The organism is Lactiplantibacillus plajomi, assembly GCF_005405405.1.
Classification (GTDB): Bacteria; Bacillota; Bacilli; order Lactobacillales; family Lactobacillaceae; genus Lactiplantibacillus; species Lactiplantibacillus plajomi.
Map to the genome: position 1 here is coordinate 57672 of NZ_BJDZ01000005.1, position 57671 is coordinate 115342.

The 57671-nt window shown below is 50.2% G+C and carries 50 protein-coding genes and 1 pseudogene (1 of these 51 only partly in view); 6 read left to right on the top strand and 45 right to left on the bottom strand.

What is annotated here, in order from left to right; all coding sequences use genetic code 11:
* The 6 genes from FFM82_RS02840 to hisS form a co-directional block, all read right to left on the bottom strand.
* On the bottom strand, positions 1-641 hold the 5' portion of the coding sequence (locus FFM82_RS02840) for an ABC transporter permease (protein WP_137644361.1). 178 nt of this gene lie to the left of the window's left edge; only the first 641 of its 819 coding nucleotides appear in the window; its start codon is at positions 639-641; the stop codon falls past the left edge of the window.
* 39 nt (positions 642-680) lie between these two features.
* Entirely contained in the window at positions 681-1817 is a 1137-nt protein-coding gene (locus tag FFM82_RS02845) for a CDP-glycerol glycerophosphotransferase family protein (RefSeq protein ID WP_225425591.1), read from the bottom strand.
* Positions 1818-1979: 162 nt separating this feature from the next.
* Positions 1980-2855, bottom strand: coding sequence for a YitT family protein (locus FFM82_RS02850; protein ID WP_137644362.1), 876 nt, complete (start codon positions 2853-2855; stop codon positions 1980-1982).
* Positions 2856-2971: 116 nt separating this feature from the next.
* A complete protein-coding gene (msrA, locus tag FFM82_RS02855) occupies positions 2972-3502 on the bottom strand; it encodes a peptide-methionine (S)-S-oxide reductase MsrA (protein WP_137644363.1) in 531 nt (176 codons plus the stop codon).
* 92 nt (positions 3503-3594) lie between these two features.
* Positions 3595-5388: an aspartate--tRNA ligase gene (gene aspS, locus FFM82_RS02860; RefSeq protein ID WP_137644364.1), complete on the bottom strand. Its 1794-nt coding sequence runs from the start codon at positions 5386-5388 to the stop codon at positions 3595-3597.
* Between the two features lie 13 nt (positions 5389-5401).
* On the bottom strand, positions 5402-6685 hold the full coding sequence (gene hisS / locus FFM82_RS02865; RefSeq protein WP_137644365.1) for a histidine--tRNA ligase: 1284 nt from the start codon (positions 6683-6685) through the stop codon (positions 5402-5404).
* A gap of 389 nt (positions 6686-7074) precedes the next feature.
* Here hisS and FFM82_RS02870 point away from each other — a divergent pair, with 389 nt between their 5' ends.
* Positions 7075-7923 (top strand): N-acetylmuramoyl-L-alanine amidase family protein, encoded by an 849-nt coding sequence (locus tag FFM82_RS02870; RefSeq protein WP_137644366.1) that lies wholly within the window; start codon positions 7075-7077, stop codon positions 7921-7923.
* Between the two features lie 298 nt (positions 7924-8221).
* Complete coding sequence (locus FFM82_RS02875; protein WP_137644367.1) at positions 8222-9064, top strand: fructosamine kinase family protein; 843 nt, start codon at positions 8222-8224, stop codon at positions 9062-9064.
* A 68-nt stretch (positions 9065-9132) separates the two neighbouring features.
* Here FFM82_RS02875 and FFM82_RS02880 read toward each other — a convergent pair whose 3' ends face one another.
* The 7 genes from FFM82_RS02880 to FFM82_RS13665 form a co-directional block, all read right to left on the bottom strand.
* Complete coding sequence (locus FFM82_RS02880) at positions 9133-9756, bottom strand: HAD family hydrolase (RefSeq protein WP_137644368.1); 624 nt, start codon at positions 9754-9756, stop codon at positions 9133-9135.
* Between the two features lie 66 nt (positions 9757-9822).
* The gene (gene dtd, locus FFM82_RS02885; protein WP_137644369.1) at positions 9823-10269 is read right to left on the bottom strand and encodes a D-aminoacyl-tRNA deacylase; all 447 of its coding nucleotides are present in this window, start codon (positions 10267-10269) and stop codon (positions 9823-9825) included.
* A 12-nt stretch (positions 10270-10281) separates the two neighbouring features.
* The gene (locus FFM82_RS02890; RefSeq protein ID WP_137644370.1) at positions 10282-12546 is read right to left on the bottom strand and encodes a RelA/SpoT family protein; all 2265 of its coding nucleotides are present in this window, start codon (positions 12544-12546) and stop codon (positions 10282-10284) included.
* Positions 12547-12633: 87 nt separating this feature from the next.
* The gene (locus tag FFM82_RS02895; RefSeq protein WP_137644371.1) at positions 12634-12963 is read right to left on the bottom strand and encodes a hypothetical protein; all 330 of its coding nucleotides are present in this window, start codon (positions 12961-12963) and stop codon (positions 12634-12636) included.
* 69 nt (positions 12964-13032) lie between these two features.
* Positions 13033-13785 (bottom strand): 16S rRNA (uracil(1498)-N(3))-methyltransferase, encoded by a 753-nt coding sequence (locus FFM82_RS02900; RefSeq protein WP_137644372.1) that lies wholly within the window; start codon positions 13783-13785, stop codon positions 13033-13035.
* A gap of 12 nt (positions 13786-13797) precedes the next feature.
* Positions 13798-14748 (bottom strand): 50S ribosomal protein L11 methyltransferase, encoded by a 951-nt coding sequence (prmA, locus tag FFM82_RS02905; RefSeq protein WP_137644373.1) that lies wholly within the window; start codon positions 14746-14748, stop codon positions 13798-13800.
* Between the two features lie 186 nt (positions 14749-14934).
* Entirely contained in the window at positions 14935-15219 is a 285-nt protein-coding gene (locus FFM82_RS13665; protein WP_137644374.1) for a hypothetical protein, read from the bottom strand.
* A 243-nt stretch (positions 15220-15462) separates the two neighbouring features.
* Between FFM82_RS13665 and FFM82_RS02915 the strand changes: the two genes are divergently transcribed.
* The 3 genes from FFM82_RS02915 to FFM82_RS02925 all read left to right on the top strand — a co-directional run bounded on the left by FFM82_RS02915 (position 15463) and on the right by FFM82_RS02925 (position 19343).
* The gene (locus FFM82_RS02915) at positions 15463-15750 is read left to right on the top strand and encodes a hypothetical protein (protein ID WP_137644375.1); all 288 of its coding nucleotides are present in this window, start codon (positions 15463-15465) and stop codon (positions 15748-15750) included.
* Positions 15751-15936: 186 nt separating this feature from the next.
* Positions 15937-16953 carry a glycosyltransferase family 2 protein gene (locus tag FFM82_RS02920; RefSeq protein ID WP_137644376.1) on the top strand — a complete coding sequence of 339 codons (1017 nt, stop codon included), beginning with the start codon at positions 15937-15939 and terminating at the stop codon, positions 16951-16953.
* Between the two features lie 35 nt (positions 16954-16988).
* Positions 16989-19343: an HAD-IC family P-type ATPase gene (locus tag FFM82_RS02925; RefSeq protein ID WP_170178188.1), complete on the top strand. Its 2355-nt coding sequence runs from the start codon at positions 16989-16991 to the stop codon at positions 19341-19343.
* Positions 19344-19396: 53 nt separating this feature from the next.
* Here the strand turns inward: FFM82_RS02925 and FFM82_RS02930 are convergent, their stop codons facing one another.
* A complete protein-coding gene (locus tag FFM82_RS02930) occupies positions 19397-19621 on the bottom strand; it encodes a CsbD family protein (RefSeq protein WP_137644378.1) in 225 nt (74 codons plus the stop codon).
* Positions 19622-19804: 183 nt separating this feature from the next.
* On the opposite strand from FFM82_RS02930, the gene FFM82_RS02935 reads away from it, so the two are divergent.
* The gene (locus tag FFM82_RS02935; protein WP_137644379.1) at positions 19805-20407 is read left to right on the top strand and encodes a hypothetical protein; all 603 of its coding nucleotides are present in this window, start codon (positions 19805-19807) and stop codon (positions 20405-20407) included.
* A 111-nt stretch (positions 20408-20518) separates the two neighbouring features.
* Here FFM82_RS02935 and lepA read toward each other — a convergent pair whose 3' ends face one another.
* The 31 genes and pseudogenes from lepA to uppS form a co-directional block, all read right to left on the bottom strand.
* On the bottom strand, positions 20519-22354 hold the full coding sequence (gene lepA, locus FFM82_RS02940; RefSeq protein WP_137644380.1) for a translation elongation factor 4: 1836 nt from the start codon (positions 22352-22354) through the stop codon (positions 20519-20521).
* A 130-nt stretch (positions 22355-22484) separates the two neighbouring features.
* A pseudogene (dltD, locus tag FFM82_RS02945) lies at positions 22485-23771 on the bottom strand (D-alanyl-lipoteichoic acid biosynthesis protein DltD).
* Positions 23768-24004, bottom strand: a complete 237-nt coding sequence (gene dltC, locus FFM82_RS02950) for a D-alanine--poly(phosphoribitol) ligase subunit DltC (protein ID WP_137644381.1) — start codon at positions 24002-24004, stop codon at positions 23768-23770. Before dltC ends, dltD begins: the two are co-directional and overlap by 4 nt.
* 24 nt (positions 24005-24028) lie before the next feature.
* The gene (gene dltB / locus FFM82_RS02955) at positions 24029-25237 is read right to left on the bottom strand and encodes a D-alanyl-lipoteichoic acid biosynthesis protein DltB (RefSeq protein ID WP_137644382.1); all 1209 of its coding nucleotides are present in this window, start codon (positions 25235-25237) and stop codon (positions 24029-24031) included.
* The gene (dltA, locus tag FFM82_RS02960; protein WP_137644383.1) at positions 25234-26760 is read right to left on the bottom strand and encodes a D-alanine--poly(phosphoribitol) ligase subunit DltA; all 1527 of its coding nucleotides are present in this window, start codon (positions 26758-26760) and stop codon (positions 25234-25236) included. The genes dltB and dltA overlap by 4 nt, the downstream gene beginning before the upstream one ends.
* A gap of 38 nt (positions 26761-26798) precedes the next feature.
* A complete protein-coding gene (locus FFM82_RS02965; RefSeq protein ID WP_137644384.1) occupies positions 26799-26948 on the bottom strand; it encodes a teichoic acid D-Ala incorporation-associated protein DltX in 150 nt (49 codons plus the stop codon).
* 30 nt (positions 26949-26978) lie between these two features.
* Entirely contained in the window at positions 26979-28154 is a 1176-nt protein-coding gene (locus FFM82_RS02970) for a serine hydrolase domain-containing protein (RefSeq protein WP_137644385.1), read from the bottom strand.
* Positions 28155-28630: 476 nt separating this feature from the next.
* On the bottom strand, positions 28631-29773 hold the full coding sequence (dnaJ, locus tag FFM82_RS02975) for a molecular chaperone DnaJ (RefSeq protein ID WP_137644386.1): 1143 nt from the start codon (positions 29771-29773) through the stop codon (positions 28631-28633).
* A gap of 100 nt (positions 29774-29873) precedes the next feature.
* Entirely contained in the window at positions 29874-31733 is a 1860-nt protein-coding gene (gene dnaK / locus FFM82_RS02980; RefSeq protein ID WP_137644387.1) for a molecular chaperone DnaK, read from the bottom strand.
* Between the two features lie 39 nt (positions 31734-31772).
* Positions 31773-32393: a nucleotide exchange factor GrpE gene (gene grpE, locus FFM82_RS02985; protein WP_137644388.1), complete on the bottom strand. Its 621-nt coding sequence runs from the start codon at positions 32391-32393 to the stop codon at positions 31773-31775.
* An 11-nt stretch (positions 32394-32404) separates the two neighbouring features.
* Positions 32405-33448 carry a heat-inducible transcriptional repressor HrcA gene (gene hrcA, locus FFM82_RS02990; RefSeq protein WP_137644389.1) on the bottom strand — a complete coding sequence of 348 codons (1044 nt, stop codon included), beginning with the start codon at positions 33446-33448 and terminating at the stop codon, positions 32405-32407.
* A 259-nt stretch (positions 33449-33707) separates the two neighbouring features.
* Positions 33708-34421 (bottom strand): acetolactate decarboxylase, encoded by a 714-nt coding sequence (budA, locus tag FFM82_RS02995; protein ID WP_137644390.1) that lies wholly within the window; start codon positions 34419-34421, stop codon positions 33708-33710.
* 2 nt (positions 34422-34423) lie between these two features.
* Complete coding sequence (gene ribF / locus FFM82_RS03000; RefSeq protein ID WP_137644391.1) at positions 34424-35425, bottom strand: riboflavin biosynthesis protein RibF; 1002 nt, start codon at positions 35423-35425, stop codon at positions 34424-34426.
* A 12-nt stretch (positions 35426-35437) separates the two neighbouring features.
* A complete protein-coding gene (gene truB, locus FFM82_RS03005; RefSeq protein WP_137644392.1) occupies positions 35438-36361 on the bottom strand; it encodes a tRNA pseudouridine(55) synthase TruB in 924 nt (307 codons plus the stop codon).
* A 201-nt stretch (positions 36362-36562) separates the two neighbouring features.
* Positions 36563-37084: a shikimate kinase gene (locus FFM82_RS03010; RefSeq protein ID WP_137644393.1), complete on the bottom strand. Its 522-nt coding sequence runs from the start codon at positions 37082-37084 to the stop codon at positions 36563-36565.
* Between the two features lie 2 nt (positions 37085-37086).
* The gene (locus tag FFM82_RS03015) at positions 37087-38184 is read right to left on the bottom strand and encodes a prephenate dehydrogenase (protein ID WP_137644394.1); all 1098 of its coding nucleotides are present in this window, start codon (positions 38182-38184) and stop codon (positions 37087-37089) included.
* Positions 38181-39491, bottom strand: coding sequence for a 3-phosphoshikimate 1-carboxyvinyltransferase (gene aroA / locus FFM82_RS03020; protein ID WP_137644395.1), 1311 nt, complete (start codon positions 39489-39491; stop codon positions 38181-38183). The genes FFM82_RS03015 and aroA overlap by 4 nt, the downstream gene beginning before the upstream one ends.
* 9 nt (positions 39492-39500) lie before the next feature.
* A complete protein-coding gene (locus FFM82_RS03025; RefSeq protein WP_137644396.1) occupies positions 39501-40028 on the bottom strand; it encodes an amino acid biosynthesis protein in 528 nt (175 codons plus the stop codon).
* An 8-nt stretch (positions 40029-40036) separates the two neighbouring features.
* Positions 40037-41206, bottom strand: coding sequence for a chorismate synthase (aroC, locus tag FFM82_RS03030; protein WP_137644397.1), 1170 nt, complete (start codon positions 41204-41206; stop codon positions 40037-40039).
* A complete protein-coding gene (locus FFM82_RS03035) occupies positions 41199-42641 on the bottom strand; it encodes an MFS transporter (RefSeq protein WP_137644398.1) in 1443 nt (480 codons plus the stop codon). Before FFM82_RS03035 ends, aroC begins: the two co-directional genes overlap by 8 nt.
* A 427-nt stretch (positions 42642-43068) precedes the next feature.
* Positions 43069-43422, bottom strand: coding sequence for a 30S ribosome-binding factor RbfA (gene rbfA / locus FFM82_RS03040; RefSeq protein ID WP_137643269.1), 354 nt, complete (start codon positions 43420-43422; stop codon positions 43069-43071).
* A 25-nt stretch (positions 43423-43447) separates the two neighbouring features.
* The gene (gene infB / locus FFM82_RS03045; RefSeq protein ID WP_137644399.1) at positions 43448-45997 is read right to left on the bottom strand and encodes a translation initiation factor IF-2; all 2550 of its coding nucleotides are present in this window, start codon (positions 45995-45997) and stop codon (positions 43448-43450) included.
* Between the two features lie 14 nt (positions 45998-46011).
* A complete protein-coding gene (locus FFM82_RS03050) occupies positions 46012-46317 on the bottom strand; it encodes a L7Ae/L30e/S12e/Gadd45 family ribosomal protein (RefSeq protein ID WP_137644400.1) in 306 nt (101 codons plus the stop codon).
* Complete coding sequence (gene rnpM / locus FFM82_RS03055; protein WP_137644401.1) at positions 46307-46606, bottom strand: RNase P modulator RnpM; 300 nt, start codon at positions 46604-46606, stop codon at positions 46307-46309. Before rnpM ends, FFM82_RS03050 begins: the two co-directional genes overlap by 11 nt.
* A gap of 30 nt (positions 46607-46636) precedes the next feature.
* Entirely contained in the window at positions 46637-47860 is a 1224-nt protein-coding gene (nusA, locus tag FFM82_RS03060) for a transcription termination factor NusA (RefSeq protein WP_137644402.1), read from the bottom strand.
* A 20-nt stretch (positions 47861-47880) separates the two neighbouring features.
* The gene (gene rimP, locus FFM82_RS03065) at positions 47881-48357 is read right to left on the bottom strand and encodes a ribosome maturation factor RimP (RefSeq protein ID WP_137644403.1); all 477 of its coding nucleotides are present in this window, start codon (positions 48355-48357) and stop codon (positions 47881-47883) included.
* 141 nt (positions 48358-48498) lie between these two features.
* Positions 48499-52818 (bottom strand): PolC-type DNA polymerase III, encoded by a 4320-nt coding sequence (locus FFM82_RS03070; RefSeq protein ID WP_137644404.1) that lies wholly within the window; start codon positions 52816-52818, stop codon positions 48499-48501.
* Positions 52819-52954: 136 nt separating this feature from the next.
* On the bottom strand, positions 52955-54664 hold the full coding sequence (locus tag FFM82_RS03075) for a proline--tRNA ligase (RefSeq protein WP_137644405.1): 1710 nt from the start codon (positions 54662-54664) through the stop codon (positions 52955-52957).
* A gap of 39 nt (positions 54665-54703) precedes the next feature.
* Positions 54704-55981, bottom strand: a complete 1278-nt coding sequence (rseP, locus tag FFM82_RS03080; RefSeq protein WP_137644406.1) for an RIP metalloprotease RseP — start codon at positions 55979-55981, stop codon at positions 54704-54706.
* Between the two features lie 42 nt (positions 55982-56023).
* Positions 56024-56809, bottom strand: coding sequence for a phosphatidate cytidylyltransferase (locus FFM82_RS03085; protein WP_137644407.1), 786 nt, complete (start codon positions 56807-56809; stop codon positions 56024-56026).
* Between the two features lie 15 nt (positions 56810-56824).
* On the bottom strand, positions 56825-57604 hold the full coding sequence (gene uppS, locus FFM82_RS03090; RefSeq protein ID WP_137644408.1) for an undecaprenyl pyrophosphate synthase: 780 nt from the start codon (positions 57602-57604) through the stop codon (positions 56825-56827).
* Positions 57605-57671 lie beyond the last annotated feature (67 nt).

A 57671-nucleotide genomic window follows, 5' to 3' on the forward strand; every position in this document is an offset into this window, starting at 1 on the left:
TTCAGCTGTAAGATCCGGACGAACGGTGCTGGAAAGCCACTCGTTTGAAAGTTAAACAGCACGCCGGATAGGTAGAACAGCATCCGCATGACCGATTGTAATAAGATCTGCCAGTCACGGACTAACACGGAGACCGTGGAATTAAAGACGCTAACGGCAAACATCAAGGCAATCATGGCGATGAAATAGTAGATCCATTGCAGCCAGGCAATCGACGGGTAAATACCGTTGAAAAAGCCTAACGCAATTGAGAAAACCAGCATCGTCCAAAATGAATTCAAATTCCCAATAATCCGAATCGTCGGTAAGACCGAAACCGGGAATTTCATTTTAGACACCATGTTGACCCGTTGGTAAATACTCTTCGAACCATCGAGAACGGCCCGGTTCATGAAGAACCACGGGGTAATCCCAATCACCATCCACATCAGGTAGGACACGCCACCAAGGCTGCTGCCCTTCTTGAACCCGCCACTAAAGACGATCCAGTAAATCCCGATTTGAATCAACGGGTATAAATATTCCCAGGCCAATCCCAGGTAGTGGTTTTGATAGCTGGCTTGATCTTCATAGTTAGAAATCCGCCAAATAATTCCCCAGTTCTGGAATTGTTCCTTAATAATTGAAATGACCTCTTTCAAGGCACAGACACTCCCTATCTATCATGCGATGTCGCGTAGTTATTTTGGATAAAAGTAAGTTAACGTTCGTTCGGTTGCGTGACCGTCGTTATGGGTATTCCATAACTGGTTAAATGACAGCAACGGCTGTTGCGTAACGGGAGCGGCTAAAGCGGCGCTCAATTCAGCAACCGTCGTCACCCGCGGTCCAGGTAACCAACTGGCTAAGTCCGGCTGTAACCCGACCGTCCGACTAAATTCAGCCCGGTCAAAGTCATAGAATACCATTTTTTTACAGTTTGGCAACAGTGCGTAGTCAAAAATGACCGACGAATAATCGCTCACTAAGATCGTCGCGACCGTTAACAGGTCGTCACTACTGAACTCCGGCACCGTTACGACGTTTTGCGGGTAGCGTTGAACCAACGCGTCCGCCTGCGCCGCCAAGTGCGGGTGCAGCTTGACCACCAAGAGTTGGTGCTGATTCAGACGTAACTGGTCAAAATCAGTCGGTAGTTCGAATTGCACGCCCGCCCGGTAAGTCGGTGCGTACAAAATGACATCGTGATCTTTAAACTGCGGGTAACGCGCGTAAATTGCCGCACGGGTTCGGTCGACCCAGTCCGGGTGCTGATAACGGTCCGAGCGCGGGTAACCCAACCCCCGCATCCGCGACATCGGAACGTGGTAACTGTTGGCAAACACCGCCCCCATCTTATCCGAAGCAACCACGTAATCCGTGATGTGGTTATAGACCGCTTGAAAGCGACGTTGGGCTTGCGGTGAGCGTTTAGCTGTCTGCGGGTCGTCCCAGCCAAAGGCCTTGACCGCCCCGCTGGCGTGCCACACCTGAATGACCCGCTGCTGTGGATGACGGTAAAGACCCGCGGTAAACGCGTAGTAGTTATCCACGTAAACGTCGGCCGCCCGGGTGATGACCGGCACCAACCGAAAAACTAGCGCCAGCGAATCGTGAAATGGGCGGACGGTCACCCCCGTCGTAACCAGCTCCTCGGCCGCTCGCTGCGCCGCTGGTAGATAGTAAACGGTTAGGCGGCCGGAGACCCGTTTATTCAGTTGCCGAATAAAATCAAGGTTATCACCAAAGCTCATCAAATAAATGACCGTCGTTGTCCGCCGGAAATGAGCACACCACGACACGATTCTGATCAGCCAAATATAAATTACTTTTGCCAATCCGGCACCCTCCCTATCGAATTACAACACCTGATTATAGCATACTTGTAAACGATAACGGTCGCCTTTCAGAATTCCTTTAGGCTTGCTTAAGAATTGAACCTGAAAGGGCCCCCAGCTAAAGCTGGAAGCCCCCGGATTGTCGCTTGTTTAAACGCTTGATTACGGCTTCGGTTCATAAAAATGACCCAATATCTTAACCGTATCGGAAATACTAACAAAGGCGTGTGGATCGGATTCCGCCATTGCCATCTTCAACTCGGACATTTCATAGCGGGTAATGACCGTAAACAAAATCGTCTTATCATCGTGTTGATAAGCCCCTTCGGCATTATGCACGATGGTCACCCCACGGCGAATTCGGTTTTGAACGCTATCAATCACCGTTTTTGGCCGGTTAGTAATGATCATCACCTGCATTTTTTGCTGCCGGGTATAGGTCATATCAATGACCCGCCCGTTGACGAACAGGCCCAGCGCGGAATAGAACGCGTACGGCCAACCATAAACAAAACCAGCCGCGATAATGATCAACGAATTGAACGCCATGTTGATTGTCCCGATACTGCGCCCGGTTCGACGGCGTAACACGATCCCGATAATGTCGAGCCCGCCCGTCGAAATCCCGTTTTTCAGGGCGGTCCCGGTCCCAAAACCGTTGACCGCACCACCAAATATCGCACAAATAATCGGGTCATGGGTCAACCCGACCGGTGCGATCACCTTAATCATGATACTAGACAGGGTAACCGCTAAAAAGGTGTAAACCGTAAAGCGGTGGCCAATTGCGCGCCAAGCAATGATGAACATCGGCACGTTTAAGATGAACAATAACGCCGCGGTCGAGAGTTCCACGGGCATAAACTTGGTCATTAAACTGTTGATCAATTGGGCTAACCCGGTAATGCCAGAAGAATAAATGTGGCCGGGTGTCCAAAAGAAATTCATGGCAATTGAAACTAAGATGGCATAAATAAAGGCGGTTGAGGCCTTAACAATGTCACGGTGATGCTTGGATAACTGCTGAAAATCATCCATTGACTGTACTCCTTAATGTTTTTGCTTTGGCTATTGTAACACGCCTAACCGCGAACTGACGGGCTTCGACGGTTTTCTACCAAAAGTCTCACGGTTCTCAGCAAATCCTCATTATCTCAGTCCACTTTCGGGGTTTTCGCCCATTTTTCCGCAATAAAGTCGGCGCGGCCACCAGCTTCCTGCGCAGCAAAAACGACCGGATTATTCTTATAAAAGCGCTGGTGTTCGGCTTCAGCCGGGTAAAACGGTTGGGCGTCTTCAATCGTCGTCACGATTGGCTTTGAAAAGCGTTCGCTCGCGGCCAACGCCCGCTTAGACGCTTCGGCAATCCGGCGCTGTTCGGGACTATTAACGAAAATTACTGGCCGGTAGTTGTCGCCACGGTCCTGAAACTGCCCCATCGCGTCCGTCGGGTCCGTTTGCCACCAATAAATATCAACTAACTGCTGGTAACTGATTATTTGAGGATCAAAGGTGATTTTAACCGCCTCGGTATGCCCCGTCGTGTGGGCCTTAACCTGTTCGTACGTCGGGTTTTCTACGTGGCCACCGGTGAAACCGGAGACGACGCTGTCAATGCCCGGCTGACTGTCAAACGGTTGGACCATGCACCAAAAACAACCGCCGGCAAAAATTGCTGTTTCCATTAAGATTCCTCCAATTAATTTTTAATACTAATTTAACATGCAACAAAAAGAACGTCCAATTCGCGAATCGGACGTTCTTTCGGTGAAATTACTTAGTCTTGATCGTCATCGGTCGCGGACTTGGTAATTGACAAGTCCAGGTCGGCTAATTGTTGATCAGAAACCGTTGCGGGTGCGTTAGTCATTGGTTCGGAAGCCTTGGAGTTCTTCGGGAAGGCAATCACTTCACGAATATTGTCGTTACCCGACAATAACATTGCGAAGCGGTCTAACCCGATTGCTAAACCACCGTGGGGCGGGAAGCCCATGTCTAAGGCGTCTAAAAGGAAGCCAAATTGCTCCTGGGCACGTTCCTTAGTAAAGTCCAGCGCCTTGAACATCTTTTCTTGTAACGCCCGGGTATGGATTCGGATTGATCCGCCCCCGAGTTCATAACCGTTTAAGATGATATCGTATGACTGGGCGTGGGCCTTATGCGGGTCTTCACCGTCATCCAAGTAGTGCACGTCTTCTTCGTTCGGCATCGTGAATGGGTGGTGCGCTGGTACCCAGCGTTCGATTCCTTCATCGTATTCGAAGAGTGGCCAATCAACGACCCACAAGTATTCGTAGCGGTTGTCGTCGATCAGGTCAAGTTCCTTGGCGATTGCCTTACGCAAGTAACCTAAAGTATCAGCAACGACCTTAAACTTGTCAGCGGCGAACAACAGCAAGTCGCCAGGGTGGGCGTCAGCCGCAGTCGTAATCGCTTCAAAGTCACCGTCGTTCTTAAAGAACTTCGCAACGGGACCACTGAAACCGTCATCGGTGACCTTCATCCAGGCTAAGCCCTTCGCCCCGAAACGCTTAACGTATTCGGTATAGGCGTCAATGTTCTTACGGGAGTACTTGTCAGCACCACCCGGCACGGCGATCGCCTTGACTTGACCACCCGCTGCTAAGGCGTTATCAAAGACTTTAAAGCCGGCGTTCTTGACCGCCTCAGCCATATCTTTTAATTCCATGCCAAAGCGGAGGTCCGGCTTTTCGGAACCGTAACGGTCCATGGCATCTTGCCACGTCATCCGCTTGAACGGCGCCTTAACGTCGATGCCCTTAACGTCCTTCATAACTTTTTGAATCAAGCCTTCGGTGTACGACTGAATTTCTTCGGCCGTTAAGAAGGACGTTTCCATATCGATCTGGGTAAATTCAGGTTGCCGGTCTCCCCGTAAATCTTCATCACGGAAACAACGCGCGATTTGGTAGTAACGGTCAAAACCAGCCCCCATCAACAACTGCTTGAACAGTTGTGGTGATTGTGGCAAAGCGTAAAAGTGACCCTGATAAATTCGAGAAGGCACCAAGTAGTCGCGGGCCCCTTCCGGCGTTGACTTAGTCAAAAACGGCGTTTCAATGTCGTAAAAGCCGTTAGCGTCGAAGTAGCTGTGTACGGCCTGGGTGATGCCGTTTCGGATCTTCAAGCCGCGTTGCATTTCCGGCCGCCGTAAGTCCAAGTAACGGTACTTTAAACGGAGTTCGTCCGAAACGTTAATGTTATCTTGAATATAAAATGGCGGCGTCTTAGCCTTATTCAAAATCTTGGCACTGTGAATTTCAACTTCGACCTTCCCCGTCTTCATGTTCGGGTTGATCGCGTCGTCGGCCCGGTTCACAACTTTCCCTTGAACTTCGATGACGTATTCGCCCCGAAGTTCGTCAGCAACGTCGAGGGCGTCCTGTGAAAATTCCTGACTAAATACTAGTTGGACGATGCCTTCACGGTCGCGTAAGTCGATAAAAATCAAGCTCCCGAGGTCGCGGCGCTTTCGCACCCATCCTTGCAAGGTAACTTCTTGACCTAAATACGTTTCGTCAACCAGACCCGCATAAGTCGTTCTCTTCATCAAATCTTCCTCCCTATTTTGCCGTTAAAACTTGCTTAACGTCGTTAAAAATATCCGCCATGGCCACTTTGCGTTCTTCACCGGTGGCCATTTCCTTCAGGTTAACGACCTGCGCTTCGATTTCACTATCGCCAACCGTCATGGTGTAACGGGCGTTCAGCCGGTCCGCACTCTTGAACTGTGCCTTTGGTTTACGGTCAAGGTAATCGCGTTCAGCGGTTAAGCCAGCGCCGCGAACCGCTTGGACCAGCTTTAAAGTGGTTGCGCTAGCTGCGTCGCCGATGCCAACCACGTAAACGTCCAAGTGGTCATCGGTTGGAACGGCCACCTTTTCAGCGTCCATCAACACGAGTAAGCGTTCAACCCCGAGACCAAAACCGACGCCGGAGACTTCGGGACCACCGAGTTCTTTAACCAGGCCGTTGTACCGACCACCGGCACAAATCGTGGTGTATCCCTGACCTAAGGACTTCGAGTTAGTCATGATTTCAAAAATCGTGTGGTTATAATAATCCAAGCCGCGGACCATCGTTGCGTCGACTTCGTACGGAATTTCGAGCGCTTCCAAGTAAGCCTTAGCTTGATCAAAGTGTTGCTGGGCAGCCGGGGTTAAGTAATCCAAAATCGACGGGGCGTCCGCCACAAATTTTTGATCCTCAGGTGCCTTACTATCCAAGACCCGTAGTGGGTTCTTGTGTAAGCGTTCCTTAGAATCGTCACTCAATTCGTCAAAGTGGGGTTCCAAGTAGTCGATCAACGCCTGGCGGTAATCGTCACGGGTTTGTTGGTCACCCAACGTGTTGATCACCAGCTTCAAATCGTTCAGGCCAAACTTTTTAAGTAAGTTAAAGCCCATTGCGATGACTTCAACGTCGAGCGCCGCGCTTTCACTGCCGAACGCTTCGACCCCGAGTTGATGGAATTCACGTAACCGACCTGATTGGGGACGTTCGTAACGGAACATTGGTCCCATGTAGTAAACCTTATAAGGCTTTAAAACCTGGGGGCCGTAAAGTTTGTTTTCAACGAAAGCCCGAACCACCCCGGCCGTGCCTTCTGGGCGTAACGTCACGTGGCGGTCACCCTTATCGTGGAAATCGTACATTTCCTTAGTCACGATATCGGACGTGTCCCCCGCGGAACGCGAGAATACTTCGAAGTTTTCGAACATTGGCGTCCGAATTTCTTTGAATTGGTAAGTCTTAAATAAGTCGCGGGCCGTTTGTTCAACGTACTGCCACTTTTCACTGTCACCGGGTAAAATATCCGCGGTGCCCTTTGGCCGTTGGTATCTCATTAGTTACTTCTCCTCCTTCTAATCAAATCGACAAAAAGAGCGCCCCTGAAAAAATCAAGGGCGCTCTTTGCGCGGTACCACCTTTATGAGTACTATCTGATAACGTCTGTAATCACAGGCGGAACGTTCCGTTCACCTCAAAAGCGTCTCCTCACTGCTCGCAATCCGGAATTCTCAGCGCTACCGGTCTCTGGTTAAAGCGTTGCACAGTGCTCATACTTTCTCTGCGGTCGATTTATTAACTTATGGTTAAAGTTACACGAAAAGTGGCTAAAAGTCAACTGACGCCGCTAAAATAATCGCAAGTTCTCACGAACGAATCGGTTTTTTGGTATACTATAAAACAGATTATTTAGACTTTTTAAAAACAAGATTAGTTGGTGACAAGTATGCAAGTTTTAAAACAATTTTGGCGCCAAATTACGGTTGCCGCGATTTTCATCGGGCTAGTGATCACCTTCGTTGTGATTCTCGCCGTTCATAACACGGCGGTCGTGAACATTGCGAACGTGAACATTCGTCAGGGTCCCGGAATGAGTTACGCCATCGCGGATTCAACTAATAAGGGCACTAAGGTACATATTATGAAGCGCAAAAACAACTGGTTGTACGTGCGCTACGCCGACCATAAATTTGGCTGGATCGCCAGTTGGCTGGTCAACGAGCATAATTCACAGCTCACCAAAACGACCAAAATTTCCGAAGCCACCATCGTACTGGACGCCGGCCACGGCGGTTCCGATTCGGGGGCCCTCTCCAATCAAGGAAAAATGGAAAAAACGTACACCCTGCGCGTAGCTAAGGCCGTGGCGAAAAAGCTCCGTTCAGCCGGTGCCCACGTCGTGATGACCCGCAGTAACGATTCCTACGTGGGGCTTAGCGCCCGTCCGGAAGTGGCCAATAAGCTAAAAGCCGACGCCTTCATTAGCTTCCACTTCGATAGTTCGCCGGAAAAGAATACGGCATCCGGGATTACGACTTACTATTACCATAAGTCGACCTCGTTAGCACTGGCGCAAAGCCTCAGCAACAACGTTTCGACCTTGCCGATTCCTAGTAAGGGCGTTGACTTCGGCGACTTCCTAGTTATCCGTGAAAATTCCGTCCCATCCGTCTTAATGGAGTTAGGTTACATTAACGATAAATCCGACTTTAAGACGATCAGCTCCAACCGCTACCCCAACGAAGTTGCCCACGCCGTCTACGCCGGGCTAACGACTTATTTTGCGAACCGTTAACTAAAACATACTAAGATCATGTCCGCCAAACTGTTTATGGTTTGACGGGTCTTTTTGAATTACAGTGGCCTATACGGAGCCAAAAAACGAACCTTAAGCCAAGTGGGCTGCTTGGCTTAAAGTCGTGTCCACCAGGTTTCAGCCATTTTAGGTCCCACCGGCAAGGTGAAAAGCAACCACGATTCAGGCTTGACTAATCGCAAGAAGGCGGCCTTGACTTTTGACACAGGCTCTCCTGCGTCAAACTTGAATTAACTGAATTTTCACGGTACAACTAATCTGTAAGGAGGATGTGCAGATGCAACTAAGTACAACTTGGCTTAACCAATTACCCTTAAAAGACATTCAATCGGTCCGACCAGTCAGCGGTGGTGATATCAACGCCGCTTTTGCCATTGAAACGGCGAATAACCGCTACTTTTTGAAGGTCCAACCCAACCGGGGACGGGCCTTCTTCGACCACGAAGTCGACGGTCTGACGCACCTGTCAAGGGCGGTCAGAACGCCCAAAGTCATTGCCAGTGGCACCATTGAAACGGACGGCTACCTCCTCTTAGGCTGGGTCACCGCCGGCCACGGGTCCCAGGCCCAGCTTGGCCAAGCCGTGGCCCACTTACATCAACAACGCGCTGAGCGCTTCGGCTTAGACAACGACTTTACCCTCGGCAAGATTCCCAAAATCAACACCTGGCAAACGGATTGGGCGACCTTTTACAACCACCAACGTTTAGATGTATTAGTCAAGTTGGCGCGTCAACAGGGGTTGTGGTCAGCAACCCGCGAAACTCATTTTCAGCGGTTACGCGCTAATCTTTTAGCCCAACCCCACATGCACCAAGTACAACCAAGCCTGCTACACGGCGATCTTTGGTCGGGCAACTACTTATTCAACGCCGCCGGTGAACCGGTTTTGATCGATCCGGATATTTTCTACGGTGACCGGGAAATGGATTTCGCGATGACCACCATTTTTGGTGGTTTCGACGCTGATTTTTATGCGAGCTACCAAGCAACTTATCCGCTGGATGCCGGTTACCAAGAACGTTTACCGCAGTACCAACTCTACTACCTGTTGGCCCACCTTAACCTATTTGGTGAAACTTACGGGCCAGCAGTTGACCGGACCTTAGCCAACTATTAGCTGTGACTTAAAAATTGAAAAAGTGGGACGCACCGCATCAACGGCGTCCCACTTTTTTGCGACCACCGTTAATCAACGATGGTTAATAATTCCGTTAACTGGTCCACCTGCACCTCGGGATGACTGGTAACCGTCACGAGATGATCGATATCGAACAACGCGCCGGCAATACCTGCGTTATGCCCAGCGTCAACATCTAAGTTACGGTCACCGACCATGATGGCCCGCGTCCGGTCGACAGCGTAGCGGTCCAGTAAATAGTTCAACGCCGCTGGGTCTGGTTTACGAGCAAACGGTTGCTCGGCGGTCACGGCATCACTAAAGAATTCGGCCAAGCCGGCTGCTTGCAGGTAGCTTAGCGCTTGCCGGTCACGGTGGGTCATTAAATAGTTGTGCCCGCCAGCCGCTTGAACGGCCGCCAGTACCTGCTTAGCACCAGCAAACGCGGCCGGGGCCGTCTGGTATTGCGGTTCAAAACGTTGGTAACCCGCCCGCAGCGCTTGCCAGTCCCAACCGTACTTGGCCGCCACCGTGCGTTCGGCGTGACCGACCGACTGCTGGCGCATCATCCGGTAGGTTTCGGTCGCACTAACCTGACCACCTAATTCGGTCACGGCCCGGCAAAAAGCCTTGACCATCGCCGGGTAGGTGTCCATTAACGTCCCATCAAAATCCCATAGAAATTCACGCATTCCTGATTCCTCCAAGCTCACGAAAGGGATTGGCCGCCTCTAATACAGCAACCAATCCCTAACTGATTATTTTTGATCCGTATCGTACAAAATCGTGACCGGCCCATCGTTGACCAATTGAACCTGCATGTCCGCTCCAAATTCACCGGTAGCGACTTTAACGCCACCTGCGGCTAACTGGGCATTAAATGCATCATACAATTGACTGGCAGTTTGCGGGTCGCCAGCATCCGTAAAGCTCGGCCGGTTACCGTGACGGGTATCCGCGTACAGGGTAAACTGTGAAACGGACAAAATTGCACCGCCAACTTGTTGAATGTTCAAATTCATTTTACCGGCTGCGTCACTAAAGACGCGTAAATTTAAAATCTTGTGACTAACGTAATCAAGCTCAGCCTGACCATCACCATCTTGAAAACCGACTAACAGCACGAAGCCGTGATCAATTTGGCCACGGATCTGACCATCGATTGAAACACTGGCCTGTCGACTACGTTGGACAACTACTCGCATGCACTAATCCTCCTACGACAACTTGCGTTCAACCACGTACACGTCTTGAACGTTCTTTAAACTATCAATAATTCGTTGCAAATGATCTAGGTTCCGCACACCTAAGGAAACGCTAATAATCACCATCTTGTTATGGTCAACTTTCCCGTTAACGTTGGTGAGGAACTTGGTGTTATTATTAATGACCTTCAACACGTCGTTCAGCATGCCGTTTCGGTTATAGCCCTGAATTTCTAAATCAGAATTATAATTGGTGCGGTCGCCCTCGGGGTCTTCCCACTGGACATCGATCAGACGTTCACCACGGACTTCGGCACTCTTCACGTTCGGACATTCGACCCGGTGCACGGAAACCCCGCGCCCCTTAGTAATGTACCCCACGATCTGATCACCCGGTAACGGTGAACAACAGTGACTCAGCCGAACCAGCAGGTTATCGACGCCCTGGATAATGACGCCCCCGGAAGACGATACTTTGCGGCGTTTTTTCTCCTGCTTATCGTGTTCTTCATGGGATTCCTTCGACTTCTTCTTGGACGTTTGTTCCGCCGGTTCCGCTAAAATTGCTTCTTCACGTTCCCGTTGACGGGTCGCTTCACGCTGCTTACGCACGTCGCTAGTTAAACGGTTCGCAATCCCAACCGGTTGGATGTCCCCAAAACCGAGCGCGGCCAGTAAATCATCCTCACCAGAATAGTGCATCTTCTTAGCAACCGCGTCCAACTTATCCTTGGTCATTAAGTCGTGTGGATTAAACTCAAAGTCGCGTAGCTGTTTATCCAGCATTTCACGGCCGGTAATAATATTTTCCTTGCGATCCGCATTGCGAAAAAATTGTTTGATTTTGTTACGCGCTCGGCGCGTGTAAACCAGTTTTTGCCAATCGCGACTCGGTCCGGTTGAACTAGTGGACGTCAAAATATCGACGATATCACCATTTTTAATTTGGTAATCCAACGGGACGATCTTACCGTTGACCTTGGCGCCAGTCGTATGGTTACCGACTTCGGTGTGAATCGAGTAAGCCATGTCTAACGGTCCGGCACCCTTTGGCAGTTCGGTGACGTCACCCTTCGGTGTAAAGGCGTAAACCCGGTCACTAAACAAGTCGCCCTTAACGCCTTCCATAAAGTCGGCGGCGTCCTTACTTTCATCTTGTAACTCAATAATTTCTTTAACGAGGTTCAATTTATTGCCCGAACGGGTTTCCGGCACCTCACCGCGCTTACCTTCTTTATAAGCCCAGTGGGCCGCAACCCCGTATTCAGCAACCCGGTGCATTTCAAACGTCCGGATTTGAATTTCGAGCGGTTTACCCTCAGGCCCAACCACCGTCGTATGCAACGACTGGTACATGTTGGCTTTCGGCATCGCAATGTAATCCTTAAAACGCCCCGGCATTGGTTTCCACTGGGTATGAATCGCCCCGAGGACGGCGTAACAGTCCTTAATCGAATCCACGACGACCCGAATAGCTAATAAATCGTAAAGCTGACTGAACTGCTTGTGCTTATCACGCATCTTCTTATAAATCGAATAAATGTGCTTCGGCCGCCCGTAAATCTCAGCATCCGGTAATTCCAGATCCTTTAAGGCCTGCTTAATATCCTGAATCGCAATTTCAATGTACTTTTCGCGGTCTTCACGGCGCGAGTTCATTAAGTGAACAATCCGATAATATTGTTGCGGGTTCAAATAGCGTAACGAGACGTCTTCGAGTTCCCACTTGATCGTACTAATCCCTAACCGGTCGGCAATCGGTGCGTAAATTTCCAAGGTTTCGTTGGCAATCCGACGCTGCTTATCCGGCCTCAAATGTTGCAACGTCCGCATGTTATGCAGGCGGTCCGCTAATTTGACGATCATGACGCGAATATCTTTGGACATCGCTAACAACAATTTCCGGTGGTTTTCCGCTAATTGTTCCTTATTTGATTTGTAGCGGATCTTACCGAGCTTGGTGACCCCGTCCACGATTACCGCCACGTCCTTGCCAAATAATTCTTCAACGTCACCGAGGGTCACCCCGGTATCTTCGACCACGTCATGTAAAAAACCCGACGCAACGGTTTCCGGATCCATTTTCAGGTCAGCTAAAATCCCCGCCACCTGAATCGGGTGCATAATGTACGGTTCACCGGACTGGCGGTACTGGTCACGGTGAACGTAGGTGGCAAAGTCACACGCCCGTTTGACCAGGGTCACGTGATCCTTATTCATATATTTCTGAACCATTTCTAAGACGTCTTGTGCCGTCCAAGTTGGTTGTTTTGGCATCTCTATCACCACGACTTCCACAAAATTCTGTTGATTATAAAGGACACGCCAGTTATCCACCAAACGTGCCCTACGACCGGTTTTACACTAATCTTCGCGGGGCGCGGTCAACCCGTATGCTAAGTAAGAAATGCCTAAATCGACAAGTGCCAAATAATAGACATAGGTTGGAAAAAACAGGTACAACCCTAAGAAGCAGAATAGCGGAAATAACCAGACCAACCATCCTGTCCGGGCCGTTTTTCGAATGCACCAACCAACCACTGCAGCTGAAATAAAGTCGACCACGAATAATAGCCAAACAATTTGGTGAAACCGGCTGACGCTAACTAGCCGTAAGCCCCACGGTAACACCACCCCAACGATCAGCGCAATCAGCCAGAACTGGCCGTTATACTTAAGAAACTTTTCCGTCAAACTGATTCCCTCACTTACGCTAATAGCTTAATGACTATGATTACTCATTCTACACCACCGACTAAAAAATTACACTAGTTCCGACCAAAAAGAAACGTTACTTAACAAGTAAAGTGGCGCGGTTTCGGCCCGCATGATCCGTGGTCCGAGACCGACTGGGCGAATCCCGGCCGCCGTTAGCGACGCTACTTCGGCTTCACTCAGCCCGCCTTCCGGACCGAAGATAGCCAGTAACCGTTGCCCCGCCACGACCGTCTTTAACGTTTGGACCAAAGCGCTGCTTTCACCCTGCTTGGCGGATTCTTCCCAGGCAACCACGCCGGTATCGTAGGCGACGTTGGTCCGAAGGGCGGTCAAATCGGCCTGGTAGCTGACACTCGGAATCATGGTCCGGTGCGACTGCTCCGCCGCGCCCCGGGCGATTTTCGCAAAACGCGCGAGTTTGCGTTCGCGCTTATTTTTCGCCCACTTCGCCACCGCCCACTGACTGTCAAAGAAGATAAAGGCGCTGGCCCCTAACTCGGTCCCGCGTTGAACGATCTGCTCCGGCTTATCACCCTTGGATAACCCGCAGGCAATCGTCACGGCGACCGGTAGTTCCACGTTGGGCGTCGTCACGGCGTCAACCTTAGCCGTCGCCGTTTGACCGTCACTATTAACTAACTGCGCAATTAGGACGTGCTGGGTTAGCGTCACGAATTCCGCTTGCTCACCAGGCGTCGCCCGCATGACTTTGACCCAATGTTTAACCGTTTCACCACTGACCACAAAGGTCGTGCCCACGGACTCAGTGACCGGTTCATCTAAAAAATAACGTTGCATTGCAATCCCCCGCTAATCTTCATCAGTTGGTAAATAAGCAATGATGCTGTGCCAATCACCCATTTGGGTATGTTGCGTAATTTGAAAGCCCGCCGCCGTGGTCGCATCTAACACCGATTGGAACTTTTCGTCAATGATTCCAGAGGTGATGAAATAACCGCCACGTTTTAAGTTAGCTTTAGCTTGCGGGACTAACGGGATAATGATTTCCGCTAAAATATTGGCCACGATAATGTCGGCCTGGGTGTGAATGCCCTTTAACAGGTCGTTAGCGGCAACCTGCACGTCCTTGGCGACCGGGTTCAAATCCAAATTAGCTTGCGCCGAACGTACCGCCACTTCGTCTAGGTCGTAGGCTTCAACGGCGCCCGCGCCCATTGCCTTGGCCGCGATACTGAGTACCCCCGAGCCGGTCCCGACGTCAATGAGGTGTTCACCACCATTAATGACCGTTTCTAAAGCTTGTAAACATAACTTGGTCGTCGGGTGGGTCCCTGTCCCAAAGGCCATTCCCGGGTCTAACCGCATCACTTGTTCACCAGGTTGAACGGCTTGGTAGTCTTCCCAGCTCGGCACGATTGTGAGGTACCGGGTGACCCGGACCGGGTGGTAATACTTCTTCCAGGCCGTCGCCCAATTTTCGTCGGACAAGTCAGCCATGCTAACTTCGTTGGGCTGCGGATCTAAGCCGTAGTCAGCCAATTTAGTAACCCGTTGCTTGATGGTCGGCAATAGTTCGGGAACGAAGACCGTTTCCGGGAAGTACGCCGAAATTTTAGCGCCACTCGTTTGGTGCGGAATCGTGTCTAAATCAATGATTTCACCGTAGCGGTCCGGCTTCAAGTTTAAATAATCCAAGGCATCATCGATTTTGACGCCGCTCGCACCGGCCTCCATTAAGATGTTAGAAACGGCTTCGACCGCTTCGTTTGAGGTACTGACAGTTACTTCGGTCCACTTCATTAAATTTCCTCCATTATACTGGGCTTACGGGGCGCACCCCGTGCAGCACTATACGTCTATTTCAAGTCATTATATAACAAGCAACTGACGCTTTTCAATTTTGGCTAAACGAAAGGGCCAAGAAACCGAATGTTTCTTGACCCCATTACTGACGATTGCTTTTCCCATTATGCAAAAGCAACCGTCCTAATCGTCCTCATGTTTAGGCAAATGTTTATTTAAATACTTGACCATATCCGCTTCGTGCTTAAAAATTCGTGGGTGCTTCTGCTTATGCAATCGCACGGCGATCTCATTAATTTTGACGCGACCTGTCCAAGTATGACTATACTTCACGACCACGCGATTATTTCGATGGTCCTTACCGAATTTCAACACGTAAACGCTGTCTGGAACCATCAGCGGTCGGATATATCTCTTATCGTATTCATAATGCTGCGATCGCAGAAACTGTTTCGTGCGTTTTAACATGTCGGTGATCTCTCCTTCACAACGTGAATTTGATTAAATGATTAATTTATTCAAAACGAACGTTTTATTGATATCTGAAAAATATTATAACAGATTTTAAACACTTATTGTATCAATTTACCGCGGTTCACGCAAGAAACTGCTGGTAAATGTGAAACATTCGTGTAATTCGGCCCATATTAGTCGCAATTATGATAAAATGACGACACATTGTTAGGATTAAACATTTGGGGGAATTATATCATGATATTAATTGAAAAAATATACCGTCGCGGTCACGAAGCGTTGACGAGTGTCGACCAGATTGAAAAGTTTCAAACCAACGATGGCTACATCACGTCCAACCAGGTCTTAGCCCGCGAAATCGGTGCTGACCACGAAAACTGCTTTTACAAAAATTCAGCCGGTAAACGTCAGAAAGTCGTTGCAACTAAGGACAAAGCGGGCTGGCACTTACAAACCAAAGGGGTTACCGACCCACAAGCCGATGAAATTTTACAATTACCCCACATGGAGAACGTTTGGGGCTAATCCATTACTAATGCGCGTCCCGGAGGTTACTCCGGGATGTTTTTTTGTCCGCAGGTTAAGATTTACCATTGTTTAATCATATTGATACGTAATTTCATATATAATAGTAAGTGTATTAACCAGACGTTGAACCAAACACGGTCCAACAAGTTAACTTATTGATAATAGATTGAGAGGACATTTGCCATGAAGTACCTAACGTTTGCCATTCCGAGCTACAACTCTGAGGACTACCTGCAGCGCTGCGTGGACTCGCTCTTAAAGGGTGGCGACAAGGTCGAAATTTTAATCGTTGACGACGGTTCCACCGATAAGACGGCGGCGATTGCGGACGATTATGCGGCCAAGTATCCGAACATTGTTAAAGCCATTCATCAAAAGAACGCTGGTCACGGGGGCGCCGTTAATAACGGGTTGGCCCACGCCAGCGGTAAATATTTCAAAGTCGTGGATTCCGACGACTGGTTGGACGAAGCGGCCTTAAGCGCCGTCCTTAACCACCTCGAAAGCTGGGACAATAACGGTCAAAACGTTGACATGTTAGTTTGTAATTACGTTTACGAAAACTTCTACCAACATAAAAGTTTCGTGGTCAACTACCGCCACGTTTTCCCGAACGACCAAATTTGCAGCTGGGACGACACCAAGCGCTTTGGGGTCACCCAGTACTTAATCATGCACTCGTTAATTTTCAAAACGGCCTTGCTGCGTCGCAGTGGCGTCGAATTACCAGAACACACCTTCTACGTGGACAATTTATTCGCCGCTAAGCCGCTACCACTCGTGCATAAAATTTGCTATTTGGACGTCGACCTCTACCGTTACTTTATTGGGCGGGCGGACCAGTCAATTAGCGAAGACGTGATGATCAGCCGGATCGATCAACAAATCCGGGTCACTAAACTGGTGGCGGACTGCACCCAACACGACTATGACATTTCGCCGAAACTCCGGACCTACCTCGTTCGTAGCGTGTCAGTGATGCTGGCGGTTTCTTCCGTCCACCTCCTACTGATGGGCACTAAGGAAGCCCTCGATAAACGTCACGACATGTGGCAATACGTCAAACGCTTGGACCGGCGACTTTATTGGCGGCTACGGCTTCATTCCGTTAGCGCCTGGACCTACTTGCCGACCAAGTTAGGCCGACTATTGACCGTCCTCGGCTACCGGACGTCGCGACTACTCGTTAAATTCCAATAAGTCCCACAAACGACGAACTTGGAGGTGAAGTCAAATTGGAAACTAACGTCCAGCCGTCACCGTCAAAGCGAACCGGGCTGACCACCGCGGAAGTCGAGCAACGTGTTCAGGCCGGCCAGGTCAACCGGTACAATAGTCCGGACACGCCGACCGCCGCGGCCATCGTTAAGCGTAATTTATTTAGTTGGATCAACCTCTTTTACATCGTGGTTGCCATCGGTCTGATCGGCGTTCACGCCTATACCAACCTGCTTTACCTAGTGATTATTACCATCAATTTGGTGATTGATATCCACCAGGAACTACACGCTAAAAAGTTGATCGACGAACTGTCAATTTTATCGAACAAGACGACCGTCGTCTTAAGAGACGGCCATTACCAAGATATTCAATTTACCGACGTTGTGCGCGACGACCTCATCCAGTTAACCGCCGGTAATCAAATTATTGCCGACGCGACCGTCCTGGATGGCACCGTTGAAGTCGACGAGTCGTTGCTGACTGGTGAAGCCGACGCGATCGTTAAGCACCCTGGTGACCAACTGCTGTCCGGTAGTTTCGTTGTCAGTGGCAAAGCGCTGACTCAGGCCACCAAGGTCGGTAAGGAAAGCTTCGCCGCCGGTATTTCAATCGCGGCTCAAAAGACCAAGGGGGTCGCCTCCAAGGTCATGCGGACGATGAAAAAAATCGTCCGTTTAACCAGTTACCTCGTTTTTCCGATTGGCATCCTGTTAATTTTGGAAGCCCTGTTCCTGCGCGACCAAACGACGACGTACACGGTCGTCAGTACCGCCACCGCCCTGCTCGGCATTTTGCCGATGGGCATGCAGTTACTGATCAGCGTGTCGTTTATTTCCGGCCAGGTGTTGCTCTCACAACGCAAAGTTCTGGTACAAAACCTCTATTCGTTGGAAAACCTCGCGCGAACCGACATCATTTGCTTGGATAAAACCGGGACAATCACCGAGGGTAAAATTTCGGTGCAGTCCGCCACGACCGTCGACGACCACAACTTACCATTCGAATTAAAGACTGGGATTCAGGCGTTTTTAGCCGCTACTGAAGATAACAACGCGACCTTTAACGCCCTGCAACAATATTACGGTGCGGCGAGCGACCCGGCACTGACGCCAGTGGCCATGACGCCGTTTTCTTCCGAACGGAAGTGGAGTTCGGTCTCGTTTGCCGACCACGGCACCCTAGTCTTTGGTGCACCCGAAGTCTTAGTCAAACACCAACTCGACCGCTTACCGGCCGCGGTCACCACCGCCGAACAAGCTGGTAAACGGGTGCTCTGTATGGCTTACACGCCGGCAACGCCCGCGAACAACCAGCTACCGGACGTTCGCATCCTCGTTGCGGTCATTTTGGAAGACATTATCCGTGACGACGTTGCCAAGACTTTCGCCTACTTCGACGAACAAGCTATCGCCGTGAAAATCATTTCCGGTGATAACCCGATTGCCGTCTCACAGATTGCCAAGAAAGCTGGCATCCAACAGTACGCGGACTACGTCGACATGTCACAAATCACCACCACCGCCGAACTAGAAGCGGTCGCCACCAAGTACGCCATTTTTGGTCGGGCGACCCCGTCACAAAAGAAGCGATTAATTCAAGCCATGCAAGCCGAGGGGCACTACGTCACGATGGTTGGTGACGGCGTTAACGACGTGTTAGCGCTCAAGGAAGCTTCTGGCAGTATCGCGATGAATAGTGGTAGTTCTGCGGCTAAACACGTGGCGCAGGTCGTTTTATTAGATTCAAACTTTAAGGTCTTACCCCACATTATCAAGGAAGGCCGGCGGGTGATCAACAACCTGACCCGCGTCGGCAGTATTTTCTTCGTGAAGTGTCTGTACTCGATTGCCTTATCGGTGATCTGCCTACTACTAAACTTACCGTTCCCGTTCCTACCAATCCAAATTTCGATGATCGACGGGTTGGTCGAAGGTTACCCGACCTTCTTCCTGCAGTTTGAAGTTAACAACGAGAAACTCGGCAACCGCTCGATCATTTGGGCGTTAAAACGCGCGATTAGCTTTGCCATTATGATCACGGTCGGGCTCGGAATCATGTACGCCGTCGCCAAATGGACCGGCATGCCGCTGGGACAAGCCCGCACGCTGATGTTCTTCTACACCGGTTGGGTGACGATTTACGCGCTGGCGAAGGCCTGCTATCCGTTCAACGCCTTTCGAACGTTGTTGCTCGGTTCTTCAATTATCGCCTTCTTCGGCGGATCGTTTATCTTACAAAACATCATCAGTTTACACGTCGGCTCGCTGACCAGCTTCTTCTGGATGGTCGGTATCACGCTGATTGCCAGTCAAGCCTTTTACTGGGTCATGCGGGGACTCCGCCCGTGGCTCCCCTGGCGTAACCGTTAAAATCAAAAAGTCGCAACCAATTGCCTTAACAGGCAACCGGTTGCGATTTTTTGTTACTCTTTTTTAGTTTTTAGTTCTTCAATTTGGGATTTGGCTTCGTCCACCACACCCTGCGCTTTTTCCTTAGCATCCGCTAATTTCCCCTTGAGGTGCCCCACGACTTGTTCCGTTTGCCCCTCAGCCTGCTTCTTGTGGTCCCCGGTCACGCGACCTTCGACCTCCTTGACCTTACCGCCAACTTTGTCCTTAGTGCCATCGAGTTTTTGATCAATCGACATTGAAAATCCCTCCTAGTCTTAAGAATAAGTCTAGTTTGCCGGAAGTTGGTCAATAAGTCAAATCAAATGCACATTATAGTTTAATGGTTATTTATGATTGCCGTCAATCAATATGTATATTTATTTCAACATAAGACTATAATCAATATAGTCGTTAAAAATCGTTATTTGGAGGAACATATCTTGAAGAAATCACTAATTATTAGTAGTGCACTTCTGCTTAGTCTCGCGCTAACTGGTTGTGGCAGTGGAAAAACGGGGGCAAACATTAAAAGTAGTTCACTAAAAAGCAGTCAACGAGTGACTAAAAGTCGAACAATTGCTAACTCAAAGTCCAAGAGCAAAGCTAAAGCGGCATCCATCAAAGCTGCCAAAGCCAGTCGTCGGGCCAGTTCAAAAAAAATCGCCATTAGTCGGGCTAATGCGATTAGTGTGGCTAAGGCTAAAATGTCCAATCAACAATCCAGTACCAGGTCAACTGCAACAGTTCAATCCAACACGCCCGCGAAGGCACCAACAAACTCATCCGCTGCAAGTTCGGTTTCAAGTTCAGTTGCAACAACTAATCAAAGTTCAAGTAACAACCAGTCCAAAGGATCGTCAATTTCGATGAATGAGCATACGCTAACCGGCTTTGTAAATAAATACGGCGTATCTCCCGCCCTTTATAAAATGCAGCACGAAGGTATGTCGAAGCTAAAAGCACTTCAAAATACTCCCGACGATATGAAAACTTTTGGTGAAAAGCAGACCCAGTACCGTCTAGAACATGGTCTGGAACCGTAACAAAAGATTATTTTGCGTTCATTTGCACCGATTGGTGTTAATGGGCGCTTTTTTACTGACGAACGAAAAGAGCGCCACCTAAGTAGCGCCCTTCCAGCATAATCCATGTTATTAATTCGGCTTTTCTTCTTCGTCGGTCTTCAAAACTGCCATGAAGGCCTCCTGCGGGATTTCAACCCGTCCCACGGCCTTCATCCGTTTCTTACCGGCCTTTTGCTTCTCAAGTAACTTCATCCGGCGGGTGCGGTCACCACCGTATAAGTGGGCCGTCACGTCCTTACGGTAAGCCTTGATGTTGGTCCGGGCAATTACCTTGGAACCGATCGTGGCTTGCACCGGGATTTCAAAGTTTTGGCGCGGAATAATCGTCTTCAACTTCGAGGCGATTTCACGACCACGCGCAGCGGCAAAGTCGCGGTGGGCAATGAAACTCAGGGCGTCGACCTGGTCGCCATTCAACAAGATGTCGATCTTGACCAAGTCACTGGCCCGGTAACCATCGATGTCGTAGTCCAACGAGGCATAACCGCGCGTGTTGGACTTCAACTTGTCGAAGAAATCAAAGATGATTTCTGACAACGGAATATAGTAAACCACGTTGACCCGGTTACTATCTAGATATTCCATCGTATCGAACTCGCCCCGTTTACGTTGGGCTAACTCCATCACGGCACCGACATAATCGTTAGGGACCATGATTTGAGCCTTAACGTAAGGTTCGCGGATTTCCTTAATGGCGGACGCTTCCGGCATTTCGGCCGGGTTTTCGACGTCTTTTTCAGTCCCATCCGTCATCATAACGTGGTAAGTTACCGACGGCGCAGTCGTAATCAAATCTAGGTTGAACTCACGTTCCAAGCGTTCCTGGACCACGTCCATGTGTAACAGTCCCAAGAAACCACAGCGGAACCCAAAGCCCAAGGCCTGTGACGATTCAGCTTCAAATTCTAAGGCCGCGTCGTTTAACTTCAACTTTTCCAAGGCTTCACGTAAGTCAGTAAACTTGGCATTGTCGGTCGGGTAAATCCCGGCGTAGACCATCGGGTTCATTTCCCGGTAGCCCGCCAACGGCTTTTCGGCCGGTCGGGCCGCGTTAGTGACGGTATCCCCGACCCGGGTATCCTGAATGTCCTTGATGCTGGCGGTAATGTAACCAACGTCGCCGGCCATTAAGTAGTCCCGTGGCAACGGTTTGGGTGAGTTGACCCCGACTTCGGTCACTTCGTACTCACTACCGCTATTCATCAAGCGAATCTTGTCCCCGAGGCGAACGATTCCTTCGTGAATCCGAACGCTCAGGACAACGCCGCGGTAATCATCGTAAACCGAATCAAAGACCAGTGCCTTCAGCGGTGCGTCCAAGTCTCCCTGCGGTGCGGGTACTTTTTGAACGATCTGTTCAAGTAATTCTTCAATCCCGATGCCCGCTTTTGCCGAGGCCAAAACGGCATCCTCGGCGTCGATCCCAATGTCATCCTCAATTTCTTGACGGACCTTTTCGGGTTCGGCGGACGGCAAGTCGATCTTGTTAATGACCGGCACGATTTCTAGGTCATCGTCAATTGCCAAGTACACGTTGGCCAGTGTCTGGGCTTCGACCCCCTGCGCTGCGTCCACGACCAGAACCGCCCCTTCGCAGGCAGCCAGGCTCCGGGAAACTTCGTACGTGAAGTCGACGTGTCCGGGCGTATCGATCAGGTGAAAAATGTACGTTTCACCGTCTTTAGCGTGGTAGTGCAATTCTACCGCGTTCAACTTGATCGTAATCCCCCGTTCACGTTCCAAATCCATCGAGTCCAGTACCTGATCTTGCATTTCACGTTTGGAAATGGTATCCGTTAATTCCAAAATACGGTCGGCCAATGTTGATTTACCATGATCAATATGGGCGACGATTGAGAAATTCCGGATATGCTTTTGTCGATCCTGCATTGTCGCTTTATCCATTAATTTTCCTACTTTCTTCCTTGTTCCTAATCTTTTCAATTATACCAACTATGGCGGTTAATCTCAATTTTTGAACGGCATTCGGCCGACAAAAAAGGAAGCTCCCGCGGGAACTTCCTTTTGTAAAAACTCATTGATTTTCAAACGCGGCTAAATCTTTTGGATCCAACCGTTGCCAACGATTCGAATAAAACGCATCGTTGATGTGATAATTTGGCTTAGTCGTCGTCTTTTTACTTAAGAACGGATCGACTCGTTGATCAACGGCTAACCAACCGCGCCAACCTAAATGAATCGTATCGGTCACGAAGTAGTCTTCACTGCCATCCTTGGTCAGATCAACGATGTTGTTGAAGCCCTGACTCGTTAACTGGTAACGAATCTTCTTATCAAACTGGGCGATCATCTTCATCGATAAGCCGGTATAGTCAGCCCACCGCTGGTTAATTGGTGGAATGATAAACAGGACGTCGGTGTGATTATTTGCAAACTGATTCAGGACTAGCTGAAAATCGGCAAATTCTGGCGACTTCGTGTAATTCAAACGTTGTTGCGACCCTTTCAAGCGCTTGTAATTCCGCTTTAACTGGGTGTTCCAAAACTGATTACTAATTTGTAAACTGTTGCTGGTCGTTTCAGCTTTACCGATCTTACCCGCTAACTGATCTAATTGGTTGGCGTTGTAAGTGTCCGGAAGGCGGTTCGCCTACCAATCGACCTTGTCCAAGTTCTTTTGTGAAATCCCGATTCGAGAGAAGAACTCGTCTTCACTGCTCAACACCTGCGCCTTATATTTCATATAAGTCATCTGCGCGTCAGTCGGCTTAAACCCGGCCGCAACCCTAGCCAACGCGTCGGCCAGCGTCTTGTCCGACGAACCCGACGGCATCTGCAATAACCGCTTTGCCGCGTAGCGGTCCATCGCCGTATTATGGCCGGACTGTAACCAGTCAGTCGTCTGTAACGGTGAGTAGTAGTACGAAAAGGCGTCCTTACGGGTTCCCTTTGGCACGAACCATTGTGGTGAAATGACAAAAACGGCTTTCTTGTTAGTCAACTGCTTTTGGACCGATTGCATCACGAAGTACTGGGTCAGCGACTGGGTCCCCCGTGCCCCCAGCAAGAAGGGCTGGTAGTCACGGTGATACTTCTGCGCTAGCACCGAGGGATGCATCGAATCAAATCGCGACCATTCGGAGGAACCAAAGAACGGGACGTAGCCATCGTCTAACGCCTGGCGCTTAATTTGGCGCCCTTTGAGGACGTTCGCCGATAACGATACGGCCGCTTTTTGCTCAGTATCTTTCGAAACGTGGTTCAAACCGAATGAAAATGGTGTCAGCAGAACGGTCAGTAATAAGATTGCCGCCACAATAATTGGGCCAAAAATCTTAAAAAGGCGTTTGGAAACGTTCATTGCATGCTCTCAACCTTAGCGACGATTTTAGCCGGCGTCTCCCATTCTGACCGTTCGAATTCGGAGACCGGTACTTCAATACCGAGTTGATTTTGTAATTCTAACAGCAGTTGAACGGAACCCATTGAGTCCATCAACCCTTCATCAAATAAGTTGGCGTCCATATTTGCGGAGACGTCTTCACCCGTTAAATCTTGTAAAATTGATAAAACCGTTGCTTTCGTATCATCCATCGTTAATTACTCCCTTATTTATGATTAATTATGGAACCACAGCGTGTCTAAGAACCCTGAGAAGATCAAGAAACTAAAGCAGACCACGTTGAAAGTCAGGAAAATGGCAAAGTATTCCGTGAACTTGTTCGACGGTAACTGCTGCTTATGGCGTTTCTTATACCGTAACCAGGCATCGTTGATGACCATGGCGAACCCGTGGAACAACCCGTAAACGATGTAGTACCACGTTTCGCCGTGCCAGAACCCCATGATCAGCATGTTGATCACGTAACAGACGTTGGCCGTCGTGATGCGGCTCTTGAACACCTTGTGCTTCATGAAGAAGAAGACCAGCCGCATGTAAATGAAATCACGGAACCAGAAGGACAGCGTCATGTGCCAACGATTCCAGAAATCCTTAATGTTCTTCGATTTAAACGGCTGGTTGAAGTTCATCGGGGTTTCAACCCCCATCAGGTAACTGACCCCCACGGCGAACAAACTGTAACCGGCAAAGTCAAAGAACAGGTCCATACTATAAACGTACATGACCCCGAGCAACGCCCACGAAACCCCGTGAGCTTGCAGTGCGGCGTGTTCCACAACTGGTAACATCCGCGTCCCGAAAATGTAGGCCAAAATGAACTTGTAAAAGAACCCGAGGAAAATGTAGCGAATCCCCTTTTCCATTAAGTCCAAATACTTAGCGCGCGTCGGCACGCTGTCGTAGTCCTTAACAAACCGCCGGTAACGGTCGATTGGCCCCGACGAAATCGTCGGGAAGAATAGTAGAAACTGACCGAACAGAACCGGGTGGAATTCCTTAATGACCCCGTCACGGGTCTCCATGATCGTCTGAACGACCTTGAAGGTTAAGTAGGAAATTCCGAGGAACCCGATGATTGAACTGGCCCCGTGGCTGACCGCTGGCGTAATCTTAACTACCGCTAACGGCGCAATTGCTAAGATAACACTAACCACGAAGATCCAGCCCTTATTCGGCGAATCGTCCCGTTGGCGGTACTTAGAATACAGCCAAACCAACAGGATTTCGTAAATCAGGTAGCCAATCAACGCGATTCCCGTATGCCACTTGACGCCACCAAACGTTAACAGCAAGAAAACAAATGAGATAATCGATTCGTAGACGTGCGACCGGCGCCCGTACAGCAAACCGATCATTAACGGTAACAACGCAATCAAGAGCAGAATGAAGTACGTCGGGTTACCATAAGGATCAAAAGACATCATACCGGGTTAACCTCTTTAATAATTGACTTGACATCGATCTTACCGTTCGGCGTCAATGGCAAGCTTTCTTGATAGACGAACCGTTGGGGAATCATGTATTCCATCATCATGCCCTGCAGGTCCTTCTTGATTGCCGTGGTCAACGCAAAGTCACTCTCAAAGTCATTTTGTTTTGGTACCACGTAAGCAATCATTTGAGTTACTTTATGCTCTTTATTATATTTTGGTACCGCAACGGCCTGCTCAATATACCGTTGCTGACTCAAGAAGTGGTCGACTTCTTCTAGTTCGATCCGGTAACCGTGCATTTTAATTTGGAAATCGACCCGGCCGCGGTAGCGGAATAAGCCGTCGTCGTCCATCGTCCCAATATCCCCGGAGTGGTAAGCCGGTTGGCCATCCAGTTCAAAGAAGGCCTTTGCCGTCTTGTCCGGATTATGCAAGTACCCCTTCGACACGCTGGGGCCCGAAATAATCAGTTCACCCTCGGTCCCGTTGGCAACCGGCTGGCCATTTTCGTCAACGACTAACATGCGGGTGTCCGCCTTGGCATAACCAATCGGTAAGCGGTCATAAGTTGTCAAAGCGTCGTCAGTAATCTCAATTTGCGTGACCGCCACGCAGGTTTCCGTCGGCCCGTAGGTGTTAAAAATTCGGGCCTGTGGGAAGCGTTGCTTTAAGGTCGCCGCCGTCTTGTGGGTCAACTCTTCACCACAGAATAAGAAGTGCGTTAAGTGTGGTAAGTGCTCAGCGTCAAATTTTGGTTCTAATAAGCAAATGTCCATAAACGACGGCGTTGAGACCCAAACGTTAATTGGTAAGGTCGGTAACGCCGCAAATAATTGCTTGAAGTCGTCGGTCACCGCTTTTGGTAACGCGTACAGCGTCCCACCCATCGTTAAGGTCGGGTAAAGATCCATCACCGATAAATCAAAGGAATACGGTGGCTGTGATAACGCGTTGGGGTGCATTGGCAACCCAAAGTCGGCACCCTGCATCCAGTTCACATAGCTTAATAAGTTATCGTGACTGATTTCGACCCCCTTTGGTAAGCCGGTCGTCCCCGACGTGAAGATAATGTAGTAATCGTCATCACCGCTGACTGCGTGATCAGCCCGATAGGCGACCGGTTGGTTAAAGATGGCCGTCAGTTGATCCGGCGTGATGACCGGCGTCGTGCCAACACCGACGGGTAAATCGGCAACCGCAATGGCCGCCGCCGGTTTGGCAATCTCATTGATCATCGTCAGCCGTTCGTTCGGTGAGTGCGTATCAATTGGAATGTACGCCCGTCCCGACTTAACCACGCCGAGGAAGGTCGCAATCATTTCGAACGTTTGCCCGCCAAAAACGATCACCGGCGTTTTGGCCGGAATATCAAGCGTATCGAGGTGCGCCGCGAGGGCGTCCGAGTACGCTTTTAGTTGTCCGTAAGTATGTTGTACACCCTGAACGTCATAAACGACCTTATCCGGTTGCGTGCTGGCAAACTGGTCGATCGTTTCAATGATGTTTTTAATCATTAGTCATTTCCCCCAAACAATTGAATAGCGTTCACTTACTAAAATTCGTTGTAAATGAACTTGGCCTGGTTGATCCCACTGTACCCGTATAGGTAAACCAAGGCCAGCATGACAGCAAAGTAAAATACTGTTAGCGCAATAAATTGAACTACCGGCCGTTTGAACCAGCTCCTCAATTTTGCGAACATGCCTTCACCTCCCAAAATATAGCACCCATTTTAAAGTTTTCCTGACATTAGTTCACTAAAAATCTTATTGGCCGCAATTTGAATCCCGGCGGAACGCCGGCGGTAATTACTAAGTAAAACAACCGCCGTCTTGCCGTCCGGTGACAGGTGAATGTCCGATTCATAACCGTAGCCGACGCCGTGTGAACGAATGCCGTTACTCATGTTGTAAACGCCACCGCCGTATTCGCCGGTCGCCGTCCGCGTGTGTAACGTTGCCACGTCAGCTGGCTTGAGTAGTTTTCCCTTTAACACGGCACTCTCAAAACGGTAAAGGTCGTGGGGGCTCATATACATCTGGCCGGTCCCCAACTCACCGTGCATTTGCGCAGTCGTTTCCTTTGCCAGCTGTTGGTAAGTTGGTTTCACCTTGCCGGCCTTATCCGCGTAGCCCAGCGTTGCCGTTGGGCCCAGGCCGTCCGCGACGAAACCGGTGTGGGTCAATTTCAACGGCTTAATGACCTGCGTCTCAATAAAGTGGCGGTAAGAATGGCCACTTTGTTGGCGAATGACCCCCGCTAAGAGTAAAAAGTTCACGGCCGAGTAGTTGAAGCGACCCGCCTTTTGGGGACGGTAAGTGACGTGCTTAACCGCGTAAGCGACGGTCTTGGCTTCCGACAACGGCTGCTTCGACCAGTCGGCCTGATTGAGCCAAAAGCCGGTCGTCATGTCCAACATGTCGCGAATCGTCGTGTCACCACCCGCCTTAAGGTTAGGATAGTATTTCGAAATCGGGTCGCTCAACTTGACCTTGCCACGGGCCACTAATTGCATAATCCCCACCGCGGTAATCGACTTTTGAATCGACAGGATTTGAAAAGTTGATTGTGGCTGATTTTTTAATCCCTGCGCTTTATTGGCATAACCAAAGCCCCGTTGATAAAGGACTCGGTTATTCTTGATGACCAACGCACTACCCACGAAATGGTTTGCTTTCAATAACGTGGTCAGGTGTTGATTGACCGACGTGCCGGCCTGATACTGATTTTGATTAATTTGGCGACTGATCGACGCGTTTTGCTTAGCAATCCGCTTCGCCATGCGCTGCCGCTCGACCCGAGCTGTCCGGGCTTGAGCCACGTGCCGGTAATGCCGAACCGTTAAACCGGTTCCCCCAATTAGCACGCACACCGCCAACGCTACCACTAATTTCTGATTACCTTTCAACCTTCTCAACTTCCCCACTAGCTTATAAATTCACGTGGTTAAGTTGCTACCACGCGCGTTTTGTTCAAGGATAAGTTTACCAATTCTCCCCGACAATTGCCATTTCCCACTTGAAAATAAAAAAAGGCTACCCATCCGTTTACCGGCTCTGAATAATTGTAACGGTTTTGTAACATTACCGTGCCACGCCTCCTTGATTAATACTAGCACCGGCCTTTTCACGATAACCACCAGAACGAAACCGTTTGGCCAAAAAGTCGTGACGTGAAAAGTTAGTGAATAAACGCTGGTCAAGGAATCGTCTTTACTTTACAACCCGTCAAAAAACGCCATTCTGAGTTCTCCTCAAAATGACGTTCTGTCTAGTTGGCTGATTACAACCAAAAAGCGCCGGAACCGGCACTGTTAGGCCCCCGATTCCGGCGCTTTTTGTCATTCACACTAACTTTAAATTTTACCGTCGACGTGGTGACCGCTTAGACACCGCGGAGCTTGTCGAACAATGAACTCTTACCGTTACCGGAAACTGACTTACCACTGGCCTTCGCGAAGGTCTTCAGGGCTTCTTTTTGGCCCTTATTCAAGTGGCTCGGCGTCTGAATCGTAACCGTGACACGTTCGTCACCGTTGCCGTTGCCCCGTAAACGGGGCGCACCCTTGCCACGGAGCCGGAAGGTTGTTCCGGTCTGAGTTCCAGCCGGAATCTTCAACTTCACGTCACCGTGAACGGTTTTGACCTCAACTTCATCACCCAACGCGGCTTGCACGAAGTCGATCGGTAACTTGAAGTAGATCGTCGCGCCGTCACGTTCAAAGTCCTTGCTAGGTTCAACCCGGAAAACGATGAACAAGTCCCCATAAGGACCACCGTTAGCCCCAGCTTCACCTTGGTTTTGCAGGCGCATTTGTTGGCCCTCTTCAACCCCGGCAGGAACCGTAACCTTGATGGAGTGGCTTTGTTCAGTATGACCCGAGCCACCACAAGTCGCACACTTTTCCTTAATTTCCTTACCGCTCCCATGACAAACGTCACAGACTTGTTGGCTCATCATGCGACCAAGCGGCGTATTCGTTTGGACTTGGACGTAGCCGCTACCGTGACACTTTGAACAGGTCACTGGTGACGTTCCCGGCTTGGCACCGGAACCGTGACACGTCTCACACTGTTCTTCACGGTTATACGTGATGTTGGTCTTCTTACCAAAGATCGCATCTTCAAACGATAAGTTCATTTCATATTGTAAATCGCGACCCTGTTGTGGTGCAGACGGGTTCGGCCGGCGACCACCGCCGCCACCGAAAAATTGACTGAAAATATCGTCAAAACCGCCGCCACCGCCAAAGCCACCGAAACCTTGTTGACCGAACCCGCCGGCGCCACCGCCGCCGAAGCCCTGTTGGCCACCGGTTGAACCGAATTGATCATACTGGGCCCGTTTTTGCGGATCACCTAACGTTTCGTACGCTTCGTTGACAGCCTTAAACTTGTCCTCCGCGCCGGGTTCGTGGTTCAAGTCAGGATGGTACTTCTTAGAAAGCTTGCGGTAAGCTTTCTTAATTTCATCCTGGCTGGCGTCCTTTTCAACGCCCAGAACCTTATATAAGTCTTGTTCTGCCATCGTAACCTCCTAATGATCCCTTTAAAGTTTCATTAATACTAGCATATTTAACACAAAAAGGCCAAGACCCCGCGGCCCTGGCCTCTCTGTTTAACCGGTATTACTTCTTATCCTTATCTTTATCCAAGTCTTCGAAGTCACCGTCGACCGTGTTGTCGTCACCCTTACCGGCATCGGCACTACCAGCCGCGTCGCCGCCCTTAGCGTCGCCTTGAGCTTGTTGTGCTTGTTGGTAAAGTTTAACTGACAAGTCCTGCACGATCTTGTTCAGGTCATCCTTCTTAGCCTTCATTTCATCGACGTTGTTGTCATCTTGGGCCTTCTTCAACGCATCACGCGCATCCTTAGCCTTTTTGACTTCGTCTTCTGAAACTTTGCCATCAAGTTCCTTCAACGTCTTGTCGGTCGTAAAGATCAGTTGGTCAACTTCGTTCTTCAAGTCAACTTCTTCCTTACGCTTCTTATCGGCGTCTTCGTTTTCCTTGGCTTCCTTGACCATTTGATCAATTTCTTCGTCAGAAAGGCCCGATGAGCTCTTGATGGTAATCTTTTGTTCCTTGTTCGTTCCCATATCCTTAGCGGAAACGTTAACGATCCCGTTCTTATCAATGTCGAACTTAACTTCGATTTGAGGAACCCCACGAGGGGCAGCAGGAATGTCCGTTAATTGGAAACGACCCAACGTCTTGTTGTCCGCTGCCATTGGCCGTTCACCTTGTAAGACGTGAATATCAACGGCTGGTTGGTTATCAGCGGCGGTACTGAAGACCTGTGACTTGCTGGTTGGGATCGTGGTGTTACGGTCGATCAACTTAGTGAAGACTCCACCCATGGTTTCAATCCCAAGGGAAAGTGGCGTAACGTCCAATAAAACGACGTCCTTAACGTCACCGGTGATGACCCCACCTTGAACGGCGGCCCCTAAGGCAACCGCTTCGTCAGGGTTGATCGAGTGGTTGGATTCCTTGCCAGTCCACTTTTCAACGGCTTCTTGAACGGCTGGAATCCGAGTAGACCCACCGTTTAAGATAACAACGTCCAAGTCACCAGCGGATAAGTTGGCGTCCTTCAAGGCGTTTTCAACTGGAATCCGGGTCTTTTCAACCAAGTCTTCAGTCAATTCGTTGAACTTAGCCCGTGATAACGTGGTTTCCAAATGAAGTGGACCACTGGCACCGGCAGAAATAAATGGTAAGCTGATTTGCGCTTCAGAAACCCCAGAAAGGTCCTTCTTCGCTTTTTCAGCAGCGTCCTTTAACCGTTGTAAGGCCATCTTATCTTGTGACAAGTCAACGCCGTTATCAGCTTTGAAGCCGGCAACTAACCAGTCAATGATCTTTTGGTCAAAGTCGTCACCACCAAGTTGAGTATCACCGTTCGTTGATAAGACTTCGAAGACCCCGTCGCCTAATTCAAGGATGGAAACGTCAAAAGTCCCACCACCAAGGTCGTAAACTAAGATTTTTTCATCTTTATCGGTCTTATCCAAACCATAAGCCAAAGCAGCAGCCGTTGGTTCGTTGATGATCCGTTCGATGTTTAAACCGGCAATCTTACCAGCATCCTTAGTTGCTTGCCGTTGGGCATCGTTAAAGTAAGCCGGAACCGTCACAACGGCCTTTTCAACCGTGTCACCCAAGTAGTCTTCAGCGAACCCCTTGATGTATTGTAAAATCATCGCGGAAATTTGTTGTGGGGTGTAGTCCTTGCCTTCGATGCTGACTTTGTAACCCGCTTCACCCATGTGCCGCTTAATCGAAGCGACCGTGTTCGGGTTCGTGATTGCTTGACGCTTTGCGACTTCACCGACTTGAGTTTCGCCGTCTTTAAACGCAACAACTGATGGGACCGTCCGGCCGCCTTCTGGAGTCGTGATAATTTTAGGTTCATTACCTTCTAGAACGGCAACTGCTGAGTTAGTCGTCCCGAGGTCGATACCGATAATTTTATTACTTGCCATAAATTAACAAACCTCTTTTAAATTTTTTTGATTTCTGAATTACTGTGCAACAACGACCATCGCCGCGCGGAGCGTCCGGTCTTTCAATAAGTACCCTTTTTGGAGTACTTGAACGACCGTGTCCGCTGGATGATCCTTATCCGCCGGCACCGTTTGAACGGCTTGGTGAACGTTTGGATCGAACTTCTCGCCGTCAGCCGGAACTTCGGTCACGCCGTGCTTCTTAAGGGCGTCTTGTAAATGGCCGTAAACCATTTCGACCCCCTTTTTAAGTTGCTGGGCGGCCTGATCATCCGCGTCGGTTGCTAGCGCCCGTTCCAAGTTATCCAAAACGGGTAAGACGTCCTTGGCCAAGGCCTGGCCGTCATACTTCAACAACGCAGCCTGTTCCTTCTTATTACGGTTTTGCATGTTGACGATTTCCGCCTGCGCCCGTAATAACTGGTCGTCTTTTTGATCTAACTGATCCTTCAAGCTTTGGAGTTGTGTCGCTTGATCATCCTTCGCTGAAGTTTGCTTATCCGCTGCACCAGATGCCGTTTCACTGGCAGTTTCGGTTGTGGCTTGGCTAGCTTGACTAGCCGTGCTGTCAGCTGATGAAGTCGCTTGTTGCTGCTTGTCAGCCTCAGCACTCTTTGAATCTTTAGCCAATGCTTTCATCTCCCTGTCCGTCACTCGTCAAAGTACCGGTAATAATCTAATAATTTGCGGGCAAGCTCCCGCTGGAACGCGCCCATCAGTCCAATCATCCGCGAATACGGCATGGCCGTGGGTCCCAGGATGGCAATCATCCCTTTACCGTGTTGGTCAACGTCGTAAGTCGCGGTAATTAAACTGTAGTTTTTCAACAAATCGTTGGTGATCTCATTACCGATACGAACTTGGATGTGCTGACCAGGTGGCCCGATCACATTTGCCAAGCTATCCGTTTGATCTAGTAACGAGTACAATGACTGCAATTCCTTCGGGTCGTTTTGGTCGGTGTAGTTGAACAAGTTCAACTTGCCACCAACGTAAAACCGCTCGGAAGCTGCCTTGGACAGTACGCTACCGAAAATATCCAGAAAACCGTCCGGATCCTGCAAGTACTTTGCAAGTTTCAACGGAATCTCGTGCTGGAGTTTGCGGAGGACGTCTTGTAACGGCAGGCCAATCAATTGATCATCGATGAACCGAACTACCGGCTCGAGTTCGTCGCCGCTCAGGTCGTTGGGAATCGTAAAGGTCTGGTTTTCAACGTCGCCATTATTCGTGACGAGGATGGCCATCACCTGATGATTGCCCAACGGCACTAACCGAAAGCCACTCAAGCGACTATCCTTTAGTTCCGGCCGTAACGTAAAGGTCGTGTAACTCGTCAATTGTGACAAGATATCCGCCGATTGCGCCACGATTTCATCGATCTTATGAAATTCACCACCCAACGAGTGTTGGATTACTTTCAAGTCACGACTATCCACCTTTTCCGGTTTTAGGATATGGTCAACGTAGTACCGGTATCCGCGAATCGAGGGAATCCGACCTGAAGATAGGTGCGTCTTGACGATCAACCCCAGGTCCTCTAGCCGGGCCATCTCATTACGGATGGTCGCCGAGCTGACCTTCATTGGTAATTCTTGAACCAACGATTTAGAACCGACGGGGTTACCGCCTTCGGTATAGTCACGGACAATTGCCTTTAGAATTAGGCTTTGTCGTTCAGTTAACGTGATCATCACCTCTTTTTAGCACTTAACTAAATGGAGTGCTAACACAAGTACTAATATAACAACCCTTCCCGTGAAAGTCAAGGAAGGACAAAGATTTTTAGCGGTTAACCGCGGACTGTCCTCACGGGAATCAACCCCCCGCAAGCAGCGGCTCCGCTCAACAAATTCTATATTAGCACTCTCATCCATAGAGTGCTAATAGTTTGCTTAAAGAAAAACCAGTTATTCGGCTTACCCGTAAAATAACTGGTTATGCTTGTTCAAATTAACGTTCCGCTTTGTTAATGGCGCTATCGATGGCCGCGTTATCAAAGCGTTCTTGTAAATAAGCTTCATTATCAATCGGCAGGTGCACTTTGAAGTTCGCAAAGTGTTGCACCTTCAAGGTCGCCTGATCAATATCAAAGCCCAATAAGTGGCCGCCAAGTTGGTGATCCGCACTTAAAAAGTGTAAGTGGAAGCCACCAACGGTTGCACCCTGAAACAGGTGTGGTGCGTAGTAACCGATAATTGAGCCCTGCACGGCGTGACCTTCAAATTCAGGCTGGGTCGCGGTCGCCTCAACCAGCGTCTTGTACGGTGGTTGTTGGCGCGGGGCCACCCGCGTTTTGACGTAACTGAATGTCCCGTCAATGCGAATCGCCGCAAACACGTTGGTCAAACGGTAATCGGCAACCACCTTTTCTTCAAAGGCCGCCTGAGATAGTTGGCTTAATGGCGCACTGACGTCCGGCTTTTGGAAGTGAACCGATGCGAACGGTAAGCTTTCGTCCGGGCCGATTTCACTAACCTGGCCGTCTTCGCGGGCTTGGTAGGCGTGCCCGTCTAAGATGATGACTTCCCCGTCCAGACCGTTCAGGGTCCCAATACCGTTGTCTCCGTGCGTCAATAATTCCTTGGCCGTAATCGTGCCATCGAAGAGCCCCGGTACTAATAGTCCCAAGGTTCCGTGTTGAAAAATCGTATCCGTCGTTGCCACTATTACCCCTCCATTTTTACTTGAGTCGTCTGCTGACAGTCTAAACGCGGCTGAACTCGAAACGGGTGGGCCGCGTAGTAGTCGCGGGTACCCTGCTCATCTTTATTGAGTTGCGCAATTAAACCGTCCGCACCGTCAAATTTAATTTCACCGCGCATCCGGTGACCCCACCGGACCGTCACGTTCTGACCATATAAGTCGCCGTGAAAATCTAACAAGTTGATTTCGACCGTAATTGGCCGGTCATCACCAAAAGTAACGTTGCGACCAACCGAGGCCATCCCCGCAACCCATTGCTGGCCGACTTGCACCATCGTCGCGTAAATGCCAATGCCCGGCACGCGGGTATTACTACTATGTGCCACGTTGGCAGTTGGAAAACCGAGCGTCCGCCCGCGGGCTTCGCCGTGAACCACCTGACCACTCGTTTCATATTGGTAGCCGAGCAACAAATTGGCTTCGTCGATATCGCCGGCATCTAACGCCTTACGGATCCGCGTCGAGCTAATTTTCTGGTCATCGAGGGTCGCCTTTGGCACCTCGATAACTTCGAAGCGATCGCGCGCGTATTCCGGTAACCGCTGCATGTTAGCCACGTCAGCCGGACCGTACGTGTAATCAAAGCCGGCAACCACGGCCTGGGCGTGTAAGCCAACGAGTAACTGGTCCACAAACCGTTGCGGTGGCAAGGCGCCGACCTTGGCATTGAAATCCATCACGTAGAGGACGTCGACCCCCATTTCGGCCATCAACGCCGTCTTTTGGGCAACCGTCGTTAAGTAACGAACGTGCGCCGGATCGGCATGGTCAAACACGACCGAGGGATGCTGATCAAACGTCATGACGGCTAGTTTGACCCCCCGTTGCTGTGCCACTTTACGGGCCGTTGCTATGACCCGTTGGTGCCCACGGTGGACACCGTCAAAAAAGCCAAGCGCCAAGACGACCGGATCCTCACTAGCCGCTTGAACGGCCGTTAGATTGTGTAAATTTATCACCTGCATACAAAAATCTCCCTATTTAACCGAAAACATTTTCAACGGTTTATAACGTCGTTCGTCCGGTCGATACTGATAAAGACATTTTAAGCCGTTTTGGTAAACTAATGCAACCGTTTTATTTTTCTCTAAATCATCTAACTGTAAGTCTTCCGCCGTCAACCAGACGCCGTTTTTGACCCGCGCCCACAGGTCATCACTAATTGTGACCCAAGGGTACTGAGCGAGTGCCTGGTCAATCGGTGCTAAGAGCGCGGCCGCGTTATCGGCCGCCACTTCAGCTTCAATTTGATCAAAGGTGACCGTCTCGGCAAGCGTAAAGCCACCGCTCTTTAAGCGGGTCAGGTCACTCATGACTGCGGGTACCCCGAGGGCCTTGCCGACATCCACCGCTAAAGTCCGGACGTAAGTCCCCTTACTGCAAGCCACCGTAAAATCGATTGTCTGGGTTTGAACAGCCGGGTCGTAAGTTGCCGGCTGACGTTGCTCAAAGCGACTAATTTTAATGTGGCGGACCGGTCGTTCAACGGTTTCGCCGTGGCGCGCGTAATCGTACAACCGGCGTCCGTTAACTTTAACCGCCGAAAACATCGGTGGGATCTGGGTAATGTCCCCCGTCAAGCTTGCTAAAGCCGCGTTGATCTGCTCATCCGAAAACGGCGTGGTGATTGCCTCACGCGCCACTTCCTCACCGTCAAGGTCTTCGGTAGTCGTCGCAAAGCCCAGGGTGATGCTACCGCGATACTCTTTCCCCGAGGCAACTAAGAACTGAACGACCTTGGTCGCGTTACCAATACAAATCGGTAAGACGCCGTCAACGTTAGGATCCAACGTGCCTGAATGCCCCACCTTGCGGGTTTGGTACAACTTTCTAATTTTTGCCACGCAGTCAAAACTCGTCATGCCACGCGGTTTATATAAAGGTAAAATTCCGTCTGCCATAAAAAAACTCCTCGCAAGTTAAGCTTACTTCATATTAATTACGTTTGTTTACAGATTAATAAACCTCGTTCAGTATACCACACCAGGTCCAGCCCGCCCGGGTTCAAAATCGCAAAAGCCCGGGCCCGCCTTTAAATGGCGCGCCCGAGCTTATCTCCAATATGCTCATTGATCGTGTTCCAGTAACCGCAGTCGGTCACGCTACGCCCGCGCCACCAAGTGACTGGCCGTCAGCCAACTCACAATGTGGCCCACAATTTCTTGCAGACTTAGCTGATCAGTGTGAATCACCAAGTCGGCAGCGTTGGCGTATAAGGTTGCCCGTTGGCGCTTTAGCGTCATCAACGATTCCGTATTCAGGTCATTGACTAGCGGGCGCGAACGGTCGTTTTGGACCCGTTCCAAAATGGTTTCACCCGTCGCGGCCAGCCAAATCACCGGCACCGGTGACCGTTTTAACACCGCGGCGTTGGCGGCAACCGTCGGCGTCCCCCCGCCGGTCGATAAGATGCCGGGCTGCTTAATGGCGTTGATCAAAGTCTGCTGTTCGAGTTGTCGAAAGTACGGTTCCCCGTAGTTGGCAAAAATCGTGGTGATTGGCGTTCCGGCACTTTCAACAATTAAGTCATCTAAATCCGCGTGCTGGGTCGCCAGCGTTTGTGCCAGTAACCGTCCCACGGTCGTTTTTCCTGAACCCATGAATCCGATTAAAATTGCTTGCATAACTAATTCCTCCTCACGATTTGGTAACCGGCAGTTTCGAGCACCCTCGCCGCTTGCGCTTGCGCTGCAGCATTGCCGAAGGTCAGTTGTAAGACCCCGTCGATATCCTCACGAATTTCTAAAATATGAATATTAACTAAACTGATTTGAGCAGCTGCTAAGCGGTGGGTCACGTCAGCAAGCGCACCGACCCGGTCGGGCACGTTTAAAAATAGGTCGTAAAAATTAGGTAAACTCCCCAATTGTTCCGGTCCCAACTGGTCACGAGTAAGCTTGGCACGGTCAAAAAAATCTTTAAGGTTGGCGGTGTCGCCCACCGCAATCGCCCGTTTCACGCGGGTGAGCTCATCAATATAGGCCTGTAATCGGTGGGTTACGAGTTCGCCGTTGGTCCTAAGAATCGCCGTCCACATGGTCGGGTCAGAACTAGCAATCCGGGTAATGCTCTTAAACCCACCAGCAGCTAAGCGCAGGCCCAATGGTGAATCCGCCAAGGCCGCCTGGGTCTGGTTAACCAGGGCTGCGGCGACGACGTGCGGTAAGTGGCTTAGCTGGCCAACAATCCGGTCGTGCTGCGTGGCGGTGACCGTCAACCACTTCACGCGGGTCGCCCGCAATAACTTTTGTAAGCTGGTCACGGCACTGTCCGCCGTTAAGCCGGGAATCAGGAAGTAAAACGCGTTTTCAAATAAATCCGGCTTTCCGGCCGTCACCCCCGATTTATGCGAACCGGCCATCGGGTGACCCCCAATAAAGGCAACCCCCTTGGACTGGAGTGGCTTAGCAGCGCGCATCACCGCTTGTTTCGTACTGCCGACGTCGGTCACCAGCACCCCGGCTTTTAACGGTAACGCGGCCAACTGCGCGAGATCCGCGCAAATCACGCTGACCGGCGTGGCCAGGATAATAACGTCGGCCTGACCCGCTACTTCGGCCAAGGCTGGCGCCGTCTGATCAACGATGCCCCGTTGCTCGGCGTAACTGAGACTAGCTTGATCAGTATCCACCCCAACCACGGTCACCGCGGGTTCGGCTTGACGAATCGCCTGCGCTAGTGAACTGCCGATTAAACCGAGTCCCTTAATCAAAATCGTTGTCATGCCAACACCCCCGCGCCATTCCGCAACCGGTCCAAGTCCTGCCAAAACGTCGGGTAGGAAATCCCAATTGCCTTTTCGCCGGTCAGCGTGGTTGGTTGATCCAGCCGCTGCGTCGCAATTGCCATCATCATCCCGATCCGGTGATCACCGTGACTAGCAAACGGCTGACCGGTCGGTTGCCAAGTTTGACGACCGTCAATGATAAAACCGTCCGTTTTTTCGGTGATTGCCACGCCGAGTTTTTTCAGCTCGGTCACAATCGTATTGATCCGGTCGGTTTCTTTGACCCGCAGTTCCTGCGCACCGCTGACCTCACTAATCCCATCGGCGGTGGCCGCCAGTAACGCCACTAACGGTAACTCGTCAATGACGGCCGGAATGTCGGCTGCACCTAGTTGAATTGGCCGTAATTTGGCGAAGCGGACATCTAAGTCCCCGAGGGGTTCCCCTGGATTTTCCCGGGGCGTGACCGTCACGTGGCCGCCCATCCGTTGCAATACCGTTAAAATACCGGTCCGGGTCGGGTTTAACCCAACTTTTTCCAAACGAACGTGTGAATTGGGCACGATGCTGGCCGCCGTTAAGAAAAAGGCCGCCGAAGAGACGTCACCCGGCACCGTTAACGTCTGACCACTCAACTGGTTGTTCGGATCCAACGTAATCGTTCGCCGGTCACGCGCCGTTGTGACCCGCCCCCCAAACGCGTTGATCAACCGTTCGGTGTGGTCGCGAGTCGGTAACTTTTCAATCACCGTAGTGGGTTGATCCGCGAACAGGCCCGCTAACAAGACCGCGCTTTTGACCTGCGCACTGGCCACCGCTAGTTGGACCGTCGCGGCGTGTAACGGCTGACCGGTAATTTGCATCGGTAAGTGGCCGTCCGTCAGCTCGAGCTGCGCACCCAGTTGTGCCAAGGGCCGCTCAACCCGCGTCATTGGCCGTTGACTGAGCGACGCGTCGCCAATCAAGGTGCTGTTGAACGGTTGACCGGCTAATAAGCCGGCTAACAAGCGGGTCGCCGTGCCGGCGTTACCCATGTCGAGTGGTTGGTCAGCCGCGTGTAAGCCGTGGCGACCATTGCCACGGACCGTCACCGTGTCCGCATCGCGCGCGATGTCGACACCTAACTGTTTAAGGGCGTTCAACGTCGATAAGCAGTCGGCCGCGGTCAAAAAGTGGTGTAACACGGTGGTTCCGGTACTAATTGCACCAAGCATCAAGCCGCGGTGTGAAATACTTTTGTCTCCCGGAACGCGAATCGTTCCGTGAAGGCCGTTTGGACGGCCCGCTCCTAATTGCATTGTCATAAATATCACCTAATTAATTTGATAAACGCACCACACCATCTTGGGTGTCAGCCGTTTAATGATTTTTTCGTGCGGCGTTAAACGCACGTTTTTTTCGTTGGTTAAAACGTAACCGGCCCGATTTTCTTGGTAGGCGCGATAAGCTAAGTACTTACTAGTTGCCGTCTGGACGGTCACCCCACTCACGATCCGTGCTAACAGTTGCGCTGTGGCCGCGTGGGTGTAACCGATGCGGTTGTCGGCGTCACAGCGTTGTACCACCACTAACGGGTCCAGCGCCGTCATGAAACAGTCGCGTAACGTCATTTGTTCTAACAAAGCGTAGTGCACATCGCCCCAACTTGCGTTTAGCGCGGACGATTTAAACGCCGCCGGTATCAATAATTGTTGTCCGCGGTACCCGTCCAAGTGGGTCAAAATCGTTTCAAAGCTCGGATGACCCACGATGGTTAACTCGGTTTGCCGGTGGTTGCGCTGATAAATTTGAGCGGCGGCGTAACTATCGGTCATTGCTGGTCCTAACGTATGTAGTTCCATTGGCCGACCTAGTATTGCCGCAGCTCGTCACGGTACGTCGCCAGCTGTACCCGTAACCGGTCAAGGTTGCTACCATCAAACGTTGCGGTCAGTGCGCGGGCTAAGGTAATTGCAACGACGCTTTCCACCACGATCGAAGCCGGTACGATGGCGGTCGTGTCAGAACGTTCGACGCTAGCCTTCTGCTTAGCCTTAGTGGCAACGTCCACACTTTGCAGCGGCTTGTAAAGGGTCGGAATCGGCTTCATCGCCGCCTTAACAATGATCGGCATGCCGTTCGTCATCCCGCCTTCAAAGCCGCCGAGGTGGTTACTGAGCCGGCGCCAGCCGTTTTCGGCATTCCAGTCAATTTCATCCATAACCCGACTACCGTAGTTGGCCGCCGCTCCGAAACCGTCACCGATTTCAACGCCCTTCATCGCGTTAACGCCCATCACCGCGGCCGCCAGCTGACCATCCAACTTGGTATCCCAGCTCGTGTAACTTCCCAGTCCGGCCGGAACGTTTTCCGCGACCACCTTAATTACGCCGCCTAACGTATCGCCGGCCTTCTTCGTTGCCGTGATTAAGTCGTGCAGCTCGGTCACCTTCGACTGGTCGGTGATGCGCAAATCGTTGCGACTAATTTCCGTCGCCAGCGCGTCGACCGTTGTCACGGTCGAATCATCCGCAACCACCGCCCCGATTTGGTGCACGTAACCGATCAAGTGAATGTCCAACTGGGCCAACAGTTGCTTGCAGACCTGACCAATGGCGACCCGCATAGCAGTCTTGCGGGCCGACGACCGTTCTAAAACGTTGCGAAGGTCGCGGTGGCCGTACTTCATCCCTCCAACTAGGTCGGCGTGACCCGGTCGCGGCCGGGTCACTTGTCGCAGGGTGTTGGTAGCGGTGGCGGGGCTGGTCGGATTCATAATTTCGGACCAGTGGGCGTGGTCCCGATTTTGAATCGTTAACGCCAGTGGTGAACCAAGGGTAACGCCGTGCCGTAAACCACCGGTGACCACCACTTGGTCGTGTTCGATCTGCTGACGGTTACCGCGACCAAAACCACCTTGGCGGGCAGCTAACCCGGCGTTAATGGCGTCAATATTCAAAGTTAGTCCTGCCGGAATCCCGGTTAAAATTCCCGTTAATTGGGGGCCGTGGGATTCACCGGCCGTGACGTAGTTAATCATGTTCTTCATCCTTTCGGTGTAACTGGGCTTGGTAAGCCCGTGAATTTGCCATAATGGCTTGATAAATGGCTTGTAGGTACGGCGTATGGGCGCCCGTATGGCTCTGATCAGCCACCCGTTGTAACACGACCGTTTCGCGATTTTGATCGAGGACCGGCAACTGTTCGGCCGCCTTGATCGCACCAATTGCCGTGACCGTATCAAAACGCTGGTTCAATAATTTAACGATGCGCGCGTCGATCTGATTGATTTGCTGTCGTTGACTCGTAAGTGACCGGGCCGGTTTCAACACCCAAGCGGTCAACGCGACTAACAGTAATCCAGCAGCACCAACGACTAGGTCAAAACGCATAGCGGCCGCGACACTTTGTTGTGACAGCCAGCCGGTGATCAGCGGGACCGTAAATGACGCAATGCTGCCGAACGTGAAGTACACGCCGGTCACCCGCCCCTTAACGTGCGGATATAGCTTGATAAACAGGTTCAACCCGACTTGCATGATGCCCCCCGCAGCGGTAAAGCCAAACGCGAGTGCGCCGAGCATTGATAGCCAGGTCAACGGACTGTAACTAACCACGACTAATGCTAATAGCGACCCCGTATTCATGGCAACTAACAAGCGGGTTTCGCTAACGCCCCGGCGTAAAAGTAGAAAAATCACGCCGACGCCGCTGATCGAGCCAATACTGTAAAGTGACAGTAACAAATGGGCGACCACTTGGTTGAACTGGAACGTTTGACTAACGAAGAGGCTGATCCACTGAGTATAAAGAATCATGATGGCCATCGACGTGTAGCCGTAACCGGCCAACCCGACCGAGGCGATCAGCCGGCGCCGTTTGGATAACCGGTGGCTGGCCGCGGCCATCGTCGCGTCATCGTGGTTGCGGGCCGGAAACGTTTGGCGATTCAACAAAACAATGTTCACCAGTAAAATCGCTGCGGCAATCAGGAACGTCCAACCGTACCACCACCGTTGCGCATCGACCGTTGCGACCATTAGTGGTAACAAGAACTCGCCGACTGAGACAAAGGCTTTTAGCAAGACGTTTGCCGAACCACGGTTACCCCCCATCTCGATGAAGGTCGTGTACGTGCCGGCATCTAACGCCGAATTGGCAATTCCGGCAAGGATTGCCAGCCCGTATGCCAGTTGAATATTAGTGACAAACGCCATCCCAACGAAGAAAATCAGGTAACTCAGCATTCCTAGGTTAACGAATAGTTTACGGCCAAAGCGGTCCGACAAACTCCCAAGTAAGAAGTACGCTAGCAAGCGACCAATCCCGACCCCCGACACCACGTAGGAAACCGTAGCAATTGGCGTTTGCCAATGGGTGCTTAACGCCTGCATATTTTGGGTGATGATGATCAGGCCCAGACCGTGAACGAAGTAGTTCAGGTACAGACTGACCGATAACGATTTTCGGTTCATTTCTAAGACCCCTTTAATGTTTAACGAAAATAAAAAAAGCCAGCTAGATTCTAAGAATCTAACTGGCTTCTCATTAACCGTTCAGTTTAACAGTTATTCCAGCTAGACCCTTACGTGTCTAGCTGGCTAAGACAAAAATGACTTCGCTAACCTTAGACACGGACGTGTGTGCCGCCCGCATCTAAGATTGATACGGACGCTACCTAAAGTAAACCAAGCCGAAATAATACGCGTTAGTTGGGAGTAGCTGAGTCATAATTATCTTTCCTTTCCGTTTATGTGATTGATTATATTAAAACACTCTCATTTTCGTTCGTCAATACTAATTTCATTTTAATTTTATATTTTCATGAATTAGTGCCCCTTTAATTGCAAAAAAGCGCCTCCCAACCCGCAGGCTGAGAGGCGCTTTTCTAACGGTCAAGAACTAGTCTTGCCGCTTTAAATTGTTGATCAATTCGTCGATTCGACTGCCGTATTGAACCGATTGGTCGCGTTCAAAAGTCAGTTCAGGCGTCTTGTAGATGCTAAGCCGTGAGCCTAATTCGCTCCGGATCAGTCCCTTGGCCTTTTCCAGACCAGCCGCCGTCTTCTCACCGTCAGAAGCTTTATCGGACAAAATACTGTAGTAAATGGTGGCCTGTTGCAAATCACCGGTGACGGTGACCCCCGTAATGGTGATCCCCGCAACCCGTGGGTCACGAACCCGTTTTAACAAAATGTCGTCGACTTCGCGTTGAATTTCTTGTTCAAGCCGGCCAACCCGATAATGTTGTGCCATCTAGTTTACCCCCTTATGCCGATGCTTAGTCAATCGGAACTTCCTTCATGACGTAAGCTTCAATTACATCGTTAACTTTAATATCATTGTAGTCTTCAATTCGCAGACCGAGTTCGAAGCCTTGCTTAACTTCCTTCACGTCGTCCTTGAAACGCCGTAAGCTGGCAAGCTTACCGTCATAGATGACCACGCCGTCACGGATGACCCGGACACCGGAATCACGGTGAATGACCCCATCAGTGACCATCCCACCACCGATCGTCCCAACCTTTGAAACCTTATAGATTTCGCGGATTTCAACTTGACCAGTGATTTTTTCTTCGTACTTCGGTTCTAGCATACCCTTCATGGCGCTTTCGATTTCATCAATGGCATTGTAAATAACCTGATGTAAACGAATGTCAACGTCGTCGGTATCCGCTTGCGATTTCGCTTGCGGCGTTGGCCGAACGTTGAAACCAATGATGATGGCGTTACTTGCTTCCGCTAAGGCAACGTCACTTTCATTGATGGCCCCAACGGCGGTATGGATAATGTTGACCCGCACACCCTTAACGTCAATCTTACGTAAACTCCCGGCGAGGGCTTCGACGGAACCTTGCACGTCAGCTTTGATAATGACGTCAACTTCCTTCAATTCACCCTGTTTCATGGAGTCGAATAAGTTATCCAACGTGACGTGGGTCGTTTGTTTCCGTTCGTCCATCAGCGCCTGCTTAGCACGCTGTTCACCGGCTTCACGAGCGGTCTTTTCATCATCAAAGACAACGAAACGGTCACCGGCATCCGGCACGTCGTTTAAACCGGTAATTTCAATTGGAGTCGACGGAACGGCTTCCTTGATCCGCTTACCGTGGTCGTTGGTCATCGTCCGGACTTTACCGTAAGTATTCCCAACAACGATCGGGTCACCAACGTGCATCGTCCCTTGTTGAACTAACAAGGTTGCGGTTGAACCCTTCCCACGGTCCAAGCTGGCTTCCAAGACGGAACCGGCCGCGTTTTGCTTAGGGTTGGCCGTCAATTCAAGCACTTCAGCTTGCAGCAGGATCATGTCTAACAATTCGTCCAGGTTCTTACCGAACTTAGCTGAAATTTGAACGAAGATCGTGTCGCCACCCCAGTCTTCTGGAATCAAACCGTATTCGGTTAATTGTTCCATGACGTGGTTCGGGTTAGCACCCGGCTTATCGATCTTGTTAACCGCCACGATAATCGGCACTTTAGCCGCTTTGGCGTGGTTAATGGCTTCGATTGTTTGTGGCATGACACCGTCATCGGCCGCCACCACGAGGACGGTAATATCGGTGATATCCGCACCACGTGCCCGCATTTCAGTGAAGGCCGCGTGTCCTGGCGTATCCAAGAAGGTAATCGTCTTGCCATCGTGCTTAACTTGGTAAGCCCCGATTGCCTGCGTGATCCCACCGGCTTCGCCAGCAGTTACGTGGGTATGCCGTAACTTATCTAGTAAGGTCGTCTTACCATGGTCAACGTGTCCCATGACGGTAACGACTGGCGCCCGTGGTTCTAAGTTCTCGGTATTATTACTTTCATCATCAAAGAACTTGTCCAGGTCGGTCACGTCGACTTCAACCTTTTCTTGAGCCGCGATACCGTAATCGGCCGCTAAGACTTCAATCGTATCCTTATCCAAGGACTGGTTTTGGTTGACCGCTACGCCTAACATGAACAATTTCTTGATAATTTCAGCGGGTTCACGGTGCAAGATCTTACCCAGATCCTGGGCGTTCATGCCGACCGTGTAAACCAGCGTTTCTGGCAACGGCTTATCCTTACGAACCGGTGCCGGCTTGTTATTGACTTGCCGGATCCGTTGGTTCTTACGGTTTTGCTTGTTATTGCGGTTGTTCCGCCGGCGGTTATTGTTGTTACCGCGGTAACGACCACCACCATTATTATTGTTGTTTAAGCTACCACCAAAGCGGCCGCCACCGTTGCGTGAGCTGTTACTAGTCCCACCGTTACGGTTACCGTTATTACCGTTACTTGAACGGTTCTGACTGTTATTCGTCCGGTTTTGGGAACCGTTATTTGACCGGTTTTGGCCACCGTTATTCCGGTTCTGACCATTATTTGACCGGTTCTGACCGTTATTGGAACGGTTGTTATTCGTCCGGGCTTGCCCGTTACCACCGTTAGAACGGTTGTTGTTTGGCCGAGCATTATTATTGGTCCGCGACCCGTTATTATTGCTCCGGTTACCATTGTTCGAACGACTCTGTTGGTTGTTCGAGCGACTTTGATTATTGTTATTATTACGATTATTATTCAAAGAATCACCACTCTGTTGATGACGCGAGTTGGATTGCTGCTGGTTAGCAGTTCGTGTCACAGTTTTGACCGCTTTACGGGCGGTCGGACTAGTCTGACTAGTCGTGTTAGATTTAGGATGGGTGGCCGTTGAAGAGGCCCGTAGTTGGCGTTCTTCATTGTCACCGAGTGTCGACATATGATTTTTAACGGAGAATCCCAGTTGGTTGGCTTTAGCAATCAACGTTTTACTTGGGACGTTGAGCTCCTTCGCTAATTCATAAATTCGCTTTTTCCCCATATCTTCACCCTCCTTTATTGTGTCATGATCGCCACCATCTTCTTGGCAAAGCCGGCGTCGGTAATGGCATAAACGGTGCGTTTATTGCCAGCCGCGGCGTTCAACTCTTCCTTGGTAAAAGTATCGATCACGGGAACATTATAAGATTGGGCCTTATCATGGAACTTTTTGGCAGTCGTGGGACCGGCGTCACTCGCAATGAAAACGAGCTTGGCCGATTGGTTCCGAATTGCAGCGAGCGTTAAGCCCTCACCCGCAATTTGTTTCTTGGCACGCCGAGACAGGCCCAGTAGGTTTAAACAAGCTTGCTTAGGCGTCATCACCGAACAGTTCCTTTCGGGCTTGCTGATGATCAACGTAGGCCACGAGCTCGTCGTAAAAGTCGGCATCCACTTTGATGCCAAACGCTTTATCAAACGTCTTTTCCTTTTGCGCACGCTTTGCGACCGCCACGTCGAGCGCAATGTAGGCGCCGCGACCAGGCTTCTTACCAGTCGGATCGACCGATACCTCATCCTGCTTGTTTTTAACAACCCGGACTAAGTCTTTCTTGGGATGCATCTCACCCGTTACGATGTCCTTGCGTAACGGCACTTTTCTTTTTTTCATATCCCAGACCTCCTTTAGTTACTTTGCTTACTATTCAGCGTCGCTGGTAGCTGCAGCTGAGTCGTCGGCGTCATCATCACTAGTTGCTGGTGATTCCGCGTCACCGTCAGCAGCTGAATCCACGGACGCGTCGTCGGTAGGCAGTTCTTCATCTTCAACCGGTGCATCGGTTGCGGTTTCGGCCGCCGCAACGTTATCAGGATTTGCTTCCATTATATCAGATGCTTCGGTCTCAGATTTAATATCAATCTTAAACCCGGTTAATTTAGCGGCTAAGCGCGCATTTTGCCCGCGTTTCCCAATTGCTAACGACAATTGGTAATCGGGTACGACAACGGTACAACCACGTTCGTTTTCGGGGTCAAAAATGACGTCCAGCACTTCGGCCGGGTTCAACGCGTTGGCGATGAAGACCGCGGTATCATCCGTCCATTCCACGATATCCATGTTTTCACCGTGAAGTTCGTTAACGATGGTTTGAACCCGTTGTCCCTTGGGTCCCACACAGGTCCCGACCGGGTCAACGTTCGGGTTATTTGAACGAACCGCAACCTTAGCACGGTCACCGGCTTCGCGTGCAATTGACACGATTTCAACGATCCCGTCAAAAATTTCTGGCACTTCTTGTTCGAATAACCGTTTCAGTAAGTCCGGCGCCGTCCGTGAAACGAAGACTTGCGGCCCCTTAGTGGCGTTTTCGACCTTAGAAACGTAAACCTTGATCTTATCGTGAATCCGGTAAGTTTCACCCGGTAACTGGTCAGAATGGCCCATCACGGCTTCGACCTTACCAAGACTGACGTAAACGAAGCGGTTATCCTGGCGTTCTACTTCACCGGTAACGATTTCGTTTTCGTACTGGCTATATTCGTCATAGATAATGCCGCGTTCCGCTTCCCGAACCCGCTGCATAATGACCTGCTTAGCGGTTTGTGCCGCAATCCGCCCAAAGTTCTTGGGCGTGACTTCAAAACGAATCTCATCGCCAACTTCGTAAGCCTTATTAATGTTCAAGGCGTCTTGTAAACTAACTTCCAAGCGGGAGTCAAAGACTTCTTCAACAACTTCTTTGACCGCGTAAACGTGAATGTTGCCCTTAACCTGATCAAAATCAACTTCAACGTTTTGGGCTTGGCCGTAGTTCCGTTTGTAAGCTGAAACCAGCGCCGCTTCAAGTGCGTCGATCACAACTTCTTTCTTGATACCTTTTTCTGTTTCAAGGGTGTCTAAGGCCCCTAATAATTCCTTACTCATGAGTAAACTCCTTTACTGATTTAGAACTTCACTGCTAAGCGGGCTTGTGAAATTTTATCCCGGTCAACCGTAATCGTCTTATGACGGGTTTTGTCCAAATAGTCGATTGTTAAAGTTTCCGGGGTCACTTCTTTTAAGTCGCCCTCAAAAGCCTTTTTACCGTCCAACTTCTGGTACAAGCCAATGTGAACGTATTTTCCGATCGCATTTTGGTAATCGGCTTCCTTTTTTAGCGGCCGTTCGGCACCCGGAGAGGATACTTCTAAGAAATAAGCTTGCGGAATCGGATCTGGATCCATCGCATCTAATTTTTCACTGAGTTCATCACTAACCATTGCACACTCTTCAATGTTGATGCCACCGGGCTTGTCAATGTACACCCGGAGATACCAACCCTGACCCTCGCGAACAAACTCAATGTCCACGAGTTCAAATTGATGAGCAGTGACGATTGCTTCTGCAACCGGCTGAATCGTCTCAACAACGTTATTACTCAAGACTGCGCCTCCTAATTCAGATTAGTCCAATAAAAAGAGTGAGCATCGCTGCTCACTCGTTAACGAGTTTTAAATTACATTTATATATTAGCATAATATCCGAAAAACCGCAACTTTACGCGATTTAGTTGGCCCCAACCATTAAAACAATGAAAGTTGGTTTTCATCCGGTAAATCGTTTAAAACCCCGTTTTCACTCATAAAATCGATCAACGTCTGCGAAACCTTGGCCCGCTTGGATAAGTCTTCCTTTGACAAGAACGGCTTGTCCGCCCGTGCGGCCACGATTTGCTTCGCAACGTTTAACCCTAACCCGGGCACGGCTCGGAACGGCGCAATCAACGTATCGCCGTCGATCAACCAGTCCGACGCGTCGGACTTATACAAATCAACCATCTTAAACTTAAAGCCGCGCTCCAACATTTCGTTGGCTAATTCCAACACCGTCAATAAGTTCTTTTCCTTGGCCGAAGCGTCCATCCCCTTATCAGTAATGGCCTTCATGGCGTCCTTAGTGGCGTCCTTCCCGTTGGCCATTGCGACCAAGTCGAAATCATCGGCCCGAACTGAGAAGTAAGCTGAATAGTACACCAGTGGGAAGTAAACCTTAAAGTACGCCACCCGCAACGCCATCAAAATGTAGGCCGCCGCGTGGGCCCGCGGGAACATGTACTTGATTTTCAGGCAGGACTGAATGTACCAGTCGGGCACGTTGGCGTCCTTCATGGCTTGTTGCCAGTCGTCAGGAATTCCGCGCCCTTTCCGCACGTGCTCCATAATTTGGAAAGACATGTCGGATTCCATCCCGTAGTGAATCAAGTCGGTCATGATGTTATCCCGGCACCCAATAACTTCGGCCAGCGTAACCGTTCCGTCCTTGATCAACTCTTCCGCATTGCCTAACCACACGTCGGTTCCGTGTGACAATCCCGAAATTTGAAGCAATTCGTTAAAGGTCGACGGGTGGGTTTCTTCCAACATGCCCCGCACAAAGCGGGTCCCGAATTCGGGGATTCCAAGCGTCCCAGTCTTTGAAAAGATTTGGTCTTCGGTCACGCCTAGAACTTCCGGACTTGAGAAAATTTTCATGACGTTCGGGTCGACCGGCGGAATACTTTCTGGCTTGATGCCCGAAAGGTCTTGTAACATCCGGATCATCGTCGGATCATCGTGTCCCAAAATATCAATTTTCAAAATGTTGTCATGAATCGAATGGAAATCAAAGTGGGTCGTTTGCCAAGCCGCACTCTGATCATCAGCCGGGTACTGGACCGGCGTAAAGTCGTAAATGTCCATGTAATCCGGCACAACGATGATTCCGGCCGGGTGTTGACCGGTCGTCCGCTTGACCCCGGTCATTCCCTTTGCCAACCGGTCAATTTCAGCGGTCCGAATGTTTTGCTCAGTATCGCGTTCGTACCCCTTAACGTACCCGTAACCGGTCTTATCCGCCACCGTACCGATCGTCCCGGCCCGGTACACGTTCTTTTCGCCGAACAGCACCTTGGTGTAGTTATGGGCGATCGGTTGGTAGTCACCGGAGAAGTTCAAGTCAATATCGGGGACCTTGTTCCCGTAAAACCCAAGGAAGGTTTCAAACGGAATGTTTTGACCATCGCGCACCATGTTGGTCCCACACTTTGGGCAATCCTTCGGCGGTAAATCGTAGCCGGAACCGTACTCGTTATTGGTATAAAACTTCGAGTATTGACACTGCGGGCAACGGTAATGCGGTGGCATCGGGTTAACTTCGGTGATCCCGGACAAGGTCGCGACCAGACTGGAACCAACCGAGCCCCGCGACCCAACTAAGTACCCATCCTTGTTACTCTTGAACACCAACCGTTGGGCAATCAGGTAAATAACAGAGAACCCGTTCCCGATAATACTCTTTAATTCCTTATCGACCCGTTTTTGGACGATTTCTGGCAACGGATCACCATACCAGGCGTGGGCCCGGTCCATCGTTAACTGCTTGATCTCAGCTTCGGCACCCTTCATCCGCGGGGTGTACAGCTTATCCTTAACCGGGCGGACGTATTCGAAACGGTCCGCAATTGCCCGGGGCGTGTCGACCACGATCTCGTGGGCGGTCTCCTCGCCTAGAAAGCGGAAGTCGTCTAACATTTCGTTAGTCGTACGGAAGTGTACGTCCGGCCACTCGGTCCGTTTCCGACCCAGTGCAATTTTGGGTTGTGACTTAATTAAAACGGTCCGGTAAATTTTATCCTGCTTATTTAAGTAGTGCACGTCGCCGGTCGCCGCTACCGGAATATTTAACTCGTGGCCGAGGTCGACCATGTTTTTAATAATTTCTTCCAAGTGTTGGTTGTCCGCAATCAGCCCACTTTCGATCAAGTCACTGTAGACGCCCTTCGGCTGAACTTCCAAAAAGTCGTAGTAACGCGCTTTTTGCTTGGCTTCGGCGCGTCCTTTTTGCATCATGGCGGTAAAGACTTCACCATTATGACAGGCCGAGCCGACTAAAATACCGTCGCGGTACTTATTTAGAACGCTGCGCGGCACCCGCGGGACGTTGGCAAAGTACTGAACGTTTGCCAGCGAAATAATTTTAAATAAATTTTTCAACCCGGCCTGGGTAGTCGCGTAGAGTGTCGCGTGAAACGGCCGCGCGTGCTTATACGCCGCGTTTTCGTTCATGTGATCGTTCAACTGACTATGCAAAGCGACCCCGTAGCGTTCCTCCGCATCCTTCAAAAAGAGGTGATTCAGGTGCCCGGTCGATTCAGCATCGTAAATCGCACGGTGATGGTGTTCCAAGTTAACGTTGAACTTCTTAGATAACGAATCCAAGGTATAGCGGCGGAAGTCCGGGTATAACCACCGGGCCAACGTCAACGTATCAATAATCGGATTACTGATTGGGTCCATGTGATGGCGTTCGTAGCCGGTATTCATAAAGCCCATATCGAAAGTCACGTTATGCCCAACGATGATGGCGTCGCCGTAAAATTCACGGAATAGCCGGAAAACTTCCTCTTCCGACTTAGACCCGCGCACCATTTCATCGGTAATACTGGTCAAATCGGTAGTTTGCGCCGACAAATGGAAGCCGGGGTCAATGAACTCTTCGAACTGGTCAATGACGTTTCCCTTTTCCATTTTGACCGCTGATAATTCGATGACCCGGTCATAAATTGCGGACAGGCCGGTAGTTTCCGTATCGAAAATCACGTAGGTTGCGTCCTTTAAATCAACCGGCGCGTCGTTATAGGCAATCGGGACGCCGTCGTCGACCATGTTGGCCTCGACACCGTACAAAATTTTAACGTTATTTTTCTCGCCCGCCGCAAACGCTTCGGGAAAGGCCTGGGCACCGGAATGGTCGGTAATCGCAATCGCCGGCATACCCCATTTACCCGCCTGTTTAACGTAGTCGCTAACACTGTTAGTCGCGTCCATTTGGCTCATGTTGGAATGTAAGTGTAATTCGACCCGCTTATCATCAGCCGGTGCGGTATCTTGGCGGCTGGCGTGACTAGTTTGGTTAATGTCATACGCGTTAATCGTTAAGTCGCGCATAAAACTATCTTCTTGCACCGAACCGCGAACCCGAACCCACATTCCGGTACTTAGGGCCGCGAACTGGGCTTCGTCGTCAGCGTTCCGTGAGAACTTCTTGACGACCATCGAAGAACTATAATCGGTGATTTTTAAAATTAACAACTGCCGCTGTGAGCGGAGTGTCCGTATTTCCATGTCGAAGACGTAGCCCTCCACGATGACCGACCGTTCTTCTTCGGTAATTTGAACCAGTTGCTTGGCCGGTTCCTGCGGGTTGATTTGTTTCCCCAACTGAACCGGACCGTCAACCGGCGCGGGTTGGTCGGCCTGTTTCGACCGTTTTTCGTTAGCTTTCTTGATTGCCGCTTCGGCCTTCTTAGCTAATTCTTGGTCAGACTTAGCCTTCTGTGCGTGAAATTCTTGAATTTTAGCCTGGGACGCCGATTCGTCGATCATCGTATGAATCGAGAACTTTGGAAAGCCAAGTTGTTGATAAGTGGCTTCGATTGGTCCCAACGCTTGGTTGGTTAAAAACTGTTGAATAACTTCATTTTCGGCGAGTAACACTACCCGGCCGTCGTCTAGTGACGGCACGTTACTGTTACATAGCGATTGCACTAATGGTGAGGAAATCCCACTATTCTTGACGATCCATTCCCAGTAGTCTGCTAAGGTGCGCGATTCTAGTTGTTGGTCGTCACTTTGAATATCGATCGTGACCCGTGCAATGTCTTTAAATGCCACCTGCAATTTATTGTAAAACGTCATAAATTGGGTATACGGCAATACGTGTTGAAAGTGCAAGTGAAATTCCCAAACTTTTGAGTCTTGGTGAACGGTCAGCTTAGAGATAGCGGCGTCATCAAACTCCGGTCCCTTGGGCATCGCGATTTGTTCGAGGAGTTTCTCAAACATTTCCTGCTGATTTAAGCTCACACGTGCTCCTCCTTTGATTCAATACCTAACTAAAATCACCTAGTTTCAACGTTACCGAAACTAGGTGATTTCCGCATCCACTAGTGATTAAGTGTACGCATTTTTAAGTCAACTTGCAACGAATAGGCCGTTACAATTAGTCAACGTTTTTTAGTAAAACGGCTAAATTATTGGCAATTTCTTCGGTCTTAACTTCCAAAGTTTCACCAGTTTCGCGTAACTTGATTTCAACGATGCCGTCGCTAGCTTTCTTCCCAATCGTAATGCGGACCGGAATCCCCATTAAATCGGAATCGGCAAACTTGACGCCGGGGCGTTCCTTACGGTCATCGTAAAGCACTTTGTAGCCAGCATCTTCAAGCTGTTGTTCCACCTGATCGGCCACTTCGACCTGTTCAGCCTTCTTGGGGTTAACCGGGATGACGTGAACGTCAAACGGTGCGATGGCTTTTGGCCAAATCAAACCGTTTTCGTCGGCCTTTTGTTCCGCAATTGCGGAAAGCAACCGTGAAACCCCGATACCGTAGCAACCCATGATTACTGGAATGTTACGGCCGTTTTGATCAAGCACTTCGGCGTGCAAGTCTTTCGAATAACGGGTCCCTAACTTGAAAATGTGACCAATTTCGATCCCCTTGGTGAACTTCAGAACACCGGCGCCGTCTGGCGATAATTCGCCTTCTTGCACGAAGCGGATATCCACGTAATCTTCAGCGTGGAAGTCGCGTTCCGGGTTGACGTTCGTAAAATGGTGACCGTCTTCGTTAGCACCAACGGTAATGTTGGCCATGTCCTTGACGTACAGGTCAGCGACGATTTTCACGTCGTCACTAACGTTAACCGGGCCGAGTGAGCCAAAGTTGGCCCCGAGGTACTGCTGAGCTTGTTCAGGGGTGGCCATTTCTAAGACCCCGGCACCCAAGTAGTTCTTTAACTTAATGTCGTTAACTTCGTGGTCGCCACGAACTAACGCCATGACCGGTTCATCGTCGGCCATGTACAGAATACTCTTAACCAGCTTATCAGCCCCAACCTTTAAGAAGTCGGCCAATTCGTCGATCGTACCAACACCTGGGGTTTCAATTTTTTCCATGTCCAACAATGACGCGTGCGACTTCTTAGGCACGTATAAACTACGGGCCATTTCCAAGTTTGCCGCGTAGTCACTGGCATCTGAGTAAACGATGGTATCTTCGCCGACCGGTGCAATCGCAGAGAATTCTCGAGAATCCTTACCACCCATCGCACCACCGTCACCGATAATCGAACGGAACTTCAGGCCGCACCGTTCAAAGATGTTTTGGTAGGCTTGCGCCATGTCTTGGAACGTATCGTCCAGCGAACTTTCATCCGCGTGGAACGAATAACCGTCCTTCATAATAAATTCCCGTCCACGTAATAAGCCGTAGCGTGGGCGGTCTTCATCACGGTACTTAGACTGGATTTGGTATAACGATAATGGCAACCGTTTGTACGACTTGATTTCATCGCGAATAATCGACGTGAAAGTTTCTTCGTGCGTCGGCCCTAAAATAAATTCACGGTCGTGGCGGTTCTTTAATTTGAATAGTTCCGGCCCGTAAGTTTCGTAACGGCCGGTCGCCTTCCAAAGTTCGGCCGGAATTACGGCGGGGACTAACATTTCAGCCGCGTCAATTTTTTCCATTTCTTCGCGAATGATTTTTTCAATATTTGTCAGGACCCGGTAGGCCAATGGCAAATAAGCGTACATCCCAGCCGAGATTTGACGAATATACCCGGCACGCAGCATCATCTGATGACTGAGCGCTTCGGCATCATTCGGCACTTCCTTTAACGTTGGGATCAACAGTTTCGATTGTTTCATCTACTAAACGTCTCCTTATGTTCCAGTTTAATTAGTGACTCAGAAAAAATACCGTTGAATATCGTTCCAAGTAACTAAAATCATTAATAACATTAATAGGCCAAACCCAATCAGGGTAATGACACTTTCGGTTTCGACCCGCAGCGGCTTGCCACGAATCCCTTCCACAATGTTCAATAATAGTTTACCACCATCCAACGCCGGAATTGGGAGTAAATTAACAATTCCGAGGTTGATCGACAGTAAAGCTAAGAGGTAAATCACCGTTCGTACACCGGATTTAGCGGCCTGCGAGGTCGTGGCAAAAATCGCCACCGGACCACCAAGGTCGTTTAAGCTAAAGCCGTGGGTAAACATCCGCCCGAGCACTTGGAAAATTTGTTTGGTAATCCCCCACGAACCGGTAAAGCCGTACGCTAACTTAGCGCCCAAGCTCCGGTCCGTATGGGTGGCCCACTGAACGCCAATCTGGCCGACCTGATTGCCGGAAACCGTCTTAGCAGCCGGCTTAACCGTGACCTGCTTAGTCTGACCAGCGCGCTTAACACTCAGGGTGACCTTTTTATTCGGGTTATCTTGAATCAACAACGACATCGACTGGGCGCTGGTCATCTTCTTACCGTTAATGGCGGTAATTTGATCACCGGCTTTAATCCCGGCCTGCCGTGCAACTGAGTTAGCCATCGTGTGGTCAACGGTCGTGGTCACCGTCGTCACCCCGCCCTGCATGAAGGCTAAAATTGCAAAGGTGATGATGGCTAAGATGAAGTTATTCATCGGTCCCGCAAAGTTGGTCAACATCCGTTGCCATAACTTCGCCGACTGGAACTGAACATCGACCGGTGCAATTTGAACTTCGGTGCCGTCACTTTCAACGATGGTTGCGTCGTGGTCGACAGGGTAGCGCTTAACACTACTCTCATCACCATTTTCGTACCCCTCGATCCAAAGTTCCTTTTCCAAGTCACTCCCGGTAACTGCTAACGGGATGCCGTTAAACAGGGTCGTCTTTTTACTGGCATTGATTGAGTGAACTAAACCGTCCTTACCAACCATTAAGCTGACCGGCGTTCCCGGCTTAAGTTCTTCATCCTCATCGTCAGCCACACCGGCCATTCGGACGTACCCTCCAATTGGAAGGAACCGTAACGTATAGGTGGTTTCGTTATGCCGAAAAGCCACCGCCTTAGGCCCCATCCCAACGGAAAATTCTCGCACTAGGATTCCGGACTTTTTGGCAAAGTAAAAGTGTCCGAACTCGTGGACAATCACTAGGATACCAAAAACGATTATGAAGGTAATAATTGTAACTATCAAATCAACGCTCCTTTCTCCCAGTTAGTCTGGTGGCCATCAGCATTAAAACAGGCCGAATAAGTGGGCAATCGGGAAGACCAACAACATACTGTCAAAGCGGTCAAGAATCCCCCCGTGACCCGGCAAAATTTTACCGGAATCCTTTACGCCGTAATAGCGTTTCAAAGCAGATTCAACTAAGTCACCAAACTGGCCAACGACCGATAACACAATGGTAATTAAAACCATACTGATCAAGCTGGCGTAACCGACCTGCATCCAAGCGGCGAAGGCCGTGGCGACAATCACCCCAACGACACTCCCACCAACGCAGCCTTCCCAGGTCTTATTCGGACTGATCGGCGTGACCTTATGTTTACCTAACTTGCGACCAACCATGTAGGCGCCGCTGTCCGTTAACCAGACAATGAACATCAGGTAAAGTAACATATAAACGCTGACACCGCGCGCGGCCGTGAAGTAGTTGAAGCCCATACCAATGTAGAAAACACCCAGCGTCAAGACCCCGGCATCGTCAAACGAGAACCGGTTACGTGACCAAACCGTGTGCAAGAGCAGTAAGATAATCAAAAAGTAAATCACATAGTGCTTATCCAATTGTGCTGGCAAGCCATTAAACCACTTGTTAGGTGCAATTTGAATCGCAACCGCCAACATACTGATAATTGCCTCGAAAGAAATCAGCAATTTCTTACGCATAATCAGTAACTCGCTCATTGCGATTACCCCGAGCAACATCGCGACGATGTCCAAAATCAGGCCACCCTTTAAGATGACCGGAATAAATAAGATCAGCGCAATAACTGCCGTAATGACCCGTTGTTTCATACTACAAAACTCCCTTTATTTTTTATCCGTCAACCCACCGAAGCGCCGGTCACGACTTTGATAGTCAGCCAGGCAGGCCTTGAGGGTTGCGGCCGTAAAATCAGGCCACTTCACGTCGGTAAAGACTAGTTCACTGTACGCGATTTGCCAAAGTAAAAAGTTTGAGATGCGCTCCTCACCACTGGTCCGAATCAAAACGTCCGGATCATTGTACGGTGCAAGCGGTGCCGTCATCAAGGCTTGATCGAGGGTTGCACTCGTGATGGCTTGTGGTGCTAACTCACCCGTAGCCACCTTTTCAGCAATCGCCTGAACGCCGCTAACAATTTCAGCCCGTGACCCGTAGTTCAACGCGAAGTTCAACACCATACCATCGCAATCCTTAGTATCTTCGATGGCATCACGAACGGCCTTCTGCGTCGCTGCGGGTAATTTATCCACGTACCCCATAACCGCGACGCGAACGTTATTTTTAACCAGGTCCGGCACAAAGGTATCAAAGAAACTGACCGGTAGCTGCATCAGGTAATTAACTTCGTCGTTCGGACGCTTCCAATTTTCGGTTGAAAACGCGTACAAAGTCAGCACCTTCACCCCGAGGTCACTGGCCGCGATTGCGATTTTTTTGACGGTATTCATACCTTCTTTATGGCCAGCAACCCGCGGTAAGTGCCGGGCCTTGGCCCAACGACCATTTCCGTCCATAATAATCGCAACGTGCGCTGGAATCCGCTGCGGATCTAGCGTCACGTTGTCGTTATCGGCGGGATCTTCTTTATTTAAAAAACCGAACAATTCGCACCTCCACAAAAATTGCTTAACTAAGCACTATTTTACCAAAAAACGACGCGTTTAACTATTC

Excerpts from the sequence above, each read along its gene's own strand:
- FFM82_RS02850 (WP_137644362.1), bottom strand. The coding sequence starts at position 2,855 with ATGGATGATTTTCAGCAGTTATCCAAGCATCACCGTGACATTGTTAAG.
- msrA (WP_137644363.1), bottom strand. The coding sequence starts at position 3,502 with ATGGAAACAGCAATTTTTGCCGGCGGTTGTTTTTGGTGCATGGTCCAA.
- aspS (WP_137644364.1), bottom strand. The coding sequence starts at position 5,388 with ATGAAGAGAACGACTTATGCGGGTCTGGTTGACGAAACGTATTTAGGT.
- hisS (WP_137644365.1), bottom strand. The coding sequence starts at position 6,685 with ATGAGATACCAACGGCCAAAGGGCACCGCGGATATTTTACCCGGTGAC.
- FFM82_RS02870 (WP_137644366.1), top strand. The coding sequence starts at position 7,075 with ATGCAAGTTTTAAAACAATTTTGGCGCCAAATTACGGTTGCCGCGATT.
- FFM82_RS02875 (WP_137644367.1), top strand. The coding sequence starts at position 8,222 with ATGCAACTAAGTACAACTTGGCTTAACCAATTACCCTTAAAAGACATT.
- FFM82_RS02880 (WP_137644368.1), bottom strand. The coding sequence starts at position 9,756 with ATGCGTGAATTTCTATGGGATTTTGATGGGACGTTAATGGACACCTAC.
- dtd (WP_137644369.1), bottom strand. The coding sequence starts at position 10,269 with ATGCGAGTAGTTGTCCAACGTAGTCGACAGGCCAGTGTTTCAATCGAT.
- FFM82_RS02890 (WP_137644370.1), bottom strand. The coding sequence starts at position 12,546 with ATGCCAAAACAACCAACTTGGACGGCACAAGACGTCTTAGAAATGGTT.
- FFM82_RS02900 (WP_137644372.1), bottom strand. The coding sequence starts at position 13,785 with ATGCAACGTTATTTTTTAGATGAACCGGTCACTGAGTCCGTGGGCACG.
- prmA (WP_137644373.1), bottom strand. The coding sequence starts at position 14,748 with ATGAAGTGGACCGAAGTAACTGTCAGTACCTCAAACGAAGCGGTCGAA.
- FFM82_RS13665 (WP_137644374.1), bottom strand. The coding sequence starts at position 15,219 with ATGTTAAAACGCACGAAACAGTTTCTGCGATCGCAGCATTATGAATAC.
- FFM82_RS02915 (WP_137644375.1), top strand. The coding sequence starts at position 15,463 with ATGATATTAATTGAAAAAATATACCGTCGCGGTCACGAAGCGTTGACG.
- FFM82_RS02920 (WP_137644376.1), top strand. The coding sequence starts at position 15,937 with ATGAAGTACCTAACGTTTGCCATTCCGAGCTACAACTCTGAGGACTAC.
- FFM82_RS02930 (WP_137644378.1), bottom strand. The coding sequence starts at position 19,621 with ATGTCGATTGATCAAAAACTCGATGGCACTAAGGACAAAGTTGGCGGT.
- lepA (WP_137644380.1), bottom strand. The coding sequence starts at position 22,354 with ATGGATAAAGCGACAATGCAGGATCGACAAAAGCATATCCGGAATTTC.
- dltC (WP_137644381.1), bottom strand. The coding sequence starts at position 24,004 with ATGGATGATACGAAAGCAACGGTTTTATCAATTTTACAAGATTTAACG.
- dltB (WP_137644382.1), bottom strand. The coding sequence starts at position 25,237 with ATGATGTCTTTTGATCCTTATGGTAACCCGACGTACTTCATTCTGCTC.
- dltA (WP_137644383.1), bottom strand. The coding sequence starts at position 26,760 with ATGATTAAAAACATCATTGAAACGATCGACCAGTTTGCCAGCACGCAA.
- FFM82_RS02965 (WP_137644384.1), bottom strand. The coding sequence starts at position 26,948 with ATGTTCGCAAAATTGAGGAGCTGGTTCAAACGGCCGGTAGTTCAATTT.
- dnaJ (WP_137644386.1), bottom strand. The coding sequence starts at position 29,773 with ATGGCAGAACAAGACTTATATAAGGTTCTGGGCGTTGAAAAGGACGCC.
- dnaK (WP_137644387.1), bottom strand. The coding sequence starts at position 31,733 with ATGGCAAGTAATAAAATTATCGGTATCGACCTCGGGACGACTAACTCA.
- grpE (WP_137644388.1), bottom strand. The coding sequence starts at position 32,393 with ATGAAAGCATTGGCTAAAGATTCAAAGAGTGCTGAGGCTGACAAGCAG.
- hrcA (WP_137644389.1), bottom strand. The coding sequence starts at position 33,448 with ATGATCACGTTAACTGAACGACAAAGCCTAATTCTAAAGGCAATTGTC.
- ribF (WP_137644391.1), bottom strand. The coding sequence starts at position 35,425 with ATGCAGGTGATAAATTTACACAATCTAACGGCCGTTCAAGCGGCTAGT.
- truB (WP_137644392.1), bottom strand. The coding sequence starts at position 36,361 with ATGGCAGACGGAATTTTACCTTTATATAAACCGCGTGGCATGACGAGT.
- FFM82_RS03010 (WP_137644393.1), bottom strand. The coding sequence starts at position 37,084 with ATGCAAGCAATTTTAATCGGATTCATGGGTTCAGGAAAAACGACCGTG.
- FFM82_RS03015 (WP_137644394.1), bottom strand. The coding sequence starts at position 38,184 with ATGACAACGATTTTGATTAAGGGACTCGGTTTAATCGGCAGTTCACTA.
- aroA (WP_137644395.1), bottom strand. The coding sequence starts at position 39,491 with ATGACAATGCAATTAGGAGCGGGCCGTCCAAACGGCCTTCACGGAACG.
- FFM82_RS03025 (WP_137644396.1), bottom strand. The coding sequence starts at position 40,028 with ATGGAACTACATACGTTAGGACCAGCAATGACCGATAGTTACGCCGCC.
- aroC (WP_137644397.1), bottom strand. The coding sequence starts at position 41,206 with ATGATTAACTACGTCACGGCCGGTGAATCCCACGGCCCCCAATTAACG.
- FFM82_RS03035 (WP_137644398.1), bottom strand. The coding sequence starts at position 42,641 with ATGAACCGAAAATCGTTATCGGTCAGTCTGTACCTGAACTACTTCGTT.
- rbfA (WP_137643269.1), bottom strand. The coding sequence starts at position 43,422 with ATGGCACAACATTATCGGGTTGGCCGGCTTGAACAAGAAATTCAACGC.
- infB (WP_137644399.1), bottom strand. The coding sequence starts at position 45,997 with ATGGGGAAAAAGCGAATTTATGAATTAGCGAAGGAGCTCAACGTCCCA.
- FFM82_RS03050 (WP_137644400.1), bottom strand. The coding sequence starts at position 46,317 with ATGACGCCTAAGCAAGCTTGTTTAAACCTACTGGGCCTGTCTCGGCGT.
- rnpM (WP_137644401.1), bottom strand. The coding sequence starts at position 46,606 with ATGAAAAAAAGAAAAGTGCCGTTACGCAAGGACATCGTAACGGGTGAG.
- nusA (WP_137644402.1), bottom strand. The coding sequence starts at position 47,860 with ATGAGTAAGGAATTATTAGGGGCCTTAGACACCCTTGAAACAGAAAAA.
- FFM82_RS03075 (WP_137644405.1), bottom strand. The coding sequence starts at position 54,664 with ATGAAACAATCGAAACTGTTGATCCCAACGTTAAAGGAAGTGCCGAAT.
- FFM82_RS03085 (WP_137644407.1), bottom strand. The coding sequence starts at position 56,809 with ATGAAACAACGGGTCATTACGGCAGTTATTGCGCTGATCTTATTTATT.